Genomic DNA, 56606 nt, shown 5'->3' with positions numbered 1-56606 from the left:
TTCCTCACCGCCTTGCTGATGGCGCTGCCGCTGACCGGCGGCCAGGCCGAGATCGAAGTGGTGGGAGAGCTGATCTCCAAGCCTTACATTGAAATCACGCTGAATCTGATGGCGCGCTTCGGCGTGCGCGTCGAACGCGACGGCTGGCAGCGCTTCGTGATTCCCGGCGGCCAGCACTACATCTCGCCCGGCGAAGTCTATGTCGAAGGCGACGCCTCCAGCGCGTCCTACTTCCTGGCGGCCGGCGCGCTGGCCGGCGGCCCGGTGCGGGTGGAAGGCGTCGGCAACGCCAGCATTCAGGGCGATGTGCGCTTCGCCGAGGCGCTGGAATTGATGGGCGCGACGGTGAGCCGCGGCGACAACTGGATCGAGGCCCGCGCCGAGGGCAAGCTCAAGGCGATAGACCTCGACTGCAACCACATTCCGGACGCGGCGATGACGCTGGCGGTGGCGGCATTGGCCGCCGACGGCACCACCACGCTGCGCAACATCGCCAGCTGGCGGGTGAAGGAAACCGACCGGCTGTCGGCGATGGCGACCGAATTGCGCAAGGTCGGCGCCGTAGTCGAGGAAGGCCCGGACTATCTCCGCGTCACCCCGCCGGCCGAGCTGACGCCGAACGCCGAAATCGACACCTACGACGACCACCGGATGGCGATGTGCTTCTCGCTGGTTTCGCTGCTGGGCGCGCCGGTGGTGATCAACGACCCCGACTGCGTGGCCAAGACCTTCCCCGGCTACTTCCAGGCGCTGGCCGCGCTGCAGGCGAAATAATCACAATATATTGATGGCTTAATCGATAGGCTCCACAATATACGCCTTGCAAAGGAGTCTAAGGAGTCTATCGATGAGCGACCTGTTCCGGATGCGCCGCGATTTCATGCGGCGCTTCGACATCCCCTCCCCCACCCATCCCGAATATCAGCCCGAACAGCTGGCGATGTGGCAGACCATGCTGGACGAAGAGCTGGCCGAGCTCCAACAGGCGCTGGCGGATTATCGCGAGCTGCCGGCGCAATCGCCCGAACAGCAACTGCGCAGCCGCGCCGAACTCGCCGCCGAGGCGGTGGACGTGCTCAATGTTGTGTGCGGCCTGCTGCTGTCGCAGGGCCTGCCGCTGGAGGCGATGTGCGAGGCGATACACGACGCCAATCTGCGCAAATGCGTGGACGGCAAGGTGGTGCGCCGCGCCGACGGCAAGGTGCTGAAGCCGGAAGGCTGGCGGCCGGCGGACAAGCTGGAAGTGATCCGCCAGGCGCAGGACCGCAACAATACGTCGCAATCTTTGTCCTGAATTAAAACGTCCTTAAGCCATCCCGGCTAAGCTTGAACCTTGACCCACTCGCAACCGGGAACCGAAATGCTGCGCAATTCCTCGCAAAGCTACGGCCGCGTCGCCCGCGCGCTGCACTGGCTGTGCGCGCTGGCGGTCATCGCCGCGCTGGTCTTCATCGAACTCAAAGGCAACTTCCCCAAGGGCGATCCGGTCCGCGGCGGCCTGAGCTACGCCCACATCCAGGCCGGCCTGATCGTCCTGCTGCTGGTCGTGCCCAGACTGGCCTGGCGGCTGGGCAATCCGCCGCCCGGCATCACTCCCCGCCCCAGCCCGCTGATGAAGCTGCTGGCCCATGCCGGCCACTGGGCGCTGTACGCGCTGATGCTGGCGCTGCCCATCCTGGGCATCGCCTTCATCCAGGCCAGGGGCGGCGAAGTGGCCCTGTTCGGCCTGGCGCTGCCAGCCATGCTGGCGCCGGACCCGGCCTTTGGCCGCCAGCTGAAGGACGCGCATGAGCTGCTGGGCAACGTGCTGCTGTGGCTGAGCATCCTGCACGCCGCCGCCGCCGTCTGGCATCATCGCTTCGTCAAAGACGATACGCTGACCCGCCTGATCGGCCCGCTACGCTGATTCCGCGCGCCGGCTGGAGCCCCTGGCCACCAGCCGGCCGGACAGCACCACCTTGCGCGGCGGCCGCTCCGGCTGTCGCAAGCGTTCCAGCAGCATCGCCATCGCCTCGCGGCCGATGGCGTCCACCGGCTGCTCGATCACCGTCATCCCCGGTTCCGCCAATTCGGTCCAGCTGTCGTTGTCGAAACCCGCCAGCGCCAGCTGCCGCGGCACCGCGACGCCGAGCGCCCGCGCCGCCTTGACCGCGCCCAATAGCAACAAGCCGTTGCTGGCGATCAGCGCCTGCGGCGGATCGTCCTCCCGCAGCCAGGCCGCCACCGCCTGCTCGGCCGCCGCCGCGCTGGGTGCGGCGAAGCGCGCGTCCGCGGCCAGCCCGGCCCGCGCCAGCGCGGCGGCGAAACCGGCATGCCGCTCGGCCCCGGTGCTGCTGGTATTGCCGAACAATCCGCCGATGCGGCGATAACCCTGCTCCAGCAGATGCGCCACCAGTTGCCCCGCGGCCGCGGCATTGTCCAGCAGCACCGCGTCGCCGCCGCCGGGGCCGGCGCGGTCCACCATCACCACCGGGAAACCCAGCGCCGCGATGTCCAGCCGCGCCGCGGTCGCGCGGGTGGCGGCCAGGATCACCCCGCTCACCCTCTCCTCCTGCATCAGCCGCAGATACATCGCTTCCTTCTCCGGGTTTTCGTCGGTATTGCACAGGATCACCCGCATGCCGGCGCGATAGGCGGCGTCCTCCACCGCCCGCCCCACCGCGGTGAAGAAAGGGTTGCAGATATCGGACACGATCAGGCCGACGGTCAGGCTGGATTGCGAGCGCAGGCGCCGCGCCGACAGGTTGGGCCGATAGCCGCTGCCGGCGATGGCTTCTTCCACCTTGGCGCGCAACGCCGGACTCACCGGCCCGTTGCCCAAAACCCGCGACACAGTGGCCACCGACACGCCGGCCAACCGCGCGACATCCTTGATACTGGTCGTCATATGGAATCGTTTTCAATTGATTTTCGCCATGCTGCGCCTAGTTAGCGTGACGCGCAAGCGCTTGAAAATCCAGCAACAGCATGCTGCATTGCAATATCCATACTTTATTGGCACGAATGAATTGACAGAAAAAATGTAATCGTTTTCAATCGCTGACATACCGATCCCGCCTACGAGGTGCGCCGTGTCCGATGCCCTGCTCAATCCCCAACTGATACGCCTGGGCTGCCGGCCCGCCGACAAGGACGCCGCCATCCGCGAAGCCGGCGCGCTGCTGGAGGCAGCCGGCTGCATCGCCCCGGACTATATAGACAGCCTGCTGCGGCGCGAGGCGGTGGCCAACACCTACCTGGGCAACGGCATCGCCATTCCGCACGGCATGGCCGAAGACCGCGCCCAGGTGCTGCGCACCGGCGTCGCCATCCTGCAGATTCCGGACGGGCTGGAATGGAACCCCGGCCAGCGCATCCACCTGCTGTGCGCGATCGCCGCCCGCTCCGACGACCACCTGGTGATGCTGCGCCAGCTGACCCGGCTGCTGCAGGACGAAGCCCGGCTGCTGCCGCTGTTCACCACCACCGACAGCGCCGACCTGCTGGCAGCGCTGGCCCAGCCGGAAGCGCCGCTGCCGCCCGACGCCGAAGCGCACGACCTGGATCTGTGCGAGGAATGGCGGCTGGACTACCCCAACGGCCTGCACGCCCGCCCCGCCGCGCTGTGGGTGGAGGCGGCGCGCCGCAGCCCGGCGCAATTGCAGGTGCGCCACGGCAGCCAGGCCGCCGACGCCAAAAACCTGATCGCGCTGCTGCAGCTCGGCCTGCGCCAGGGCGCGCTGCTGACGGTTTCCGCGCGCGGGCCGCAAGCCGCCGACGGGCTCAAACAACTGCTGCGGGCGATGCGCGAAGCCAGCCTGGCCGAGCAGACCGCCGCCGCCATCGCCGCCCAGCGCGCCGCGGCGCAACGGCCGCGCGCCGGCTGGCAGCCGTCGGGCCAGCCGGTTTCGCTGCCCGGCATCGCCGCCAGCCCCGGCCTCGCCATCGGCACCGTGCGCGTGCTAGCCGGCGAACAGCTGCGCATCGTCGACCGCCCGGTCAGCCTGGCCGAAGGCGGCGACCGCCTGCACGAAGCGCTGGCCGCCACCCGCCGCCGGCTGGCGGCGCTGGCCGACGCCACCCAGGCCACGCTGGGCGCCGCCGAAGCCGGCATTTTCCGCGCCCAAGCCGAACTATTGAACGACACCGACCTGATCACCCTCAGCTGCCAACTGATGGTGGCCGGCCATGGCGTGGAGTGGTCTTGGCACCAGGCGGTGGAGCGGCTGGCGGAAAAGATCTCGGCACTGGGCAACCCACTGCTGGCCGCCCGCGCCGCCGACCTGCGCGACGTCGGCCGGCGGGTGCTGCTAGAGCTGGACCCATCGCTGCAAGGCCACGCGCCGGGAGAGTTCGGCCCCGACACCATCCTGCTGGCCGCCGACCTGGCGCCGTCGGACACCGCCAGTCTGGATCTCTCCCGCGTCAAGGGCCTGGCCACCGCCCACGGCGGCCCCACCGCCCACACCGCCATCCTGGCGCGCACGCTGGGCCTGCCGGCGCTGGTGGCCGCCGGTCCGGCGCTGCTCGACGTGGCCGACGGCAGCCCGGCGATCCTGGACGGCGACGCCGGCCGGCTCTACCTGAACCCGAGCGAGCACAATCTCGCCGCCGCCCGCGACTGGCAACAACGCCAGCGCGAGGCGCAGCAACAACAGCAGCAGGCCTGCCTGCAGCCCGGCCAGACCGCCGACGGCCGCCGCGTGGAAATCGCCGCCAACCTCAACCGGCCGGAACAGGTCGCCGGCGCGCTGAACAACGGCGCGGAAGGCGTCGGCCTGATGCGCACCGAATTCCTGTTTCTGGAGCGCGACGCCGCGCCGGACGAAGAAGAGCAATACCAGACCTACCTGGCCATGCAGCAGGCGCTGCAGGGCCGGCCGCTGATCGTGCGCGCGCTGGACATCGGCGGCGACAAACAGGTGCCCTACCTGAACCTGCCGGTCGAGGACAACCCCTTCCTCGGCGTGCGCGGCGCGCGGCTGCTGCTGCGCCGGCGCGAGCTGCTGGAGCCGCAGCTGCGCGCGCTGTACCGCGCCGCCAAGGCCGGCAAGCCCTTGTCCATCATGTTTCCGATGATCAGCTCGCTGAAGGAGATCACCCGGCTCAAGGGCTGGTGCGAGGGCGTGCGCAAGGAATTGGACGCGCCGCCGGTGCCGATAGGCATCATGGTGGAAGTGCCGGCCGCCGCGCTGCTGGCCGACCAGCTGGCGCCCTATGTCGACTTCTTCTCCATCGGCACCAACGACCTCACCCAATACGCGCTGGCGATGGACCGCCAGCACCCGGAGCTGGCCGCCGAAGCCGACAGCCTCCACCCCGCCGTGCTGCGGCTGATCCGCCAGACGGTGCGAGGCGCGGCCGCGCACCAGCGCTGGGTGGGCGTGTGCGGCGGCAGCGCCGGCGACCCGCTGGGCGCCGCGGTACTGGCCGGCCTGGGCGTGGACGAGTTGTCGATGAGCCCCAGCGACATCCCGGCGATCAAAGCCATGCTGCGCCGCCACGACTACGCGCGGCTGCAAGCGCTGGCGGAACAGGCGCTGTCCTGCGACAGCGCCGAGGAAGTGCGCCAGCTGCTGGAGGCACTGGCATGAGCCCCGCCCTGCACACCATCACGCTGAACCCGGCGCTGGACCAGACCGTCACCCTGGATGAACTGCTGCCCGGCGGCGTCAACCTGGCGCGCGCCGCCCAATTGAACGCCGGCGGCAAGGGCATCAACGTGGCCAGCTGCCTGGCCGACTGGGGCCTGCCGGCCACCGTCCACGGCCTGCTGGGCCGCGACAACAGCGGGGCGTTCGAGCAACTGTTCGCCGCCAAGCGCATCCACGACCGCATGCTGCGCCTGCCCGGCGACAGCCGGGTCAACATCAAGCTGGCCGACCTCCAATCCGGCCGCACCACCGACATCAACCTGCCCGGCCTGGCCGCCGCCGAAGCCGACCTGCAAGCGCTGGCCGCCAGGCTGGCAGAGCTGCGCGCCGGCGACAGCGCGGCGCTGGCCGGCAGCCTGCCGCCCGGCCTGCCGTCGGACGCCCTGGCCCGGCTGTGCCGCCAGTTGAAACGGCAAGGCGTATGGGTTTTGCTGGACAGCAGCGGGCCGGCATTGGCCGCGGCGCTGGCCAATCCGCCCGAGGCGCTGCCCGACTGCATCAAGCCGAACCGGGAAGAACTGGCGCAATGGGCCGGCCGCGAGCTGGCCGCGCTGCCGGATGTGGCGCGCTGCGCGCAAGGCCTGCAGCGGCGGGGCATCGCCCAGGTGGTGGTGTCGCTCGGCGAACAGGGCGCCATGCTGGTCGACGCCGACTGCGCGCGGCTGGCCAGCCTGCCGCCGCAGCGGCCGCTGAGCACGGTGGGCGCCGGCGACGCGCTGGTGGCGGGACTGATGGCCGCCCGCCAGCAAGGGCTGGCCGGCGGCGACGCGCTCAGGCTGGCAGTGGCTTTCGCCGCCGCCAAGCTGCAAAGCGTCGGCCCGCACCTACCCGCCGCCGAACAGATACGCCAACTGGCGGACGCGGTCCGCCTGCAAGACCTGGCCGCGGCCTGAAGCCGGCGCCCATCATCGATCACAGGGGAAACGCAATGAGCATCGTCGCCATCATCCGCTCCGGCGAGCGCAGCACCCAGGCGCGCCTGGCCGCCGAAGCGCTGCGCCTGGCCGCCCAGCGGCGGCAGCTGCCGATAGACATCGAGATAGACGGCCAGCCGGCGTTGAGCGCCGGCCAGATCGCCGCCGCCGGCCATGTGCTGCTGATAGGCGAAGAGGACGACGCCCGCCTGGGCCGGCGCGCCGCGCGCCGCGCCACGCTGGACGCGGTGCTGGCCGACCCGGCCGGCCAGCTTCAGGCGCAGGAAGCCGGCCGCGCCCTGCGCATCGTCGCCGTCACCAGCTGTCCCACCGGCATCGCCCACACCTTCATGGCGGCCGAGGGGCTGGTCCAGGGCGCCAAGGCGCTGGGCCACGCGATTCGGGTGGAAACCCAGGGCTCGGTCGGCGCGCAAGACGCGCTGAGCGATGCCGAGATCGCCGCCGCCGACCTGGTCATCATCGCCGCCGACACCCAGGTGGCGGTGGAGCGCTTCGCCGGCAAGCGGCTGTTCAAGAGCGGCACCAAGGCCGCCATCGGCGACGGCAAGGCGCTGATCCGCCACGCCATCGAAGAGGCGCAGCCATGGGCAGGCGCCAGCCCGGCCGCCGCCGAAGCCGCCAATCAGGAAAAAGCCAAGGACGGGCCCTACCGTCACCTGATGACCGGCGTGTCCTTCATGCTGCCCTTCGTCACCGCCGGCGGCATTTTGATCGCGCTCGCCTTCGCGCTGGGCGGCATCTACGCCTTCGACGACGCGCACAAGGGCACGCTGGCCTGGTCGCTGTTCCAGATCGGCGCGAAATCCGCCTTCGCGCTGATGGTGCCGATCCTGGCCGGCTACATCGCCTACTCCATCGCCGACCGTCCCGGCATCGCCCCCGGCATGGTGGGCGGCATGCTGGCCGCCAGCCTGGGCTCGGGCTTTCTCGGCGGCATCGCCGCCGGCTTCATCGCCGGCTACGGCACCCGCGAATTGAACCGCCGGATCAAGCTGGGCCAGCATCTGGACGGCCTGAAGCCGGTGTTGATCCTGCCGGTGCTGGGCTCGCTGCTGACCGGCCTCTTGATGATCTACGTGGTGGGCCAGCCGGTGGCCGCCGTGCTGGCGGCGCTGACCGAGGCGCTCAAGGGCATGCAAGGCAGCAGCGCGCTGGCCCTGGGCGCGCTGCTGGGCGCGATGATGGCTTTCGACATGGGCGGCCCGGTCAACAAGGCGGCCTACGCCTTCGCCACCGGCCTGATCGCCAGCCAGGTATACACGCCGATGGCGGCGGTGATGGCGGCCGGCATGACGCCGCCGCTGGGCCTGGCGCTGGCCACCCGCTTGTTCCGCAACCGCTTCAGCGCCGACGAGCGCGAAGCCGGCAAGGCCGCCGGCGTGCTGGGCCTGGCCTTCATCAGCGAGGGCGCGATACCGTTTGCCGCGCGCGACCCGCTGCGGGTGATCCCGGCGCTGATGGCCGGCTCTGCGCTGGCCGGCGCCATCTCGATGACCATGGGCGTGCAGCTGAAAGTGCCGCACGGCGGCGTGTTCGTGCTGCCCATTCCCAACGCGGTGGAACATCTGGGCGGCTATCTGATCGCCCTGGCAGCCGGCACCGCCGTCACCGCCTTGCTGTTGGGCCTGCTGAAGAAGCCGCTGCCGCAAACCGCCGGCTGACCCCGCCTCCCTCCCTTCCGCCGACAGGCCTGCGATGCCCACGCATCGCAGGCCTGTTTACATTAGAAATAATGAATAGTTAATTTGTTATAATGCGTTCACAAACGGCACACAGATGCCGCGAATTCATTGCAAACATCAATCAGGAAAAGCCATGTCCATTACCCGCCGCGACTTCCTCAACGGTTTCGCGCTGACGGTGGCTGCCGGGCTCACACCGCTGGAAATCCTCCGTGCCGCGCCCCGTCAGATCAGCGCCAGCTACTACCCGCCTTCGCTCACAGGCCTGCGCGGCAATCACGACGGCTCCTTCGAAAACGCCCACAAGCTGGGCCGCGCCCACCACGCCTATTCGCTCTCCGGCGCCAAGGTGGAGGAGCGTTACGACCTGGTGGTGGTCGGCGGCGGCATCAGCGGCCTTTCCGCCGCCCACTACTACCGCAAGAAGCACCCGCAGGCCAAGGTGCTGATCCTGGACAACCACGACGACTTCGGCGGCCACGCCAAGCGCAACGAGTTCAAGGTCGGCAACCGCCTGGTGCTGGGCTACGGCGGCACAGAATCGCTGCAGTCGCCCAAGCACGTGTTCAGCAAGGAAGCGCTGGCGCTGATGAAAGAGCTGACCGTCGACATCGATGGCCTGGCCAGCCACTTCCACCGCAATTTCTACCCCGACCTCAAGCTGTCGCGCGGCGTGTTCTTCAATAAGGAAGACTTCGGCGCCGATAAGGTGGTGGGCGGCGACCCCTATCTGCAGGTGGCGGACGACATCGACCCCAAGCGCCTGAACGCGCGGCCGATCCGCGACTTCATCAATGATTTTCCGATGCCGAAGAAGGACCGCGACGCGCTGATCGCCCTGCACACCAGCAAGCGCGACTACCTGGGCGACATGCCCAAGGCCAAGCGCGAGGCTTATCTCGCCAAGATCAGCTACAGCACCTACCTGTCCCGCCACGTCGGCCTAAGCGCCACCGCCATCCGCTTCTTCCAGTCGCGCAGCAACGACTTCCAGGCAGTAGGCATCGACGGCCTGCCGGCGCTGGACGCGCGCAATCTGGACCTGCCGGGCTTCCACGGCGTGGCGGGCCTGGGCAAGATCAGCGCCGAGGCGGAAGCCGAACTGCGCGACCCCTACATCTACCACTTCCCGGATGGCAACGCCTCCATCGCCCGCCTCCTGGTGCGCAAGATGATTCCGCAAGCGGCGCCGGGCAAGGACATGAACGACATCGTGCTGGCCCGCTTCGACTACAGCAAGCTCGACCTGCCGGAAAACCCGGTGCGGCTGCGGCTGAACAGCACCGTGGTGCGGGTGGAAAACGGCAAGGGCGCGGTGGATATCGGCTATCTGGACAAGGGCGGCCAGCTGCGCCGCGTGCAGGCGCGCCACACCGTGATGGCCTGTTACAACATGATGATCCCGCACATCATGCCCAGCCTGCCCGACGACCAGAAACAGGCGCTGGCGATGAACGTCAAGGCGCCGCTGGTCTACACCAAGGTAGTGCTGAAGAACTGGGACAGCTTCATGAAGCTGGGCGTGCACGAGCTGTACTGCCCTTCCATGCCGTACAGCCGCATCAAGCTAGACTACCCGGTGGACATCGGCGGCTACCAGCATCCGCGCAAGCCGTCCGAGCCGATGTGCCTGCACATGGTCTACGTGCCCACCATCGCCGGCTCCGGCCTGGACCCGCGCACCCAGTGGCGGATGGGCCGCGCCAAGCTGCTGGCCATGCCGTTCTCGGAAATGGAAACCATGGTGCGCGAGCAACTGCAGCGCATCCTCGGCCCCACCGGCTTCGACCACCAGCGCGACATCGCCGCCATCACCGTCAACCGCTGGTCGCACGGCTATTCCTACTTCCTCAACTCGATGTACGACGACGAAGACGAGTCCAAGCGCATCATCGCCGCCGCCCGCCGCCCGGCCGGCAATGTGACGATCGCCAACTCCGACTCCGACTGGAACCCGTACACCCACGCCGCCATCGACCAGGCATGGCGCGCCGTCAACGAGCTGAGCTAACAGGAACCCCGCGATGAAATTGATGAAAACCCTGGGCCTGGCGGCCCTCTTGGCCGCCGCCGCGCAAGCGGCGCAGGCCAATGTCGACACCGACAGCGTGCGGCGCGGCGCCTACCTCGCCCGCGTATCCGACTGCATCGCCTGCCACAGCGCGCCGGACGGCAAGCCCAACGCCGGCGGCCTGGCGATGGACACCCCGGTCGGCAAGATCTACTCCACCAACATCACGCCGGACAAGGAAACCGGCATCGGCGACTACAGCTACGAGGACTTCGCCCGCGCGCTGCGCCAGGGCGTGGCCAAGGAAGGCCACTCGCTGTACCCGGCGATGCCCTACACCTCGTTCGCGCGCATCAACGACGCCGACATGCGCGACCTCTACGCCTACTTCATGCATGGCGTGGCGCCGGTGGCGCAGGAAAACCGCGAAAGCGACATTCCCTGGCCCTTGTCGATGCGCTGGCCGCTGACGCTGTGGCGCTGGTTCTTCCACGACGACAGCGCCTACCAGGCGGATGCCGGCAAGAGCGCCGAATGGAACCGCGGCGCCTACCTGGTGCAAGGCATGGCCCACTGCGGCACCTGCCACACCCCGCGCGGCGCGGCCTTCCAGGAAGTGGCGCTGAACGACAAGAAGGCAGGCTACCTGACCGGCTCGCAGCTGGCGGGCTGGTACGCCGGCAATCTGACCGGCGACGCGCGCGAAGGCCTGGGCGGCTGGTCGGCGGACGAACTGGTGGAATACCTGCAAAAGGGCCGCAACCGCTACACCGCAGCCTTCGGCCCAATGGCCGAAGTGGTGCATTACAGCACCCAGCACGTCAGCGCGGGCGACCTGGCGGCAATGACGGTCTACCTGAAGAGCCTGCCGGGCGCGGGCGCCGCCGCCGTTCAGCCGGTGCGCACCGGCTCTGCGCTGTTCTTCGAGAACTGCGCCACCTGCCACCAGGCCAACGGCCAGGGCCACGACAACGTGGTGCCGGCGCTGGCCGGCAGCTCGGCGGTGATGGCGCGCGACGCCACCTCGCTGATCCGGGTGGTGCTGGAAGGCGGCGTCAACGTCCGCACCGGCCATCTGCCGTGGGAATACAGCATGCCGGGCTACGCGCGGCAGATGTCCGACCAGGAAATCGCCGACGTGCTCAGCTATATGCGCCAGAGCTGGGGCAACAACACCGCCAGCCCGGTCGAAGCCGATCAGGTGGCAAAAGTGCGCGCGCTGTCGGCCCAGGCCGCCCACTAACCCGCCAGTCTGCCGCCCATATGGCAACGCCGCCGCGCCCTCACGGGCGGGCGGCGTTTTTTCATGCCGGAGCCGGCCTCAAACCATGCCGCCGCAAACCGGCCAGACCCACTGCAGCAAGGGCTCGTCATCCTCGTCCACCAGCACGCCGCCGCGCAGGAACCCCAGCTTTCCCACCACCGCCAGCGACGGCTGGTTTTCCGGATTGACCTGCGCCAGCACCTCGGCCACCTCGCCGCTGTCGCGCGCCCGCTGCAGCAAAAGGCGCACCGCCGCAGCCGCCGCGCCCTGGCGGCGGCAGGCCGGCGCCACCGCGTAGCCTATCTCCACCCGGCCGGCGCGCGGCTCGCCCTTGAAGCCGCAAGCGCCCACCACCCGGCCCTCGCCATCCAGCATGTAAAAGGGCAGGCACCAGTACGGACGCTGGCCGGCCTGCAGGTGCTCCCGCGCGCGCGCCGCCACTTCCGGCGGCGGCAAAGCCTGCTCCGCCACCCGGCCGGCCAGGCGGCGCGGCGTCGCCGACTTCTCGATATCGGCCAACTCATCGGGCGGAATCGTTTCCAGAACGATATGCATGGGAATGGACGTCTTACAGGAAGCTGACATCGGCGATCCAGTTGCGCGCGCGCCTGGCCAGGCGCTCCGCCTCGCTTTCGCCGTCGAATGACGCCGGCGCGGGCTCCAGCACCGGCACCGGCGCATCGTCCAGCGCGTTGACGCTGACCACCGCGTACACTCTGCCCGCTATCCGGCTGCTGACCAGCGGCACCGCGCCGCAGACCGCGCAGACGTGGAAATCGGCAGTGGCGGTGCCGAAACGGTATTTCGACACCCGCTCCGGCCGGCTGACGCTCACCTTCAGGCTGCCGTCGGGACATGCGGTCCACACTCCGCCGTGCTTGCGGCAGAAGTCGCAGCCGCAGCGGCGGGCCGGAATGGCCGCCGGCTCCGGCAGCCAGTCGAGTTCGAACGAGATATTGCCGCAATGGCAGGCGCCTCGGATCAACATCGCAAACTTCACGCCTCATGTCAGGTGGGGAGATGGCGCGGCGATGCGCCATCGATTCGGCAACACCATGCGCGGCCGGCGGCGGCGTCAGGTTTTGCGCTGTTGCAGCACCCGGCGCATGTCGCGCGCCGCCTTCAGCGGCGTGGCTGAGAGATTGGTGGTGGCGAAGTAGCCGACCTGGCGCGACGCCTTGGACATCGCCGCGCCGGACGCCCAGCCCACTTCCAGCGCCTGCCGCATCGCCGCCACCGGCGCGGCGTCGTAATCGGGCAACTGCTGCCGCAGACAGCGGCTCACGTCCGCCAGCAGCTTTTCCGCCGCCAGCATCAGTTCGCGCTGGGTGTCGGCCTGCGCCTGCCACAGCGACGCCCCCACCAGCAGGCCGCCGTCGATTCTTTTCTCCATCTCGCCCTCGGACAGCGGAAAACCGGGCGACCAGGACGACAGCCAGGTGCGACAGGCGTCCTCCTGCACTTCCAGCCAGCGCCGCTGGCCGCGCTCCATCGCGCCGCAATAGGTTTCCATCGCTCCGACGATCCAGCTTGCCATGCGGACTCCTCGTCAAACGGGCGCGCCACGCGCCTCAGACAACACACTGCGGACGCGGCAGCCGCCACACCGCCAGCAGCTCCCGCAACAGGGTTTCCAGCACCGGGTCGCCCGCCCGGTCCGCCGGATAGACAAACTGCAACTCGGCGTTCTTGCGCAATTCCGGCACCAGCCAGACGCGGCCGGCCGCCTGCCAGGCCAGCGCCTCCTCCTCGCGCACCAGCGCCACGCCGACGCCCGAGGCCACCAGCTCCAGGATCACCGACAAATGATCGCTCTCCGCCACTTTTTTAGGCGAAATATTCAGCTCCCGCCACAATTCCGCGGTGATCTTGGACAGGCTGGAAAATTGCGAAATGCCGACCCAGGGCAGCTTGCCCAGCTCCCTGAGCTTGCCGCCGTCCAGCTGCCCGGCCCAGGCCGCCGGCAGCGCCACGCGGAACGACAGGGTTTGCAGCGGCACGGTGCTGACGTTCATATAGGGATTGCGTCCCAGGTAGAAACCGGCGTCCAGCTCCTTCTTGCGCACCAGATTGAGCACGTCGACCGATACGCCGTGGCTCAGTTGCACTTCCAGCAGCGGGTTGGCTTCCACCAGCGCCGCCACCCACGGCCCCAGCTTGAGGATGTCCGGCATCAGGGTGACGCCGATTCTGGCCTGGCCAGCCAGCTGGCCCTTGAGCTTGCGCGCGTGGTTGATGATATCGCGCGCCGCGCCCAACACGCCCTGCGCCTCCGGCAGCAGCTCCTGCCCGGCGCGGGTGAGGCTGACGCCGCCGGCGTTGCGCTCGAACAACTGCATGCCCACTTCTTCTTCCAGCGCCTTGATCTGCGCGGTCACCGCCGGTTGCGACAGGTGCAGCAGCTCGGCCGCCTGCGTCAGGTGGCCTTGCTGCGCCACGGTGACAAAGGTCCGCAACTGGTAGATTTCCATGCTCTCCCCTGCTGTTTCATCACGGCCGCCCCGCTTTGCCGTCCGCGGGGCCGAATATGCCAAATGTCGCCTAGGCTAGCACAGGCTCGCGCGCCCGCTCAAAAACAAACCGCCTGCCGCTTCGCGTGCGGCAGGCGGTTGGATCACGGCGCGCCGGCTGCGCGTCGCATCAGTCGTCGTCCTCCTGCGCCCAGCTGGGCGGGCGTTTCGCCATGAAGGCGGCCACGCCTTCCACTTGCTCGGCGCCGCCCACCAGGCCCAGCGTGGCGGCGCGTTCGCGCGCCAGATGCTGTTCCAGCGTCAGGTTGGGGCTGTCTTCGATCAGCTTGCGCGCCACCGCCACCGCGGCCGCGCCCTGCGTCGCCACCTTGTTGGCCAGGCTCACCGCCACGATCTTGGCGAAGCCCTGGTCCACCACTTCCTCGATCAGCCCTATGCTCAGCGCCTTTTCCGCGCTGACCACCTCGCCGCCCAGGATGATGCGCTTGGCCCAGGACACGCCCACCTTGTCGGCCAGCGTCTTGGTGCCGCCGGCGGCCGGAATCAGGCCGACCTTGGCTTCCGGCAAACCCAGCTTGGAGCCGCGCTCGGCGATGATGTAGTCGCACACCAGCGCGCATTCCAGGCCGCCGCCCAGCGCATAGCCGTTCACTGCCGCCACGGTGACGCCGCGGTAGCTGCGTATCGCCTGCAACGCGTCGGCGAAGGCTTGCAACAAGATATCCACCGCGGCCTTGTCGCCCGCGGCGAACTGCTTCAAATCTGCTCCGGCGGAAAAGAAAGCGTCGCCGGCGCCGGTAATCACCACCGAACGCACAGAATCATCGGCATTCAACGCCTGCAGCGTGGACGTCAGCTCGTTCAGGCTTTCCGTCGTCAGCAGATTGGCAGGCAGGTTGGAAAGCGTGATGATGGCTGATTTGCCCAGCCGTTCAAGTGTCAGATACCTGGCCATATTGTGTTCCTCACTGTATTCCCCATCTATCTTCGTTAGCCTCCCGGTCCGGATCGATCCAGCCTGATATGGCTGGCGTCGCTCCCATTTCCGTTCCGGGGCCGGCGCATTCCGCCGCGGCGCTCGCGCGCGGCGTTCCGCAGCCAGACGGACATTCTCTTTGCAAACTGTACTTTTAGCCAGTAGGCAAAACAATTATATCCAACCTTTTTTGTAGAATGCTTGTTTCGACAATGCCAAAAAGAATCAATCGGATCCGCCGCCACCCCCACGGCAAGCCCATCCGCCGCCATCTGCAACTTCGTCATGACCCTCTGTTACCATAGAGCTTTCGTCGGCAGCTTGCGGCATGATTGAAACGAATTTCTGGATTTTGTTCTTGGCCGGTTTGCTCGGCGGCGGGCACTGCGTGGGGATGTGCGGCGGCATCGTCGCCGCGCTCACCCTGAACCACCCCGCCGGCCGGCGGCGCTGGCGCATTCTCGCCGGCTACAACCTGGGCCGGATCAGCAGCTACGCGCTGATCGGCGCGCTGCTGGGCGGCCTGGCCGCCGCCGGCCTCAGCCTGGCGGCCTCGCACCCGTTCCAGCTTGCCCTGTACGCGCTGGCCAACCTGCTGCTGGTGGCGATGGGGCTGTACCTGGCCGGCTGGTCTGCGGCGATAGGCTCGCTGGAGAAACTGGGCCAGCCGATATGGCGGCGGCTGCAGCCGCTGGTGGGCCGCATGCTGCCGATACGCGGCGCGCTGGGCGCCGCCGCGGTGGGCGCGGTGTGGGGCTGGCTGCCCTGCGGCCTAGTGTACAGCGCGTCGATTTCGGCGCTGGCCAGCGGTTCGGCCTGGCGCGGCGCCGGCCTGATGCTGGCCTTCGGCCTGGGCACCCTGCCCAATCTATTGCTGATGGGGGTGTTCGCCGACGGCCTGCGCCGCTGGATGCAACAACGCCCAGTGCGGCTGATTGCCGGACTGGGCGTGGCGGGACTGGGCGCGTACCGGCTGGCCGCGCTGCTTATCGGAACGATTTCATGATGGTGTCGACGTTGTAGCGCACCAGCTGCAAGTAGCTGGCGGCCGGGCCCTTGGGGCCGGACAGCGCGTCGGCGTACAACTGCCCGCCTATCTTCACCTTGGCTTCATTCGACAATTGCTGCAGCAGGCGCTTGTCGCTCATGTTTTCCATGAACACCGCGGTGACCTTTTCCTTGCGCACCTGGCGCGTCAGCTGCGCCACGCCCTTGGCCGAAGCCTCGGACTCGGTGCTGACGCCCTGGATCGCCAGCACCTTCAGCTGGTAGTGCTCCCCCATATAGCCGAAGGCGTCGTGCGAGGTCAGCATCTTGCGCTTGGCCGCCGGCACCGTGGCGAACTGCTTCTTCGCCCAGTCGTCCAGCGCCTGCACCTTGGCGGCGTAATCGGCGGCGCGGCGCTGGTACTCGGCCTTGCCGGCCGGGTCGGCCTGGATCAGGCCGGCGCTGATGTTCTTGATATAGGTTTGCACCCGCGACGGGTCATGCCAGGCATGCGGATCGACATCGCCGTGATCGTGGTCGTGCTCGCCTTCGGCATGCTCTTCCTCAGGCGCCTGGCGGGTCTGGATACCCTTGGACGCCACCACGGTCACGCCGCGGAAATTGGCCGCCTTGTCCAGCCGCGACATCCAGCCCTCCAGGCCCAGGCCGTTGACGACCAGCACCTTGGCAGCGGACACCTTCTTGATATCGGCCGGCGACGGCTGGAACACGTGCGCGTCCTGATCCGGGCCCACCAGCGACACCACCTCCACCCGGTCGCCGCCGATTTCGCGGGTCATGTCGGCGATGATGCTGAAACTCGCCACCACCGGCACCTTGGCCAGCGCGAACGCCGGCATGCCCAGCAACAGCAGGGCGCCAAACAGCTTCTTCATGCTTTTCCTCTCCTCAGGATTCCAGATGGCGGGCGCGGATATAGCGCGGCAAGGCGCCGCCCACCGGGGCAAACAGCAAAGACAGCAGATAGACCACGCCGGCCAGCAGGATGATGGCGGGTCCGGACGGCAATTCGAAGTGGTAGGACAACAGCAGGCCGCCCAGGCCGCTGAGGAAGGCGATGCCGACCGACAGCGCCAGCATGGCCTCGATGCGCTCGGTCCACAGCCGCGAGGTGATCGCCGGCAGCATCATCAGCCCCACCGCCATCAGCGTGCCCAGCGACTGGAAGCCGGCCACCAGGTTGAGCACCACCAGCATCAGGAACAACAGATGCCACCAGGCGCCGCGCGCGCCCACCGCGCGCAGGTAGACCGGGTCCAGGCTTTCCAGCAGCAGCGGCCGGTAGATGACGGCCAGCGTCAGCAGCGTCACCGAGGCCACGCCCGACACCAGATACAGCGCGGCGTTGTCCACCGCCAGCACCGAGCCGAACAGGATGTGCATCAGGTCGACATTACTGCCGCCCCGGGACACCAGCAGCACGCCCAGGGACAGCGACAGCAGGTAGAAGGCGGCGAAGCTGGCGTCTTCCTTGATGCTGGTGAAGCGGGTGGCCAGCCCGGCCAGCAGCGCCACCAGCACGCCGGCGACGAAGCCGCCCAGGCTCATCGCCGGCAGACTGAGGCCGGCGAACATGAAGCCGACCGCCGCGCCGGGCAGCACCGCGTGGCTCATCGCGTCGCCCATCAGGCTCATCCGGCGCATCACCAGGAACAGCCCGATGGGGCCGGAACCCAGCGCCAAGGCCAGGCAACCGGCCAGGGCGCGCCGCATGAAGGCGAATTCGACAAACGGCGAAACCAGTAGATCGTACAGATGTTGCATCAGGCGCTTACTCCATCCAGGCCGCAAACCGGCGCCTGGGCCTGCCAGTGGGCGGCGGTTTCCACCGCGCGCCGCAGATTGTCGTCAGTCAGGACCGCGGCGCTGTCGCCCCAGGCGATCACCTCGCGCGCCATCAGCAGCGTGTGCGGGAAATGCGCCCGCACCTGCAGCGCGTCGTGCAACACCGCGATCACGGTGCGCTTTTCGCCGCGCCACTGCGCGACCAGCCGCAGCAAATCCTCGGTGGTTTTGGCGTCCACCGCGTTGAAGGGCTCGTCCAGCAGGATCAATCTGGCGTCCTGCACCAGGATGCGGGCGAACAGCACGCGCTGGAACTGGCCGCTGGACAGCGCGGCGATCGGCCGCAACGCGAAATCGGCCAGCCCCACCTGCTCCAGCGCCTGCAGCGAGCGCTCCATGCCGGCGCGCCCCACCCGGCCGAACGGGCCGCTCTTGTGCCACAGCCCGGTGCCGACCAGCTCCAGCACGCTCACCGGCATGCTGCGGTCTATCTCGGCCTGCTGCGGCAAGTAGGCGATGTCGCTGCGGCGGTGGCCATTCAGGTCCACGCTGCCGGAATCCGGCGCCAGCGCGCCCACCATGGCCTTCAGCAGCGTGCTCTTGCCGGCGCCGTTGGGCCCGAAGATGGCGGTGGCGTCGCCGTCGGCGAAGCGGCCGCCGATATGGTGCACCGCCGGATGGCGCTGGTAGGACACCGTCAGATTGTTGAGGATGATGCTCATACCAGCTCCTGCAAGGCCCACCACACCAGCAGCCACAAGCCGGCCAGCGGCAGCAGGGTCAGCGCGACGCGCTGGCCGGCCGACATCGCCAGCAGGCTGAGCGGCGGCCGCAACGTGGCCGGGGTCAGGTGTTGATGTTCGTACCCATGGTCATGGCCATGCGAGTGCGATCCGCTCATTCCAGGCACTCCTTCAGCCAGGCTTCCACCTTGTCGGTCTCGAACGCCGGCGCGATCAGCTCGAAGCGGCTGTCGCGGCGCCAGGACACCTGGGCGGCGCCCCACTGTCCGGCGGCCCAGTTCAGCCACACCCAGCTGTCCAGCACGCGGAACACGCCCTTGGCGCGCGTGAGGCCCGGCACCTTGGCCGGCAGGTCGTCGAAGAAGCGGGTCAGGCGCTCGCCGTCGAAATTCAGTTCCGGGTCGAAAGTCCAGCCGGCCGACTGCCACGCGCTGCCATTGTCCGGCAGCGCCGCCGGACGGTAGCGCGGCTTGGCCGCCAGTTCGGCGTCCAGCCAGGACACGTCCAATTGGCCGTCCCTCACCTCGCCCACCCGCGACTTGGGCGGGAACAGCGCCGCCGCCTGCGCGCGGAAGGCCTCCATGGTCGGGATGTCGGCGGCGTCTATCTTGTTGGCCACCAGCACGTCGGCGATGGAGATCTGGTCGCGGTACAGCGGCTGGCGGTGATAGTCCGGCTGAATGAACTGGCGCGGGTCCACCAGCGTCAGCACCGCCGCCACTTCCAGCGCCTCGCCCAGCGGCTTGGCGCGCAATTCGTCGATGACGCCGGCGGCGTGGGCCAGGCCGCTGGCCTCGATCAGCAGGCGGTCGGGCTTTTCGCGACGCAGCAAGGTCGCCACGGTGGCGGTCATCTGCGGGCCGGCCACACAGCACAGGCAGCCGCCGGCGATCTCGGCCACCGCCAGCTCGTCGTTGAGCAAGGCGGCGCCGTCTATGCCGACTTCGCCGAACTCATTGACGATCACCGCCCACTTCTCGTGCTGCGGACGGTTGGCGATCAGGTGGCGCAGCGCGGTGGTCTTGCCCACGCCCAGAAAGCCGGTAAACAGATTGACTTTGGTCTTGTTCATGATTTTTTCAGGTTCAGGCGGCACAGGACTGGCAACGGCCGGCCAGCACCAGGTTTTGCGGGCTGAGCGTGAAACCGGCGGCCAGCGCCATGTCGCGCAGGCCCGCCAGCCCGCCGGCGGCGTCCACCTCGTTGACGCGGCCGCATTGCTCGCACACCAGGATCAGGCTTTCGTGCTGGCAGTCGAAGTGCTCGCACACGATGAAGCCGTTCAAGGCATCCACCTTGTGCAGCAGGCCGTGCTCCACCAGAAAGTCCAGCGCGCGATAGACGGTGGGCGGCGCGGCCGAGCCGCGCTGTTGCTGCAGGTCGGCCAGCACCTGGTAGGCCTTGACCACGCCGCGGCGGCTCAGCACCAGCTCCAGCACCTGGCGGCGCAATTCGGTCAGTTTGCTGCCGCGGCTGGCGCAATGGCGCTCGGCGGCGGCGAGATAGGCGGAGGAATCCATGGTGGGGGCCCGGCTGAATAATGGGCAATGTTACTGTATAACATCACCATTGCTCAACCATTTACATAATGCGGGTTTTGACGGTTTGCCCGCTGTGATAGGCTGCTGGCGTCGTTTTCATGCCAAAACAGGGGGAATTTCGATGAAAAAGATGTTGCTGGCTTCGCTGGCGCTGCTGCTGGCCGGCCAGGCGCTCGCCGCGGATCCGATCAGCCAGCGCAAGGACGCGCTCAAGCAATACAAGCCGGTGATCGGCGAGATGGGCAAGATGCTGAAAGGCGACACGCCCTACAACAAGGACGAGTTCGCCAAGCTGGCCGTCAAGCTGGAGCAGCTGTCGCAGCAGCCCTGGCAATACTTCCCGGCCGGCAGCGGCGCCGGCCGCACCGACGCGCGCCCGGAAATCTGGAGCAAGCCCGCCGACTGGCAAAAGGCGATCGAGCGGCACAAGGCCGCCACCGCCAATCTGAAGCAGACGGCGCAAGGCGGCGACCTCGCCGCGGTCCGCAAGGCCTTCGCCGACACCCAGCAAACCTGTAAAGCCTGCCACAAGGACTTCCGCAAGGACTGATCCGGCCGGGGCCGCCCACCCGGCCCCCATTTCCCGCCGTCATCGATATAATCGGCGTTCGGCGCCACGCGCCGCCGTCCGACAAGCTTAGCCACCGATTCGAGATGCCATGAACAAGACACTGACCGCGCTGCTGCTGGCAGCCATCGCCATTCCCGCCGCCCATGCCGACACGCCGGCCGAAATCCGCTCGCAGGCCTTCAAAAAAATGCTGCTGCAGTCGTTCGAGCCCATGGGCATGGCGGTGCGCGGGCGCGCGCCTTACGACAAGGCGAAGTTCGAGCAGCAGGCTGAGGCGATGAGAACGCTGGCCGCCGAGCCGTTCAAGCACTTCCCGGCCAACAGCATCACCGGCAAGAGCCGCGCCAAGCCGGAAGTCTGGAGCCAGGCCGCCAAATTCCAGGCCGACCGCGACGCCTTCCTGAAATCGGTCGACGAGCTGGCCGGCGCCGCCAAAGGCGGCGACCTCGGTTCGATCAAGAAAGCCTACGGCCAAGTGGCGCAAAACTGCAAAACCTGTCACGACGCCTTCCGCGGTCCGGAAAAATAAGCGCCCCGCGCATGTAAAGAATAAAGCCGGCACTCGCCGGCTTTGTCGTTTTCCCCGCCCGGTTTCAGCGCAGCAGCGCGAAATACAGCCCGCCGGCCGACAGCAACAAGGCAGCCAGCGCCAGCGCGCCATGGGCGAAACGCAGCCTGGGCTTCTCCCCGGCCATATGCTTGTAGCCGGTCAGCATCGGCTTCACCAGATTCTGCTTCTTCACCACCCGGTAAACCACGATGGCGGCGATATGCAGCGCCACCAGGCCCAGCAGGCCGTTGAACAGCAGCTTGTGCAAGCCGGTGGCGGCCTCCGCCGCGCCGGTGTCCACATGCTTGGCCAGCGGGCCATCGTACAGATAACTGTCCACGTCGGCGGCGAACAGGCCGGTCAGCACCTGCGCGGCCAGCGCCAGCAGCATCGCCACCACCATCCAGCCGCCCAGCGGGTTGTGGCCGGGCGCCTCGCGCTCCGGCAATTCGCCCCGCAGATAGCGCAAGATGGCGCGCGGACCGCGCACGAAGCTGGAGAAACGCGCGGTCTGGCTGCCGATGACGCCCCAGATCAAGCGGAACATCAGCAGCGACGCCAACGCCACGCCGCAATAGATATGGTATTGCAGCCAATCGCCGCCCTGCTCGGCGCAAAACCACATCGCCGCGAACAACAAAACCAGCGTCCAGTGAAACAAGCGCGTCGGCGCATCCCACACCTTGACCTGCTGCGACATTCTTAACCCTTTCCCTATCCCGGATATCCATCCATTTTGCCGCATCCCCGCCCGGACACCAAGATGCCGCCCCGCCATTTCAGCAATAAAATGGGCAATCCGCCGCCATGTGGCCGCAAATTCGGTTAAGATGAATTCCCCACTCCAGCCTGGCGACGCCGTCGTCCCGCTGGAGCCGTTTTTTTCCGACGCCGCCCGCGGCGTCTTTCACCGTGTTGGAGACTCAGTCAAATGACGCAAACCGCCCTTCTTCAGGATCTGGAGGCCCGTGGCCTCATCGCGCAAACCACCGATATGGCCGCGCTGCAGGCACTGCTGAACAAGGAAACGGTTACGCTTTATTGCGGCTTCGACCCAACCGCCGACAGTCTGCACATCGGCAGCCTGGTGCCCATCCTGATGCTGAAGCGCTTCCAGCAGGCCGGCCACCGCCCGGTGGCGCTGGTCGGCGGCGCCACCGGCATGATAGGCGACCCCAGCTTCAAGGCCACCGAGCGCAAGCTGAACACCCCGGACATCATCGAGAGCTGGGTGGAGAAGATCCGCGCCCAGGTCGCGCCCTTCCTCAGCTTCGAAGGCGACAACGCCGCGCTGATGGCCAACAACTACGACTGGTTTGGCGGCATGGGCGCGCTGGAGTTCCTGCGCGACATCGGCAAGCACTTCTCGGTCAACGCGATGATCAAGAAAGAGGCGGTGCAACAGCGCATCGCCCGCGAAGACCAGGGCATTTCCTACACCGAGTTCTCCTACAGCCTGCTGCAAGGCTACGACTTCTCCGAGCTGAACCGCCGCCTGGACTGCAAGCTGCAGATCGGCGGCTCCGACCAGTGGGGCAACATCACCGCCGGCACCGATCTCACCCGCCGCTTGAACCAGGCCCAGGTGTTCGGCCTGACCATGCCGCTGGTGACCAAGTCCGACGGCACCAAGTTCGGCAAGACCGAATCCGGCACCATCTGGCTGGACGCGAAGAAGACCTCGCCCTACGCCTTCTACCAGTTCTGGCTGTCCACCGCCGACGCCGACGTGTACAAGTTCCTGCGCTACTTCAGCTTCCTGTCGGTGGACGAGATCGCCGCCATCGAACAAGCTGACAAGAACCGCGACGGCAAACCGGAAGGCCAGCGCATCCTGGCCGAACAGGTCACCGCGCTGGTGCACGGCCAGGCCGCGCTGGAAGCGGCGCAGCGCATCACCCACAGCCTGTTCAGCAACGACCTGTCCAGCCTGACCGCCGACGACTTCGCCCAGCTGGCGCAGGACGGCCTGCCCTGCGTCAAGCTGGACGCCGGCCACAGCGGCCTGGTGGACGCGCTGGCCGCCGCCGGACTCGCCAAGTCCAAAACCGAGGCCCGCACCTTCATCCAGAGCGGCGCGGTCAGCGTCAACGGCGCCAAGGCGGACAGCATCGAGCTTGAAATCGGCCAGGACCAGCGCCTGTTCGGCCGCTACACGCTGCTCAAGCGCGGCAAGAAACTGTACGCGCTGGCCGACTGGCAATAAGCCGCCGCGGCAAAACCAAAGCCCGTCCGGATGGACGGGCTTTTTTGTTTGCGGCAGGCTCAGGCGACGCTGAAGGCGTCCCCGGTGGCGAAGAAAGCGCCGCCGGCGATGTAATGCACGCTGCGCCTGGCCGGATCGTCGTCGAAATGCCAATGGCCGGCGCTGAACAGCGCATCATCGGCCTGGGCGGCGACGACTTCGCCGATGAACAGATCGTATTGCGACTGGTTGCGCGGCTCCGGCACCACCTTGCACTCCAGGTAGCCTATGCAGCCCGCCACCAACGGCGCGCCGACCTTGCGCGCCGGCAACGGCTCCAGCCCGCTGGCGGCGAATTTGTCCAGCTCATGGCCGCTCTCGCTTCCCACCCGCACCACCTGCGCCGCCTGGGCGCGGCATGGGATATTCAGCACGAATTCGCCGCTGGCCTCGATCAGCTCGCGGCTGTAGGTGGACTTGTCCACCACCACCAGCACCTTGGGCGGATCGAAATCCAGCGGCATCGCCCAGGCAGCCGCCATCACGTTCCGCTTGCCTCCCGCCGCGCTGCTCACCAGCACGGTGGGGCCATGGTTCAGCAAACGATAGGCCTTGGCCAGTTCCACGTCCGCCAGCATGTTGGTCTCCCTTGCGCAAAACAGCCATTCTAGCAGCTGCGGCTCAATGCAGCGCCGGCGCCTCCAAATGGCATAACCGGTGCTGCAGGCGCGCGTCCCGCGCCAGGATGTCCTCGAACAGCCGGCTGCGCGCGGCGATGTGATGGCCGGCGCGCCAGTCCTTCAGCAAGGCGAGCCCCAGCTCGAAATACTGCGGATCGATCTGGCACAGGCGGCGCAAATCGAAAGGCGCGCCCAGTTGCAAGTCCACGGCCAGCTGCAGCAAGACTTTGGTTTGTTCTTGGTCCACGCGCTGCGCCAGCAGCAGCCGTATCTTTTTCGCTGCGTTCACGCCGATTCCATGATTAAAATGGCATAAAAATTTAGCATGGAATACATATTCGCGTAACTAACTCTTCACGATGGTCATATAACAAAAAAAGGCCCGGGCTTTCGCCGGGCCAGTTTGCCATTATCCTCAAGCACAAAGACAGAGGAGATGTCATCGTGATGACAATCGCGTTATAGACAACTTCGTGCTGCGCTGCAAGATCGAATGTCAGAAAATATACATCGCCCCGCTGCCCAGGCTGTTGCTGCTGCCGGCGAAGCCTATGTAGACGTTGCGGCCGTAGAAGAACGGCAAACCCCAATCGAAATCGCCGCTCAGGCTGCCGGTCATTGGCGCGCCTATGCTGGGGAAAGCCGCGTAGTTGCTGCTAGTGAGCACTTGGGCGCTGATCAGGCTGAAATTGACCGTGCTGCTGCTGCCGCCGCTCGACAAGGTGGCGCTCAGATTGAGCTGAGAACCCGGGCAGAACCAAGTGCCGCCGCCCACCGTGCAGGTAGCGATGCTGCTGTCGGTGAAGTACAGAATGTTGGATCCGCTGTCGAGGAAGCTAGGGTAAGTCTGCCCCTTGTAGACGCCGGTGATGGTGAAACCGTCGCTGGAGACGGGATAAGCCTTGACCCCCGACGCGATAGCGTTGTTGGACTGGGTGCCGATGCCGAAAATCAGGGATCCCTGCGCCGTCGCCTGCCCAGTCACCGGAATGGCGGGCAGTTGCAGCAACACGCCGTTGTTGTCGGCGGCGAAGCTGGCCACCGGATTCGCCACCTGCTGCGCGACCGGCACGGTGCCGGGCTGGCAGGTCAGCGCGGTGGCGCAAAGGTAATAAAATCCGTTGTTGGCGTTGCCGGCGCAATCGCTGCCGCAATCCTGCCGGTTCAAGCCCACGCCGATGATGCCGTTTGCCCCCAGCCCGGCGAGGTTTCCTTCATTGCTCCCCACGCTGGAACAGCTGGCAGGCACCGTGGTGTAAACCGGATCGGAGACCAGCTGGATCGGCACCGAACTGGCCACCTCGCCCGCCATCTTCACATCGGCCACATTGACCGCCCCCCAAGTGTAGCCATCGGCGAACTGGGCGCACTCCACCACCTGCTTGCCATTCACCTGCTGGCTGCCCAGAGCGCTGCGCAGCCCGCTGCCCAGCACCGAGGACAACACCCGCAAACCGCTGGAACCGGTATCCACCAGCACATGGTCTATGGTCTGGCAGTTGCTGGCGCTGCCGGGCGCGCACACGGTCACCGACACATAGGGGATGTTCAGCTGTCCCTGGGCGCCGCTTGGCCCGGTATCGACAGTCATCGCGACGCTATTGGACGTGCTGCTGCCGTTGCTGCCATTCGAAATGGCCCCGCCGCCGCCGCCTCCTCCCCCGCAGCCGCCCAACACCAGCGCCAGCGCGAACCAACCCGCAAGCATCTTGTTCATATCGCCCCCTTATTTGAGCTGATCCGGCGTCACGCCGGCAGGCAACAGCGCGCTGTCGTAAGCGAAGCCTTTGAACGCGCCCATCCGCCCATGCGAGCTCACCACGAAGCTGCCGACCTGCCCCCGCATCACATTGAGACCGTTGCGGTTGGCCAGCTGGGCCTGCCGATAGGCGGGGAAATAGCTGCCGAGCAGTTGCTGCAGATCCGGCAGGCTGCCGCCGCTCCAGGCGACTGCGAATACCGTGCCGTCGGCGGCGGCGTATTGCTTGATCAGCCGCCCGGCGGCGTCCTGGCTCTGCTGCACGCTGAAGGCGCCGCCAGCCGGCGCGAGCGCGGTCATCTGCTTGCCGCCGCTCGCGGCCTGCGCGGCATCTAGCTTCTGCCCCAGCTCCGCGCGGGCCAGGAGCGGCGCGGCGAGCAATAGCAACAAAATTTTCGAAGATGCCTTCATCATCTTGTTTTCCTCCGGAGTCTGGCGACGGCAACCGCCACTCGGCATCGCCATGGCATGTTTTCGGGCACATAACACTTTCAGCATACAAGATCGCCGGCGCGACATCCCACGCCAACATGTTAATAAAAAAGCGGGAGGCCAAGGCCTCCCGCATCCCCTCGTTCAGCCGCCCGGACAATCCCGGCTCGGCCTCACATCTCAAACCTTTCGCATCAATAGGTTAACTCGTCATGCCGGGTTTCCACCCACTGTCCAGCGCCCAGCGACAACATTAACAAAGCCACGCGCTCATGCACGATCACCGTGTGGGTGTTGCCGGAAAACTGCATGTAGCGGCGCAGATCGTCGCGCACCTTGCGCGAGCCGGTGACGTCGATGATGATGTCGACCCGCTCGCCCTGCTCCGCGATCTCGATGAAATTGTCGGTGACCGCCACGCCGCGCTCCTTGGCCAGCAATACGCCGGGCAGCTGCAAATCCAGATCCGCCACTCCCACCATCTCCACAAATGGCGCATCCAGCAGCTGCTTCAGCAAAGGCGTGCCCGTCTCTCCCACTCCAACCATGCCGATTCTGAATTTTTGCATATATACCCCGCCTGTCCATTTATGCCTGTCGTATAACCGTCGTCACTCTAGATCAAGGCTTGCGAACCGGATTTGAGGCAGGTCAAACCATCGCCGCCCAAAATGAAACGGCCCGGCATGGGCCGGGCCTGGTTTCGGGAATGGCTGCGGGGATTCAGTGCAGGTTCTGCTGCGACAGGAAGCGCAGATAGCCCAGCCCTTCCAGCCAGAAGCCGCCGTCCGCCAGCGGCGTGGCGTCAGTCAGGTCGGCCACGGTCAACACCAGCTCCTGGCCATCCAGATTCGCTTCCAGCACCACGTCGTCGTCGTCGGAAAATTCTTCGGAAACCGCATGGAAGTCCGGCTTGACGAACTGGTTGTTGACCTGAATGTAGTCGGACTCATTCAGCATACGCAGGATGTTCATGATGGCCTCCTTTTGCTGCGGTGGGAACAAGGTCAAACGGACAGTTACGCTTCACAGGCTCCGTTCCGGATGGCCGCACTGTCAGACCGCCATCCCATCGACAACCCGCATCTACAGCCAACCGCGTTCGGCAAACGATTCCGCGTGTCCACCGGTCACCACGAAGTGATCCAGCAACTTGATATCGACCAATGCCAGCGCGCGCTTGAGGGTATCGGTCAACACCCTGTCCGCAGTCGACGGCTCGCTCACCCCGGACGGATGATTGTGCGCGACGATCACCGCCGCCGCGTTGTGCCGCAAAGCCCGGCGCAACACCTCGCGCGGATACACCCTGGTTTCGGTCAGCGTCCCCTTGAATACTTCTTCGACCTCGATCAGATGGTTTTGTGCCGTCAAGAATATCACGACAAATATTTCCACCTCGCGCCGCCCTATGCTCAGCCTCAGGTAGTCCCTGACCTGCTCCGGGCTGGACAGCGCGTCGCCCATCCGCATCGACTCCGACAAGGCCCGCCGCGCCAGCTCGGTGCAGGCCATCAGCTGCGCGTACTTGGCTTCGCCCAGGCCCGGCATGGACTTGAACTCCGGCAGCGAGGCGGTCAACAGCCGCGACAAGGAGCCGAAATCCTGCAACAGGCGCCGCGCCAGCTCCACCGCGCTGACGCCCTTGATGCCGGTGCGCAGGAAAATCGCCAGCAACTCGGAATCGTTCAGGGAACCGGCGCCTTGCTGCAGCAGCTTCTCGCGCGGACGCTCGGATTCGGGCCAACTGGCAATCGACATTGCGCATCCTCCCTCTGGCTATAGCATTGTTTGTGCCTGCAGGCCAACAAGATAGAAACAGGCAATGACATTAACATGCCACAATCTGCCAACGCCAGAACCATCCCGCCGCCAAATCCGCTAAAATGGCCAGTTTACGGCTGCTTTGCGAAGACATAACGATGACTGCCAAACGCATTCTTCTCGGCATCAGCGGCGGCATCGCCGCCTATAAATCGGCCGAACTGACCCGGCTGCTGGTCAAGGCAGGCCACCAGGTGGAAGTGGTGATGACCGAATCGGCCACCCGCTTCGTGACGCCAGCCACCTTCCAGGCGCTGTCCGGCAACACGGTCTACACCGATCTATGGGATCCGCGCCCCAGCAACGCGATGGCGCATATCGAGCTGTCCCGCCGCGCCGACGTCTTCCTGATCGCGCCGGCCACCGCCAACTTGCTGTTCAAGCTGGCGCACGGCGCCTGCGACGACCTGATCTCCACGCTGGCCGCCGCCCGCGCCTGCCCGCTGATCGTCGCGCCGGCGATGAACCTACAGATGTGGCAGAATCCGCCCAACCAGCGCAACGTCGCGCAGCTGCGCGCCGACGGCGTCGCCGTGTTCGGCCCCGGCAACGGCGCGCAAGCCTGCGGCGAAACCGGCGACGGCCGCATGCTGGAACCGCACGAAATCTTCGAGCTGCTGCAAGGCGTCTTCGCCGAGAAAACGCTGGCCGGCAGAAAAGTGCTGCTGACCGCCGGCCCGACTTACGAAGCCATCGACACCGTGCGCGGCATCACCAACATCAGCTCCGGCAAGATGGGCTACGCGCTGGCGCGCGCCTGCCGCGACGCCGGCGCCGAAGTGACGCTGGTATCCGGTCCTACCAGCCTGGCCGCGCCGCTGAACGTGCGCCGCGTCGACGTGGCAAGCGCCGCCGAAATGCAGCAGGCGGTGTTGACGGAAGTCGGCCGCAGCGACATCTTCATCAGCGTCGCCGCCGTCGCCGACTACCGGGTGAGAAACCGCAGCGAGCACAAGATCAAGAAAGGCGCTTCGGTCCCCGTCATAGAACTGGAAGAAAACCCAGACATCCTGGCCACCGTCGCATCCTTGCCGGCCGCGCCGTTCTGCGTCGGCTTCGCCGCCGAAAGCCAGAACCTGCTGGAGTTCGCCGAGGCCAAGCGCCGGCGCAAGAAACTGCCGCTGCTGGTGGCCAATCTGGCCCAGCAGGCGATGGGCGCCGACGACAACCAGGTGGTGCTGCTGGACGACGCCGGCGAGCACCCGCTGCCCAATATGCCCAAGGACGAGGTGGCCGCCGCCATCGTCCGCCATCTGGCCGCCCTGCTGGGCCGGCGCTGAAGAATCAACCATCGGGCGGCCTCCGCGCCGCCCCGCATCACAAGGAAACACCATGCAAGCCCAAATCGACGTCAAGATCCTGGACGCGCGCCTGCGCGACAACCTGCCCGCCTACGCCACCCCAGGCTCGGCCGGCCTGGATCTGCGCGCCGCCACCGAAGAGACGATGACCATCCAGCCGGGCGAAACCAAGCTGATCCCGACCGGCATCGCCATCCACCTGGACAACCCCGGCCTCGCCGCCATGCTGCTGCCGCGCTCCGGCCTTGGCCACAAGCACGGCATCGTGCTGGGCAATCTGGTGGGCCTGATCGATTCCGACTACCAGGGCCAGATATTCGTGTCGGTATGGAACCGCGGCCAAGAGCCGTTCCGCCTGGAGCCGATGGAGCGCATCGCCCAGATGGTGATCGTGCCGGTGGTGCAGGTGGGCTTCAATCTCGTCGACGACTTCGCGGCATCCGACCGCGGCGCTGGCGGCTTCGGCAGCACCGGCCGCGGCTGAGTCCGTCCGATCGCGCCCGCCCGCCGGCGGGCGCTTGCCTATAATCGGGAAAGCGAGGGCGCATGGCCGGATGGGCCGTCCGCCGCCCCTGGAGCCTCCCGATGACGCAGACACCGCTTCCGGATCAGACCGAAAGCAAACTGATACTCGACAGCCTGGTCGAGCTGACGTCGCAGCGCGAACAGGATATGCTGGAGTCCAGCCTGCTCTCCACCCTGGTGGAGGTCATGCGCGTCGACCGAGTGGAGCTGTTCTCCTGCCGCTGGGTCAACAACGCTCCCTATATCCGCCGCCGGCTGGAGGCCCGCTCCGGCGCCGGCAAGCCGGACATCCGCGAAACCAGCGCCGACAGCTGGCAGCCGCCGCCGGTTTTTCTTTACGAGCTGCTCGACCAGCGGGACCGCGGCGACGGCATCCACCGCGTTCCCGGCGGCATGTGCCTGCCGCTGCGCTGCATGGGCAGCATCACCTCGCTGGTGATCATCCACGCCGCCGGCGACGCCAAGATCAACCGCGCCATGCTCAAGGCGATGGCGCGGATACACGAGAACTTCCTGCGCGTGCTGTTCGAGGCCGACCGCGACATGCTGACCGCGCTGCACAACCGCCGCAAGTTCGACCAGCGCATCTACGGCCTGATCGCCGCGCTGCAACACCCGCAAGCCCCGCCTGACCCTTGCGTGCTGGCCCTGCTGGACGTCGATCTGTTCAAGCGGGTCAACGACCTTTACGGCCACATGGTCGGCGATGAGGTGCTATTGCTGCTCGCGCAGCTGATGCAGCAAAGCTTCGGCGAGGACGACGGCCTGTTCCGCTATGGCGGCGAGGAATTCGCGCTGCTGCTGCAGGCGCCGGATCTCGAGCAGGCGGAAGCGGCGCTGGAGCGCTTTCGCCAGCGGGTGGCCCTGCATGTGTTTCCCCAGGTCAAAAATCTCACCATCAGCATAGGCTACACCCGCGTCAACCCTGCCCAGTTGCCGGGCCAGTTGGTGGAGCAAGCCGACCGCGCGCTGTACTACGCCAAGAGCCACGGCCGCGATCAGGTCCGCAGCTACGAGAAGCTGGTGGCGGACGGCTCGCTGGCCGCGCCGCAGGCCGGCGGCGAAATCGACGTGTTCTGAAGGCCGGACGCCGCGGCGCCCGGCCCCGTCAACCGTCAGGGCAGCTGGACGATGCGGTTCAGCGGCGGCGCATCCACCCGCGCCCGCGCCTGGAAGTAATCCACCAGCACATCGACATCCACGCCGCCGCCCACCCGGTTCGCCCCCTGGGTCAGCACGGTGAAGCCATCGCCGCCGCCGGCGATGAAATTATTCACCTGCACCCGGTAGACCTGCCGCGGATCCACCGCCAGCCCGTTGATGCGGATGCTGGCGATGTCGACCTTGCTGCCGGCCGGCGCGGACTGGCTCCAGGCGTAGCTGAAGCCGGCCGACACCTGCAGCATCTTGGGCTGGGCCGGGTTGCTCCACTGCTGCTCCAGCAATTGGTCGATCTGCTGGCCGGTCAGGTCCATCGTCATCATGGTGTTGCCGAAGGGCTGAACCGTGTAGAGCTGCTTGTAGCTGACGCTGCCGTCGCCCCCCGACAGAATGTCCGCCCGCACGCCGCCCGGGTTCATAAAGGCCGCCAGCGCGCCCTGCGCCTGGCCGGCCGCCAATTGCGCGTCGGCCACCACATCGCCCAGCGTGGTTTCCCCGGCGGCGTTGGAGGCGCGGGTCAGCGGGCCGGACGCCTGTCCCACCACCTTGTTGGCGATAGGCGCCACCAAGGCCTGATAGGTCTGGATCAGGCTGGCGACGTCCGCGCGCGGCGCGATGTCCTGGCTCACCACCCGGTTGGCCGCCTGGATCGAGCCGGGGACAAAGCCCTTGGTCGCCGGGTCCAGCTTGAAGTCTATCTCGGTGAACAGTTGGCCATAGTTCTTGGCGCTGGTAACCCGCCGGCCGTCTATCACGCAGTTGTAGGCCTGGTGTGTATGGCCGGTCACGACCAAGCCCACCGCCTTGTCCAGCTTCTTGACGATGTCGACGATGGGGCCGGAGATGCCGTTGCAGTCGTTGAAGCTGCCGCTTTGATAGCCGCCTTCATGCACCACCACCACCACAGCGGACACGCCCTGCGCCTTCAGCTTGGGCACCAGCGCGTTGACGGTGTCGGCCTCGTCCTGGAAGCTCAGGCCCTGAATGCCGGTGGGCGACACGATTTCCGGCGTGCCCTTCAGCGTCATGCCGATAAAGGCCACCGGGATATTGCCGTAGCGCTTGATCTCATAGGCCGGAAACAGCGTGCCGCCATCGGATTTGCGCACATTGGCGGCCAAAAACTTGAACTTGGCGCCGGCGAACTTGCCGCCGTTCCGGCAGGTGGTGCTGGAGCCGGGCTTGCAACCGCCGTTTTGCATCCGCAGCAGTTCCTCCTGGCCGTCGTCGAATTCGTGGTTGCCCACCGCGTTGATGTCCAGTCCCAGCAGGTTCATCGCCTCTATCGTCGGCTCGTCGTGGAACAGGCCGGACACCAGCGGGCTCGCCCCTATCAGGTCGCCGGCCGATACCACCACGGTATTGGGCGACTTGTCGCGCAGCGACTTCACCCAGGCCGCCAGGTAGTCGGCGCCGCCGGCGCTCACCTTGATGGTTTTGCCGGGATTGGCCGGGTCCGGCACCGACAAGGCGCCGGGCGTTTCCAGATTGCCGTGGAAATCGTTGAAGGCGATCAGCTTGACCGCCACCGCGGGCTGGCGCTGCTGATTATTGTTTTCGCCTCGTCCTCCCACGGAAGAAGAGTCCGACATGCAGGCGGCCAGCGCCAGGCTGACGCTCAGGCACAGGCTCAGCGGAATCAGTTTCATTGACTTGCTCCATTGTTATGTTGGCGTCCCGCACGGGCCGCTGCCACGGACCGCATGCGGGGCCTGCCAACATACACAAGTCGAATGAAATTTAATAAACGGTTTTCATAAAATTCAGAAATTAAATTCTGAAAAATATCCTTTTCACAACAAAATTCCGAAATGAAAAACGCCGCGAGCAAGCTCGCGGCGTTTGGCGCTTCCGGCCTCGCGGCCGGAAATCCGTTTGGCCGATCAGGCCAGCAGGTGGTTGTTCAGCTCGCGCATGCCGGCGGACAGCATCGCCAGGTCCAGCGCGCTGAACGATTGCAGCTCGGCGAACATCTGGCCGCACACTTCCACCGCCGCGTGCTGCTTCTCCAGCCACTGCACCGCGAAGGTTTCCGTCGCCGCGCCATCCAGCAGAGCCTGGCGCGCCAGGTTGCGGTGCACGCGGTACAAGTCGTCGCGCAGCGCCGAGCGCGCCAGCGACTGCCAGCGGTTGTCGCGCGGCAGGCTGGTGATGGCGTCGCGCAGCCAGTCCAGCTGCAGCGTGCTGCCCAGCTGGAAGTAGTTGGCGGCCACCTGTTCCAGGGTCAGCTTGCTGCCCTCGCTGATTTCGATGATGTCCATCAGCGGCACGGCGAACTCCAGGCGCGCCAGCACCTGGGTCAGCGCCTGCGGCAGATTGGCATGGGCGATGCGCTGTTCCAGCGCCGCCACCGCCGGGTAGCGTTCCGACGGCACCAGCTTGGGCAGCTGGGCCAGCAGGCCCTGCACCTTGGCAGCGTACTGTTCGATCACGGCGTTGACCGAGCCGAACGGACGCTTGTTGCGCAGCACCCAGCGGGTGACGCGCTCCACCAGCGTGCGCACCAGCACCATCAGCTGCATCTGCTGATCGGCCGGCACCTTGTTGTCCAGCGCCTCGATCTGGCCCCACAGGCTTTCCGCGTCGAACACGCGGCTGGCGATCCACCATGCGCGGGAGATGTCTGCCGCGGAGAACGGCGACTCTTCCTGCATGCGGAACACGAAGGTGGTACCCATGCGGTTGATGATCTGGTTGGCCAGCTGGTTGGAGATGATCTCGCGGCGCAGCTGATGCTGTTCCATCTGCTTGCCGAAGCGCTGTTGCAGCGGTTTCGGGAAGTAGTTGACCAGCACCGGCAGGAAGTCGCGGTCATCCGGCAGATCGGTGGCCAGGATGGCCTGGTCCAGCGAGATCTTGCTGTAAGCCAGCAGCACCGCGATCTCCGGCACGGTCAGGCCCTGGCGGGCCAGGCGGCGCTCGTTGATCTGGGTTTCAGACGGCAGATACTCGATCTCGCGGTTCAGCTCGCCGGTCTTTTCCATGTGCGCGATCATGCGCGCATGGGTGGTCAGCATCGCCGCCGACTCCTGGCGCTTGATGGCCAGGATCTGGGTCTGCAGCACGTTGTTGCGCAGCACCAGGTGGCCCACCTCCTCGGTCATCTCGGCCAGCAGCTCGTTGCGCTGCTTCAGCGTCATGTCGCCTGCCTGCATCACCGCGCCCAGCAAGATCTTGATGTTGACCTCGTGGTCGGAGCAGTCGACGCCGGCGGAGTTGTCGATGGCGTCGGTGGCGATGCGGCCGCCGGCCAGCGCGAATTCGACGCGGCCCAGCTGGGTGCACGTCAGGTTGCCGCCTTCGGCGACCACGCGGGCCTGCAGCTGGTTGCCGTTGACGCGCACCGGATCGCAAGCGCGGTCGCGGGCGTCAGCGTGGCTCTGCGTCGATGCCTTGACGTAGGTGCCGATGCCGCCGTTGTACAGCAGGTCGATCTTGGCCTTGAGGATCTCATGGATCAGCTCGTTCGGCGCCATCTGGTCCTTGTCGGTTTCCAGCCACGCCTTCACTTCCGGCGACAGCGGGATGGACTTGGCCGAGCGCTCGAAAATGCCGCCGCCTTTGGAGATCAGCTCGCGGTTGTAGTCGGACCAGCTGGAGCGCGGCAGATTGAACAGGCGCGCGCGCTCGGCGAAGCTCTTCTTCGCGTTCGGCGTCGGGTCCAGGAAGATGTGCAGGTGGTTGAACGCCGCCTTCAGGCAGATGTGCTCGGACAGCAGCATGCCGTTGCCGAACACGTCGCCGGCCATGTCGCCGATGCCGATCACGGTGAAATCCTGCTCCTGGGTGTTGACGCCCAGGTGGCGGAAGTGGCGCTTCACCGATTCCCACGCGCCGCGGGCGGTGATGCCCATGCCCTTGTGGTCGTAGCCGGCGGAGCCGCCGGAGGCGAAAGCGTCGCCCAGCCAGAAGCCGTAGGCTTCCGAGATGCCGTTGGCGATGTCGGAGAAGGTCGCGGTGCCCTTGTCGGCGGCCACCACCAGATACGGATCGTCCGGATCCAGGCGGCGCACGTCCTTAGGCGGAATGATCTGGCCGGTCACCAGGTTGTCGGTGACGTCCAGCAGCGCCGAGATGAAGATCTTGTAGCAGGCGATGCCCTCGGCCAGGAAGGCCTCGCGGTCGGACGGCGCCGGCAGTTGCTTGCCGACGAAGCCGCCCTTGGAGCCCATCGGCACGATCACCGAGTTCTTCACCATCTGCGCCTTGACGAGACCCAGCACTTCGGTGCGGAAGTCTTCCATCCGGTCGGACCAGCGCAGGCCGCCGCGCGCCACCTTGGAGCCGCGCAGGTGCACGCCTTCGACGCGCGGGCTGTACACCCAGATTTCAAACAGCGGACGCGGCTGCGGCAGGAACGGAATCTGGTTCGATTCCAGCTTGAACGAAATGTAGGATTTGAACTCGCCGTCGGCGCCCTTCTGCCAGAAATTGGTGCGGCGGGTGGCCAGAATCACAGCCAGGAAGCCGTTCAGGATGCGGTCTTCGTCCAGGTTGGCCACGCCGTCCAGCATGCCGCGCACGGCGGCCAGCAACAGTTCGGCCTTGTCGTCGTCGAAGCCGGCCGGATCCAGGCGGGCATAGAACAGCTCAACCAGGCTGCGGGTGATGGCCGGATAGTTGGCCACGCACTGCTCGATATAGGCCTGGCTGAAGGTCAGGCCGCCCTGGCGCAGGTATTTGGCCAGCGCGCGCACCAGCGAAATCTCGCGCCAATCCAGCGCCGCCACCAGCGCCAGACGGTTGAAGCCGTCGTTTTCGCAACGCCTGGCGAAGACTTGGGCCAGCAACTCCTGGAAGTCATGCTGCACCTGGTCCTGGGCCATCTGCTCGCCGAAGCCGCCGACATCCAGGCCGAAGTCGCTGATCCATACCTGGGAGCCGTCGCCGCGCTTCACGCAGTACGGGTGCTCGTCGCGCACCTTGACGCCCATGTTTTCCAGGATGGGCAGGCTGGCGGACAGGCCCATCGGCTCGCTCTCGCGGAACAGCTTCAGGTTGAACGCCGCGCCGCCGCGGTGGAAGGGGCGGTACAGCTTCATCGCCAACGGCTGGCTGGCGTCGATGGCCTCCAGATGCTGCACGTCCAGCACCGCGTTGCGCACCGCGAATTCTTCGCGGTAAGCCAGCGGGAAGCCGTCTTTATAGCGGTTGAACAGGCCGTTGCCGCGCTCTTCGCCATGAGCTTCCACCAGTTGCTGGTGCAGCTCTTCGCTCCAACCGCGCACCAGGCGCGCGATTTCGGCCTCGATGTCGGCGGTGTGGAATTCCGGCAGCTTGGCGGCCGCGGTGCGGATGATGTAGTGGACGCGGGCCAGGGTGCCGTCGCCGATCTGCACGCTGAATTCGGCGCTGCTGCCGTTGAAGGCGTTCATCAGCACTTTTTCGATCTTCAGCCGCACTTCGGTGCTGAAGCTGTCGCGCGGCACGTAGACCAGGCTGCTGACATAACGGTGGTAGCGGTCGGCGCGCACGAACAGGCGCACGCGCGGGCGCTCCTGCAGGCTGACGATGCCTTCGGCGATCGGTCCCAGCACTTCGGCCGGAATCTCGAACAGCTCGTCGCGCGGGTAGCTTTCCAGCACGAAGCCCAAGGTCTTGGCCTTGTAGCTGTCGTCGACGAAGTCGCAGCCCTTGATCACCGCGCCAACTTTCTGGCGCAGGATGGGCACGTCCTTCGGCGACATCTGGTAGGCGCTGGCGGTATACAGGCCGAGGAAACGGCGCTCGCCTATCACTTCGCCCTTGTCGTTGAAGCGCTTGATGCCGACGAAGTCGACATAGGCCGGGCGGTGGATGATGGAGCGGGTCTGCGATTTGTTCAGGATGATCAGTTGCGGCAGGTGCGCGAGCTCGCGCAGCTCCTGCGGCAGCTGTTCGAAGCTGGCGGAATACTCTTTGTCGCCCTGGTCCTGCAGGATGCCCAGGCCGGATTTCTTGACGATCTTCAGGCTGTCCTTGCCGTCGCGCTTGACCAGGTCGTAGTCGCAATAGCCCATGAACAGGAAGTTGCGGCCGGCCATCCACTCCAGGAAGGCCACGGCCTCCTTGGCTTCGACAGCGCGCTCGCCCTTCAGCTTGGCGAGGTCCTTGCCAATGCCGGCCAGCACTTCGCGCATTTTCGGCTCATCGCTGACCACCAGGCGGATGTCAGCCATCACTCGCTTGAGGTCGGCTTCCAGCTGTTGCAGCAGCGCCGCGTCGCTGATGCGGTCGATCTGCACATGGATCAGCGATTCCAGCGGCAAGCTGCGGTCTTCGGTGCGCTTGATTTCTTGCAGCGCGCCGCTCTTGTCGCGGCCCACCGCCAGCACCGGGTGCACCAACAGGTGCAGGTTGAGGTTGTAGCGCGACAGCAGCATGGAGATCGAATCGATCAGGAACGGCATGTCGTCGTTCACCACTTCGATCACCGTGTGGGTGCTTTGCCAGCCGTCGCGTTCGAAATCGGGGTTGTAGATGCGGCACTTGACCTGTCCGGCAGAGCGTTTGCCGGCGAACTCGTAATGCGCCATCGCTGCGCCGAACAGATCGAGCGAGGAGAACTGCCGCAGGTCGGCGTGTTCGGTCTCTTCGAAGTAGATCGGGAAGAAGGCGGCGAGTTGTTGGGTCTCCTTGGTAGAAAGCTTGCTCTCGGCTACGGCCTGAATATCTGCGATCAGGCTTGCCAGTTCGGTCTTGTTGGTAAGCGACATTTAGCTTCTCTTGTTGTGAGCAGGGAGGTTGTCGGGGCATTGTAGATAGCACTACCCGCCCGGGATTTCCTTAATGCGACATGGTCTTACATAAAAATGGTAAGCCCTATTCCGAAGGCAATACGCCATAGGCATCCACCCCGGCGGAATCCTCGCGATACCTTACAGCAAAGCGACGGGCTGTTACACAAAGACTATTGCAGAGCGCATTGTAGACAACTCAACAATTAGTGCATAAGTATTTGATTTTTATGATATTTCCATTTTTGCACCAAAGTAAGGTAGAATGTGCGCACTTGCTTATGGGGATTGACCAATTCCGCCACTTGTTGTTCCAGTCGGCGGCGCCCCATGGCCGCCAATAAACAAAAGACGGCCCGGATCGGAACAATAACGCTGCCTCCGGTGCGGGGTTTACAAGCGGGTTGCCCGCGCGCTGCGCGCCACGCGCCCAAATAGAGAAGCAGAAGCAACATCATGAAAAAAGCCCTGATCGCAAGCGCCAGCCTTGCCTTGTTCGCCTCCCTGTCCGCCCAGGCGGAAACTCTGCGCTTCGGCATCGACCTCAACTACCCGCCGTTCTCCAAGCAAGGCGCCGACGGCAAGCCGCAGGGCTTCGACATCGACATGGCCTACGCGCTGTGCGCGGCGATGAAGGCCACCTGCCAGATCGTGCCGCAGGACTGGGACGGCCTGATCCCGGCACTGAACGCCAACAAGTTCGACGCCATCATCTCGTCGATGCAGATCACCCCCGAGCGCGAGAAGGCGGTGGACTTCACCCACAAGTACTACAACATCGCCAGCCGCATGGTGGCCAAGAACGGCGCCAAGGTGGACCCGGCCAGCCTGAAGGGCAAGAAGATCGGCGTGCTGCGCGCCTCCACCCAGGAAAAGTTCGCCAAGGACTTCTGGGGCAAGAGCGGCGCCAGCGTAGTCGCCTACGCCAAGTCGCCTGAATCCTTCCTCGACCTGAAGTCCGGCCGCGTGGACGCCGTCTTCGTCGACAGCGCCGTCGGCGAGCAGGAATTCCTCAAGACGCCGCAAGGCAAGGGCTACGGCTTCGCCGGTCCCAACTACTCCGACGTCAAGTACTTCGGCCCCGGCTGCGGAATCGCCGTCAAGAAGGGCAACAAGGCTCTGGTTGAGCGCCTGAACAAAGCCATCGAGCAAATCCGCAAGGACGGCAGCTACAAGAAGGCCCAGGACAAGTACTTCAGCTTCGACATCTACGGCGGCTGACCCCGGCATCCTCCCTCGGACGGGCGCGCCCCGCGCGCCTGTTCCGGCAATCCCCTTTTCCGAGATTGCTTCATGCTTCAAGGCTATCTTCCCAGCATCCTCGAAGGCGGCGTGCTGACCCTGAAACTGGCGGGCACCGCGCTGATCGTGTCGGTCGCGCTCGGCCTGGTCGGCGCGCTGTTCAAGTCCAGCCAATCGCGCGTACTGACGCTGCTTGCCGAGCTCTACTCCACCGTGGTGCGCGGCATTCCCGACCTGGTGTGGATGTTTCTGCTGTTTTTCGGCGCGCAGATGCTGCTCAACGACGTCTGCGGCTACTTCGGCTGGCAAAGCCCGAACATCGATCCCTTCGCCGCCGGCGTGCTGACCCTGGGCTTCATCTTCGGCGCCTACATGACCGAAACCTTCCGCGGCGCGATGATGGCGGTGCACAAAGGCCAAATGGAAGCCGGCCTCGCCTACGGCATGTCGCCGCTGCGGGTGTTTTTCCGCATCCAGCTGCCGCAGATGGTGCGCTACGCGCTGCCCAGCTTTTCCAACAACTGGCTGGTGCTGGTGAAATCCACCGCGCTGGTTTCCGTCATCGGCCTCAATGACGTGATGTACCGCGCCGACGCCGCCAAATCGGCCACCCAGCAGCCGTTCGATGTCTACGTCGTCGTCGGCATGCTGTTCCTCATCGTCACCGGCGCGTCCAATCTGCTGCTCCACTGGATGGAGAAGCGCTATTCGCTGGGCGCCAAGGAGAGCGGACTGTGATCGATCCCAAACTGATTATCGAGCGGCTGCCGGAATTTTTCGGCGCCCATGACGGCGGGCCGATGCTGGCCAGCACCGACGGCCTGATCCTCACCTTGCAGCTGCTGGGCGTCTCGCTGCTGCTGGGCCTGGCGCTGGCCATCCCGCTGGCACTGGCGCGGGTTTCGCAAAACCGTCCTCTGTCCGGCGCGGTATGGCTGTTCGGCTATGTGTTCCGCGGCACCCCGCTCTTGGTGCAGCTGTTCATCATTTACTATGGCCTCGCGCAGTTCGACTGGATCCGCGACAGCTGGGCCTGGCAGTATCTGCAAAACGCTTACGCCTGCGCCATCCTGGCTTTCACGCTGAATACCGCCGCCTACACCACCGAGATCATCGCCGGCCAGCTGCGCAACACCCACTGGGGCGAGATCGAAGCCGCCCGCGCCATGGGCATGAGCCAGTGGCTGATGCTGCGCCGCATCGTGCTGCCTTCGGCGCTGCGCCGCGCGCTGCCCGCCTACAGCAACGAAGTGATCATGATGCTGCAGAGCACCGCCATCGCGGGCCTGGTGACCCTGGCCGACCTCACCGGCGTGGCGCGCCGCATCTATAGCGAAAGCTATATGCCGTTCGAGCCCTTCCTCACCGCCGCCATCATCTACCTGGGCCTGACTTTCATCCTGGTCTGGCTGATGAAGCGGGCCGAGCGCCGCTACCTGGCCTTTCTCGCGCCCCGCAAGTCATAAGCCTGCAAACGATAGCAAGCGGCAGCAATTCTTCTGCCTGCCGGCTGAAATAAATCGTACAATGCACGGCAAGATACGCCGCCATGCCAGGCCTCCCGGCATGGCGGTCTTTTTGCCAACCGAGTACAGACAATCACACCATGGGTCATCCGCCCCAAACCGGCAAAGCCCTGCGCTTTGGCTTCCTGCTTCTGCCCCACGCCTCGATGGCCGACTTCGCCGCCGCGTCCGAGGTGCTCGCCCACGCCAACTTGCTGGCGGAAAAGCGCCTGTACGAAACTCTGCTGCTGTCGCTAGACGGCGGCCAGGTGCAGCTGTCCAACGGCGTCAAGCTGGGCGTGGACCTGCCGCTGTCCTACGCGCCCAAGCTGGACTATCTGCTGATCCTGGCCGATGAAATCGGCAACGAATTCGCGCTGGAAGAGTTGAGCAAGGGCATCGCCGCCTGCAACACCGACAAGCTCACGCTGGGCGGCATAGGCTGCGGCAGCTACTGGCTGGCCCGCGCCGGCCTGCTGGCCGGACAGCGCGCCACCATACACTGGCGCGAAATCTCGCGGCTGACCGAGGAGTTTCCGGATGTGATCGTCACGTCCAATCTGTATGAAAGCGAAGGCCGCTATCTGAGCTGCGCCGGCGGCGCCGCCACCTTCGATTTCATGCTGGACTTGGTGGGCAAACAGCAGGGCCATGAATTCATCGCCCAGCTGTCCGAGCTGTTCAGCATGGAGCGCATCCGCCCGGGCAACGAGCGCCAGCGCATCCCGCTGGCCACCCGCATCGGCGGCAGCCAGCCCAAGCTGACCGAGGCGGTCAGCCTGATGGAGGCCAATATCGAAGAGCCGCTGTCCACCGACGACATCGCCTACTACGTCGGCGTCTCCCGACGCCAGCTGGAAAGGCTGTTCAAGCAGTACCTGGGCACTGTGCCGTCCAAGTACTATCTGGAGCTGCGCCTGGGCCGCGCGCGCCAGCTGCTGCAGCAAACCAGCAAGTCCATCGTGCAGATCGGCCTGGCGTGCGGCTTCTCCAGCGGTCCCCACTTCTCCAGCACCTACCGCAACCACTTCAACATCACCCCGCGCGAAGAGCGCGCCCAGCGCACCCAGACCAGCGCGCTGCAGCGCCAGCCCGCCCAGACCGAGCGCGGCTAGGTCAGCTGGCGCTCCGCCTGCAGCGCCAGCGGCAGCTCGATGCGGAAGCAAGCGCCGCTGGCCGGTATGTTTTCCGCCGAAATCAGCCCGCCGTATTGCTCCACAATGGTCTGGCAGATCGACAGCCCCAAGCCCATGCCATGCGGCTTGGTGGAAAAGAACGGGTGGAACAGCACCTCCAGCAGGTCCGGTGTGATGCCGCGGCCGGTATCGCGCACCTCCAGTATGCCTTTGCGCCCCTCGCGGCGGGTATGCACGATCACATGGCGCTTCATCGCCGGCTCGTCGCGCAGGGCATCCATCGCATTGGACAGCAGGTTCAGCACCACCTGTTCCAGCTGGATGCTGTCTGCCATCACCGGAATGGAATAGCCTGACAGCAGCTGCACCACCTCCACGCCGCGCTCGCGCAGATCGTACTCCACCAGAAACATGCAGTTGCCTACCACCTGGTTGACATCTATCAGCCGCGTCTCTATCGCCCGCTTGCTGACCAGCGCCCGCAGCCGCTTGATGATCTCCCCGGCCCTTCCCGCCTGCGCCACCGCCAGCTTGAGCGCCGAATTCACCTGCGGCGGCGCGTCCTCCACCCCATCCAGCAGCTGCATCGCCGCCTGGCAGTAATTGGAAATGGCGGTCAGCGGCTGGTTCAGCTCATGCGCGATGCCCGACGCCATCTCGCCCATGGTATGCAGCCTGGCCACATGCGACAGCTTTTCCAGGTGCTCCTTCACCCGGGTTTCGCTGGCCTCCAGCGCCTCCGCCGTGCGCTGGCGCAACGGCCCCATATCTCGCAGCGCGCATACCACGCCGATCAACACGCCCTCGCGCGACAGCAGCGGCGCCACCCCGCCCTCGACGAAATGCACCTTGCCGCGCGCAGTGGTCAGCTGCATCCGCTCCGCCAGTTCCACCGGGCGGCCTGTGCGGAAGCACTCGCTGATCGGATCTTCGGCGAACTCCGACGCCAACTCGCCCAACAACCGGAACACCTCGTGGCACGGCTGGCCCAGCACTTCCTCGGCCGGCATGTCGACCAGCCGCAGCGCCATCGGGTTCGCCATCTCGATGCTTCTGTCTTGCCGCAGAATCACCACGCCGTCATGGATCGCGCTCAGCGTCACCGACGCGCGCTCGCTCTGCAGGAACAGCTCCTCGTCGGCCTGATTGCGCTCCCGCCGCAAGGCCATCCGCTGCGAATAGATCAAGCCGACCGCCGCCAGCAGCAAGGTGATGAACAGCTCGCGCAGCAATAACGGCAGCAAGGCGAGGTCGTTCAAACGCACATCCTGGGCCACGCCAAGCACGAAAGGCTGCGCCTCGCTGCTCAGAGGAAGCCGCGCCTCCAGCCGCGTCACCACCGGCCACCAATCATGCTCGGCAAAGCGGTGCAGACGTTGATACAAAGGTTCTACGCCATCGCCCTTGGGCAATAGCGACAGATCCAGGCTGCCCGGCAGCCCCTGATCCACCGGCAACTGCAACAATCTGTCGTAGAACACCACCAGCGCCACCATGCCGGCCAGCTCGCGCGCGCCGGATGCCCTCCTCGGCTCGGCCGATGGACGGAACAAAGGCTGCATCAGCATGTAGGCTCGGCCGCCGCCATCGTATAAATCAAAGGGACGAGAAGACACCTTTTGCCCGCTGGACAGCGCCCTGCGCAACTCCGGGGCGAAATGCGGGTCGCCCAGCACATCGTAACCAAACACCGGGCTAACCGCCGGCAGATCCGGTTCTATCATCGACACCACCAGCGACTGCTTGCGCACCGGCGCCGGCTGCCAGCTGCGCTTGCCCATCACGTCGAAATCGCGGATATAAAAGGTCTCGCCGAAGCGGGTTTCCATTTCACGCAAAAACGGACCGCGATTCTCAGCCGTGACATTGCGGAAGAATTCAATCGCATAAAGCTGTTGATAGCGCGGCAACATTTCTCGCGAAAACGCGCTCAAAGCCTTGGCATCGAGCGGCTCGCGCGACAACAGCAGGGCATCTATCGCCGACAGCACCGACTCGTTCTGATCCAACCTGCGCGCCACGCCCGCGTATGCCTGATGCGCAGCCAGCTCGAATCCATCCTGCAGCCTGCGGTACTCGCCCATCGCCCACTGGCTCAGCACCAGCAGCGCGCAAACCAGCCAGATAGCACCAAACAGAAGCCACTCGCCACCTTTGAATTTGCTCAAGACTTCCGCCCCAGGGATATATCTGACATTTCAAATAATATGCATTGCATAAAACATCTGCCGCGCATTTTTGCAAAAATCGCTCAAGCAGGCAATGACCGCGAGCCAGGCGCCTAGCCGCACCAGCTGAAGCGTTGAAACAAGGCCCGCGATCGGGCAAGCGGCACGTCGACTGCCCAGTCAAAGCCCGCCAGGCGCCTGGCGGGCAGCGGGATGCGCCCCCTCGCGGGGACTGGCGGATGGGCAGCGGCGACGGACGGTCGCCGCGCGGGTTCGGGGAGGGGGCGGCAAGGCCGAAACGACACAGCCCGGCGGGCGGCCGAAACGCAGAAACCCCAGCTCATCGAGCTGGGGTTCTGTATGGGGCGTCTGGCGGTGTCCTACTTTCACATGGCGAATGCCACACTATCATCGGCGCTAAGGCGTTTCACGGTCCTGTTCGGGATGGGAAGGCGTGGGACCACCTCGCTATGGCCACCAGACATAAACTGTACAAACTTAAAGAAGCCCGAACCCGTCTCTCAGACAGATTCGCATATATTCGGTATTTGACGTACGTCGCACATCCACTCTCTTGTGTCTCAGTTTCCCAAGCCACTCAAATGATAGGATCAAGCCTCACGAGCAATTAGTATCGGTTAGCTTCACGCCTCACAGCGCTTCCACACCCGACCTATCAACGTCCTGGTCTCGAACGACTCTTCAGGGAGGTCAAGCCTCCAGGGAAGTCTCATCTTCAGGCAAGTTTCCCGCTTAGATGCTTTCAGCGGTTATCTCTTCCGAACTTAGCTACCCGGCGATGCCACTGGCGTGACAACCGGTACACCAGAGGTTCGTCCACTCCGGTCCTCTCGTACTAGGAGCAGCCCCCGTCAAACTTCCAACGCCCACTGCAGATAGGGACCAAACTGTCTCACGACGTTTTGAACCCAGCTCACGTACCACTTTAAATGGCGAACAGCCATACCCTTGGGACCGGCTACAGCCCCAGGATGTGATGAGCCGACATCGAGGTGCCAAACACCGCCGTCGATGTGAACTCTTGGGCGGTATCAGCCTGTTATCCCCGGAGTACCTTTTATCCGTTGAGCGATGGCCCTTCCATTCAGAACCACCGGATCACTATGTCCTGCTTTCGCACCTGCTCGACTTGTCGGTCTCGCAGTTAAGCTACCTTTTGCCATTGCACTATCAGCACGATTTCCGACCGTACCTAGGTAACCTTCGAACTCCTCCGTTACACTTTGGGAGGAGACCGCCCCAGTCAAACTGCCTACCATGCACTGTCCCCAATCCGGATCACGGACCAAGGTTAGAACCTCAAAGGGGTCAGGGTGGTATTTCAAGGTCGGCTCCACCAGAACTAGCGTCCTGGCTTCAAAGCCTCCCACCTATCCTACACAAACCACTTCAAAGTCCAATGCAAAGCTACAGTAAAGGTTCACGGGGTCTTTCCGTCTAGCAGCGGGTAGATTGCATCTTCACAAACACTTCAACTTCGCTGAGTCTCAGGAGGAGACAGTGTGGCCATCGTTACGCCATTCGTGCGGGTCGGAACTTACCCGACAAGGAATTTCGCTACCTTAGGACCGTTATAGTTACGGCCGCCGTTTACTGGGGCTTCGATCAAGAGCTTGCACCCCATCACTTAACCTTCCAGCACCGGGCAGGCGTCACACCGTATACGTCCACTTTCGTGTTGGCACAGTGCTGTGTTTTTGTTAAACAGTCGCAGCCACCGATTCTCTGCGACCTGTCAAAGCTTCGGACGCGAAGTCCTACACCTCAACAGGCATACCTTCTCCCGAAGTTACGGTATCAATTTGCCGAGTTCCTTCTCCTGAGTTCTCTCAAGCGCCTTAGAATTCTCATCCTGCCCACCTGTGTCGGTTTGCGGTACGGTTCTTGTGCAGCTGAAGCTTAGTGGCTTTTCCTGGAAGCGTGGTATCAGTCACTTCAGGTCCGTAGACCCTCGTTATCACGTCTCGGCGTTAAAGAAGAGCGGATTTGCCTACTCTTCACGCCTACCGGCTTGAACAGACTATTCCAACAGTCTGCTGACCTAACCTTCTCCGTCCCCACATCGCACTGCACAAAAGTACGGGAATTTTAACCCGTTTCCCATCGACTACGCTTTTCAGCCTCGCCTTAGGGGCCGACTCACCCTACGCCGATGAACGTTGCGTAGGAAACCTTGGGCTTTCGGCGAGCGGGCTTTTCACCCGCTTTATCGCTACTCATGTCAGCATTCGCACTTCTGATATCTCCAGCATCCCTTACGAGACACCTTCACAGACCTACAGAACGCTCCCCTACCACGGACGCTTACGCGCCCATCCGCAGCTTCGGTTATCAGTTTGAGCCCCGTTACATCTTCCGCGCAGGACGACTCGACCAGTGAGCTATTACGCTTTCTTTAAATGATGGCTGCTTCTAAGCCAACATCCTGGCTGTCTATGCCTTCCCACTTCGTTTACCACTTAACTGATCATTTGGGACCTTAGCTGGCGGTCTGGGTTGTTTCCCTCTTGACGATGGACGTTAGCACCCACCGTCTGTCTCCCATGCTTGCACTTTCCGGTATTCAGAGTTTGCCATGGTTTGGTAAATCGCAATGACCCCCTAGCCATAACAGTGCTTTACCCCCGGAAGTGATACATGAGGCACTACCTAAATAGTTTTCGGGGAGAACCAGCTATCTCCGAGTTTGTTTAGCCTTTCACCCCTATCCACAGCTCATCCCCTAGTTTTGCAACACTAGTGGGTTCGGACCTCCAGTGCGTGTTACCGCACCTTCATCCTGGCCATGGATAGATCACTCGGTTTCGGGTCTACGCCCAGCAACTAAAGCGCCCTATTCGGACTCGGTTTCCCTACGCCTCCCCTATTCGGTTAAGCTTGCTACTGAACGTAAGTCGCTGACCCATTATACAAAAGGTACGCAGTCACGGAACAAGTCCGCTCCCACTGTTTGTATGCATCCGGTTTCAGGTTCTATTTCACTCCCCTCCCGGGGTTCTTTTCGCCTTTCCCTCACGGTACTGGTTCACTATCGGTCGATCACGAGTATTTAGCCTTGGAGGATGGTCCCCCCATATTCAGACAGGATTTCGCGTGTCCCGCCCTACTTCTCGTATGCTTAGTACCAAGAATGCGTTTTCGTGTACGGGGCTATCACCCACTACGGCGGTCCTTTCCATGAACCTTCCACTAACGCAATCTCTATCACATACAGGCTGTTCCGCGTTCGCTCGCCACTACTTACGGAATCTCGGTTGATTTCTTTTCCTTCAGCTACTTAGATGTTTCAGTTCGCTGAGTTCGCTTCCTCTGACCTATGTATTCAGTCAGGGATGACCCCTAAGGGCCGGGTTTCCCCATTCGGATATCGCGGGATCAAAGCTCTATTGCCAGCTCCCCCGCGCTTTTCGCAGGCTTACACGTCCTTCATCGCCTGTGATCGCCAAGGCATCCACCAGATGCACTTAGTCGCTTGACCCTATCATTTCAGCAGCCTAAGCCACTAAAACAACAAGTGTGTTTGTGCGACGACTGCACCGCCCCTTTTGATATGGCGACGCAGCCTTTGATACAATCAAATACCCAAGATGACGATTCATTCAACGAAAGACTTAACTCTCGCTGTTTGTTTCGCCGTCTTAATATATTCGGCTTCTTCAGTTTGTTAAAGATCGGGCGTATTGCTGAGCAGCTTTCGCTGCACGCGAACAACGCAAACAGAATCAAACTCGATCAAGTTCGTTTTTGTTTGCACTGTAAGTGGTGGAGGATGACGGGATCGAACCGACGACCCCCTGCTTGCAAAGCAGGTGCTCTCCCAACTGAGCTAATCCCCCAACTGGTGGGTCTGGTAGGACTCGAACCTACGACCCCTGCGTTATCAACACAGTGCTCTAACCAGCTGAGCTACAAACCCAGTCAACTTCTCAGCACTGAATCTCTTCGATCCAGCTGCCCTTAACGCGAATAACCGATAGGCTGTAAGTGCTTGGCGATCGCCTTCTCTAGAAAGGAGGTGATCCAGCCGCAGGTTCCCCTACGGCTACCTTGTTACGACTTCACCCCAGTCATGAATCCCACCGTGGTAAGCGGCCTCCTTGCGGTTAGCCTACCCACTTCTGGTGAAACTCACTCCCATGGTGTGACGGGCGGTGTGTACAAGACCCGGGAACGTATTCACCGCAGCATGCTGATCTGCGATTACTAGCGATTCCGACTTCACGCACTCGAGTTGCAGAGTGCGATCCGGACTACGATCGGTTTTATGAGATTGGCACCACCTCGCGGCTTAGCGACCCTCTGTACCGACCATTGTATGACGTGTGAAGCCCTGCTCATAAGGGCCATGAGGACTTGACGTCATCCCCACCTTCCTCCGGTTTGTCACCGGCAGTCTCATTAGAGTGCCCAACTAAATGATGGCAACTAATGACAAGGGTTGCGCTCGTTGCGGGACTTAACCCAACATCTCACGACACGAGCTGACGACAGCCATGCAGCACCTGTGTTACGGCTCCCTTTCGGGCACCAAGATATCTCTACCAAGTTCCGTACATGTCAAGAGCAGGTAAGGTTTTTCGCGTTGCATCGAATTAATCCACATCATCCACCGCTTGTGCGGGTCCCCGTCAATTCCTTTGAGTTTTAACCTTGCGGCCGTACTCCCCAGGCGGTCAATTTCACGCGTTAGCTACGCTACCAAGGATTCAAACCCCCAACAGCTAATTGACATCGTTTAGGGCGTGGACTACCAGGGTATCTAATCCTGTTTGCTCCCCACGCTTTCGTGCATGAGCGTCAGTGTCATCCCAGGGGGCTGCCTTCGCCATCGGTATTCCTCCGCATCTCTACGCATTTCACTGCTACACGCGGAATTCTACCCCCCTCTGACGCACTCTAGTCTTGCAGTCTCCAATGCCGTTCCCAGGTTGAGCCCGGGGCTTTCACATCAGACTTGCAAAACCGCCTGCGCACGCTTTACGCCCAGTAATTCCGATTAACGCTTGCACCCTACGTATTACCGCGGCTGCTGGCACGTAGTTAGCCGGTGCTTATTCTTCCGGTACTGTCATCCCCGCCAGGTATTAACCAGCGGGATTTCCTCCCGAACAAAAGTCCTTTACAACCCGAAGGCCTTCTTCAGACACGCGGCATGGCTGGATCAGGCTTGCGCCCATTGTCCAAAATTCCCCACTGCTGCCTCCCGTAGGAGTCTGGGCCGTGTCTCAGTCCCAGTGTGGCGGATCATCCTCTCAGACCCGCTACTGATCGTCGCCTTGGTGAGCTCTTACCTCACCAACTAGCTAATCAGACATCGGCTGCTCGTATAACGTGAGGCCTTACGGTCCCCCACTTTCCCCCTCAGGGCGTATGCGGTATTAATCCGGCTTTCGCCGAGCTATCCCCCATTACACGGTACATTCCGATGCGTTACTCACCCGTTCGCCACTCGTCAGCGGTGCAAGCACCCTGTTACCGTTCGACTTGCATGTGTAAAGCATGCCGCCAGCGTTCAATCTGAGCCAGGATCAAACTCTTCAGTTCAATCTCATAGCAAATTTTCTGGCACGCAAGTTCAAAGAAATAAACAAGTATCTCTTGTCTCTTGCAGTGCAAGTTTTTGGCTTTCGCCAAACACTTACACCTATCGGTTATTCTGTCTGTTAAAGAGCGGTGCCGATCGCTGCGTCGTCATCACCGGAACCGTTTCGTTTCCGCTGTTTCGTTCGCTGCGTCAGCTGAGGAGGCGAACTATACCCCCGGGACCCGCACCCGTCAACACCTTGCTTGCGAAAAATCAGAAAAATTCATCGCAAACCGCCCCGCGCGCCGCCAAGCCCATGATCTGGCTGAAGATATGAACACAGGGTATTTGCAAAAGCCATCGACAAAACGGATGGCGCGCCGCCCGCCCCGCCCCCAAACCCCGAAAACAAACAGGCCGGCGCACCCGCCGGCCTGCTTCAACCCCTCTCATCAGGCCTTATAGATGATCAAGCAGCTGCAGCGGGTGATCGATATCGGCATCCGCCCCCCACTGCTCCGGCTTGTCGTCCGCCGAGAAATAGCCCCAGTTGACCAGCACCGTCTTCATGCCGACATTGCGGCCCGCCTGGATGTCGCGCTCGGCATCGCCGACATACATGCAATGCTCGGGCGCGATGCCGATCTGTTCGGTGGCGTGCAGCATCGGACGCGGGTCGGGCTTTGCCACGCCCACGGTATCGCCGCTGACGATGACAGCTGGCGGAATGGCGAACGGCAGCCACGGCACCAGGCGGTCGGTGAAGCGCATCGACTTGTTGGTGATGATGCCCCAGGCCAGGCCGCGCTTGTCCAATTCGGCGATCAGCTCGTTGACGCCGTCGAACAGCGTCGTCTCCTCGGCGAGGCTGGCGTCGTACAGATCCATGAAGCGCACCCGCAGCGACTCCATCCGCTCGGCGTCGAGTCCGGCGCCGAAGCCCAGCCGCACCAGGCCGCGCGCGCCATGGCTGGCCATCGGCCGGATCGCCTCGTATGGCTGCGGCGGCAGGCCCTCTTCCTTCAGCAGGCGATTCAGCGCCGCCCCCAGGTCGCGGGCGGTATCCGCCAGCGTGCCGTCCAAATCGAACAATACTGCCTTGATCATGATTCCTGCTTCACCAGATTGGAAATAAGGCCGGCATTGCACCATCAACGGATGGTCTTGCCAAGAAACAGCCGATAGGCCGGATTATCGGTTTCATCTATATAAGGGTATCCCAGCGTTTCCAGAAACTGCTGGAAGGCCTGCGCGTCGCCCGGGGGCACCTGGATGCCGACCAGCACCCGGCCATAGTCGGCGCCGTGGTTGCGGTAGTGGAACAGGCTGATGTTCCAGTCGGTGCGCATCGCCTCCAGAAAACGCATCAACGCGCCGGGGCGGTCGGGAAATTCAAAGCGCAGCACCCGCTCGTCTTTCAGCTGCGGCGCATGGCCGCCCACCAGATGGCGGATGTGCAGCTTGGCCAATTCGTTATCGGTCAGGTCGATGCCATCCAACTCCGCCGCGCGCAAGTCCGTCAACAAACGCTCCACATCCTCCTTGCCGGCGATCTGCACGCCGACGAACACGTGGGCGACGCTGGGGTCGGCGAAGCGGTAGTTGAACTCGGTGATGTTGCGGCCGCCGATCACCGAACAGAAGCGCTTGAAGCTGCCCGGCTTTTCCGGGATGGTGACGGCGATGATGGCCTCGCGCCGTTCGCCCAGTTCGGAACGCTCCGACACGTGGCGCAGGCGGTCGAAATTCATGTTGGCGCCGCAGGAGATCGCCACCAGCGACTGCCCGGCGCAGCCTTCGCGCTCGATGTATGCCTTGGCGCCTGCCACCGCCAGCGCGCCGGCAGGCTCGACGATGGAGCGGGTGTCCTCGAAAATATCCTTGATCGCCGCGCAGATGGCGTCGGAATCGACCAGGATGATCTCATCCAGCAATTCGCGGCAGATGCGGAAGGTTTCCTCCCCCACCAGCTTGACCGCCACGCCGTCGGCGAACAGGCCGACGTCTTTCAGCTCCACCCGCTCGCCCTTCTCTATCGACTGGCGCATCGCGTCGGAGTCCACCGGCTGCACGCCTATCACCTTCACCTCCGGCTTCAGCCGCTTGATGAAGCTGGCCACGCCGGCAGCCAGGCCGCCGCCGCCGATGGCGACGAATACCGCGTCCAGATCGTCCGGATGCTGGCGCAGGATCTCCATGCCCACCGTGCCCTGGCCGGCGATCACGTCCGGATCGTCGAACGGCGGGATATAGGTGCGGCCGCTCTCTTCCGCCAGCTTCACCGCGTGCAGATAGGCCTCATTGAAGGAATCGCCGGACAACACCACCTGGCCGCCGCGCTGCTTCACCGCGTCGATCTTGATCTGCGGCGTGGTGACCGGCATCACGATCACCGCCTCGCAGCCCAGCTTGCTGGCTGACAGCGCCACCCCCTGCGCATGGTTGCCGGCGCTAGCGGTGATGACGCCGCGCGCGCGCTGCTCGGCGCTCAGCTTGGCCATCTTGTTGTAGGCGCCGCGCAGCTTGAACGAGAACACCGGCTGCAGGTCTTCGCGCTTGAGCAGTATCTTGTTGCCGTAGCGCCGCGACAGATTCGGCGCCAGCTCCAGCGGCGTCTCCACCGCGACGTCGTAAACCCTCGATGTCAGGATGCGTTCCAGATAGTCTTGCGTATTGCTCATAGTGATGCCTTCGTCCCTGTAGTTTCTTGTATTTGAACTGTCAGAGTATCAGGAACTCCAAACGAACGGGAGGCCCGCCGCGCACTGTCTGCTGCATTGCAATATCAACGCCGGTTCGGGTTTTTCCGGCAACGGTGGTGGCCACAGCGTGTATAATCAGCGGCTACTGTTTGTGACCCCTAAGCAAGTCCTCTCCAAAATGAAAAAACTCACCACTGCCCTGGTGGCCGCCGCCCTGGCGCTGCCGTCCCTTGGCTTTGCCAATACCGCCTTCACCCCGCCGGCGCCGGACATCGCCGGCAAGGCCTACTACCTGCTGGACTACAACAGCGCCCAGGTGCTAGCCGAACGCGACCCCGACTCCCGCGTCGAGCCGGCCTCGCTGACCAAGCTGATGACCGCCTATCTGACCTTCAAGGCGCTGAAGGAAAAGCATCTGACGCTGGAGCAGACGCTGACCGTATCGCAAAAAGGCTGGAAAACCGAAGGCTCGCGGATGTTCCTGGATCCAAAAGTCCCGGCCAAGGTGGAGGACCTGATCCGCGGCATGATCGTGCAGTCCGGCAACGACGCTTGCGTGACGCTGGCCGAAGCCATCGCCGGCAGCGAAGACGTGTTCGCGCAGATGATGACCCAGCAGGCGCAGAAGCTCGGCATGAAGAACACCCAGTTCAGGAACGCCACCGGCCTGCCGCACGCCGACCACTACACCACCGTGCACGACCTGGGCATCCTCGCCGCCGCGTTGATCCGCGACTACCCCGAGTTCTATCCGATCTACTCGATGAAGTCGTTCACCTACAACAACATCAAGCAGCCTAACCGCAACCTGCTGTTGTACCGCGACCCCAACGTCGACGGCATGAAGACCGGCTACACCGACAGCGCCGGCTACAATATGGTAACGTCCAGCCACCGCGACGGCCGCCGCGTGATCTCCGTCGTCGTCGGCACCGCCAGCCCGGAAGCCCGCGCGGTGGAAAGCTCCAAGCTGTTGAACTACGGCTTGCAATTCTTCGACACGCCCAAACTTTATGCAGCAAACACCCGCGTCTCCGACGTCGCCGTCTACAAGGGCAGCGACAAGATGGTGGCGGTCGGCTTCGGCAGCGATGTTTACGCCACCGTGGCCAAGGGCCAGGCCGCCAAGCTGAAGGCCGACCTGACCACCATGCAGCCCTTGATCGCGCCGATCAAGGCCGGCCAGGTGGTCGGCAAGCTGACGGTTTCGCTCGACGGCAAGCCGCTCTTGGAGCGTCCGGTGGTAGCATTGAAAGCGGTGGAGGAAGGCAACTTCTTCAGCCGCCTGTGGGACAGCCTGAAGCTGATGCTGGGCTGGAAGTAACCGCGGCAGCGGTTTTGGCGGCGCCCCGGCCTGGCTGCGGCGCCGCCGGTTTCGCAATTGGCAAGAGTAGATCTGACATGTCTGATGAAAAACAGGAACTGATGGAGTTCCCCTGTCGCTTCCCGCTCAAGATCATGGGCGAGCGGCACGACGAATTCGTCGCCACCATCACCGAAGTGGTGCGCATCAACGCCCCCGACCTCGCCGAGGTCGACATTGTGCTGCGCGAAAGCTCCGGCGGCCGCTTCTACGCGCTGACCGTCACCGTCACCGCCACCTCGCGCCAACAGCTGGACAACATCTACCTGTCGCTGACCGGCCACCCCATGGTGAAAATGGTCCTCTGACCCGGGAGCTCAGGTGCAACGCATCATCAAACATTTGGGCCTGGCCGACTACGAGCCGACCTGGCGCGCCATGCAGGCGCTCACCGACCAGCGCGACGACGACACCCGGGACGAACTGTGGGTGGTCGAACACCCGCCGGTGTTCACCCAGGGACTGGCCGGCAAGCCGGAACACCTGCTGCAGCAAAACGACATCCCGGTGGTGAAGACCGACCGCGGCGGCCAGATCACCTACCACGGTCCCGGCCAACTGGTGATCTACCTGCTGATTGATTTCAAGCGCATGCGCATCGGCGTGCGCGAACTAGTGCGCCACATCGAGCAGGCCATCATCGACATGTTGGCCGAACAGGGCATCGCCGCCAACGGCGATGTCGACGCGCCCGGCGTCTATGTCGACGGCGCCAAGATCGCCTCGCTGGGCCTGCGCATCAAGAACGGCGCCACCTACCACGGCCTGAGCCTGAACGTGGACATGGACCTGAGCCCGTTTGGCTGGATCAACCCTTGCGGCTACGCCAACCTCAAGGTGACACAATTGAAGAATCTGGGCGTGAACCTCACGGTCGCCGAAGCCGCCGACAAGCTGCTGCCGCACCTGGAACGCCACCTGAGCACAAGCAAGGAGACCGCATGAAGCCGGACAACCAGGCCGGGGTGAAGCACAAGGGCGCGGCCAAGACCGCCCGCATCCCGATCAAGATCGTGCCGCTGGACGAAAAGCTGAGAAAGCCGGAGTGGATCCGCGCCAAGCTGCCCAACAGCCAGCGCTTCCACGAAATCAAGCAGATCCTGCGCGATCAGAAGCTGCACACCGTGTGCGAAGAAGCCTCCTGCCCCAATATCGGCGAATGCTTCAGCAAGGGCACCGCCACCTTCATGATCATGGGCGACATCTGCACCCGCCGCTGCCCGTTCTGCGACGTCGGCCACGGCCGCCCCAACCCGCTGGATGAAAACGAGCCCAAGCATCTGGCCGAGAGCGTGGCGGCGATGCGGCTGAAGTACGTGGTGGTCACCTCGGTGGACCGCGATGACCTGCGCGACGGCGGCGCCCAGCACTTCGCCGACTGCATCAACGCGGTGCGCGCCGCCTCCCCCGGTACCCAGATCGAAACTCTGGTGCCCGACTTCCGCGGCCGCCTGGACATCGCCATCGACATCCTCAGCGGCACCGCGCCGGACGTGATGAACCATAACCTGGAAACCGTGCCGCGCCTGTACAAGCAAGCCCGCCCCGGCGCCGACTACGCCCACTCACTGCAGTTGCTGAAAGACTACAAGGCGAAGAACCCGGACGTGCGCACCAAGTCCGGCCTGATGGTGGGCTTGGGCGAGACCGACGAGGAAATCCTGGAAGTGATGCGCGACCTGCGCGCCCACGACGTGGACATGCTGACCATAGGCCAGTATCTGCAGCCGTCGGACGGCCACCTGCCGGTGCTGCGCTACGTGCACCCGGATGTGTTCAAGATGTTCGAGGAAAAAGCCTACGAAATGGGCTTCGTCCACGCCGCGGTAGGCGCGATGGTGCGCTCCAGCTACCACGCCGACGTGCAGGCGCATGAGGCTGGCGTGTAAACACTCGCCATCCAGCAAAAACGGCATCCGAGCTTCAACCCGGATGCCGTTTTTTCATGCGGCCGCCGCTCAAACGGCCGGCTTCTCGATCACCAGCACGCCGGGAGCCCAGGCATAGCTGGCGCCGCCGGCATATTCGCCCTGATAGAATTTGGGTTGCGCAAGCCTAGCAACCAGGCTATCCCTCGCCACCGAACTCTGCGCCGCGCTGAGCAATCTGTCAGACTTGAACTTCAGCCAAGCCACAGGCGAATCATGAATCTTTCGCCTGGGCTCGCCCACGCCCAACCAGAACGCTAGGCAGCAGAACTCCAGCTCGCCATTGCTCTTCATGCTCAGCGCCAGACTATCGCGCAAGCGGCCCACGTCTTGTTCCAGCGGCCCCCCAGGCTCCGCCAGGTCATTCTTTACCTCGATGATCGACTTCAGCACGCCATGCCCGCCGGCCTCGGGCGCCACCCACCACACGATATCCGCACGGCCATCCCCTCTCAGGCTGGATCGCGGGCGCCCTCTCAGGCTTACGTTCGCGCAACCCAGCGGCTCCCGCACATTGGCCTCAGACGCGACATGACAATCGTCATCCACCTCGGCCAATTCCCTCGCGACAGCGCAAGTCAGCAGATACTCTGGCGCGCCTTCCCCATCCGCCACCAAAACCCTTGACTTCGTCATTGCGCAACCCGCACAAACCATGTCCCGCGGCGAAACCGCCACTACTTGTCCAGCATAGACAAATCCATGCATGTCAAGCGCAAAGCGAACGCATGCGGCTGGAATGCCGCGCTATCCATATATTGCAAATCAATATAAAAAAGACGAATCCGCCACGCTTGCCGCGAAAACAGCAATTTGGTTTGATTTAATAGGCAGTTTCGCTTATAGTCGGATTGTTATTAATTTTGCAAAGGCAAACCGTGGACAACGACGGTTCCAGTCGATCTTCGATCGCAGTATCGCCTTGCAGGATTTAAGCAGACCGAATTCCTTCCTTCTGCCTCATCCTGCAAAGCCAGGATGTGGCATCCGTTCCGGCCTGAAAACAGGCTGACGCGCCAAACGCAATCCACTCAGTCACACAGCATCGCCTTATGCCGCGGCTTCCAGTCCGCGCTGCGCTTCTGCGTCCCGAATGGCTTGCCAGCATCCCCCAGCATCAGACCGACTCAGCAAACCGACCGAATTGTTTACGCTAGCTGCGTGCGCCAAAGGAGATTCCATGCCGGAAGAACCAGAACCGCGAACGTATGCGCCGCGTAGCTGCGCGTCAGGCTAATTCCGCTATTGGGCGGAAATAACCGGC

Annotated in this window: 51 protein-coding genes, 2 tRNA genes and 3 rRNA genes (1 of these 56 running past the window's edge); 24 read left to right on the top strand and 32 right to left on the bottom strand. The window is 64.2% G+C overall.

From position 1 onward, the window contains the following. The 3 genes from aroA to U6115_RS09170 form a co-directional block, all read left to right on the top strand. Positions 1-774, top strand: the 3' portion of a protein-coding gene (gene aroA, locus U6115_RS09180; RefSeq protein ID WP_043576185.1) for a 3-phosphoshikimate 1-carboxyvinyltransferase. Its footprint begins 516 nt before the window's first position; 774 of the gene's 1290 nt are visible here — the last part of the coding sequence; its start codon lies off the left edge, out of view; it ends in the stop codon at positions 772-774. Positions 775-847: 73 nt separating this feature from the next. After that, a complete protein-coding gene (locus tag U6115_RS09175; RefSeq protein ID WP_043576187.1) occupies positions 848-1294 on the top strand; it encodes a pyrophosphohydrolase domain-containing protein in 447 nt (148 codons plus the stop codon). A gap of 66 nt (positions 1295-1360) precedes the next feature. Beyond that, complete coding sequence (locus tag U6115_RS09170) at positions 1361-1906, top strand: cytochrome b (RefSeq protein WP_043576189.1); 546 nt, start codon at positions 1361-1363, stop codon at positions 1904-1906. Here the strand turns inward: U6115_RS09170 and U6115_RS09165 are convergent. Beyond that, complete coding sequence (locus tag U6115_RS09165; RefSeq protein WP_043576190.1) at positions 1898-2887, bottom strand: LacI family DNA-binding transcriptional regulator; 990 nt, start codon at positions 2885-2887, stop codon at positions 1898-1900. The genes U6115_RS09170 and U6115_RS09165 overlap by 9 nt on opposite strands. Positions 2888-3071: 184 nt before the next feature. On the opposite strand from U6115_RS09165, the gene ptsP reads away from it, so the two are divergent. The 5 genes from ptsP to U6115_RS09140 all read left to right on the top strand — a co-directional run bounded on the left by ptsP (position 3072) and on the right by U6115_RS09140 (position 11504). Then, positions 3072-5573, top strand: coding sequence for a phosphoenolpyruvate--protein phosphotransferase (ptsP, locus tag U6115_RS09160; RefSeq protein WP_043576193.1), 2502 nt, complete (start codon positions 3072-3074; stop codon positions 5571-5573). Then, positions 5570-6526, top strand: coding sequence for a 1-phosphofructokinase (gene pfkB / locus U6115_RS09155; protein ID WP_043576195.1), 957 nt, complete (start codon positions 5570-5572; stop codon positions 6524-6526). Before ptsP ends, pfkB begins: the two co-directional genes overlap by 4 nt. Positions 6527-6561: 35 nt before the next feature. Continuing rightward, positions 6562-8229 carry a PTS fructose transporter subunit IIC gene (locus U6115_RS09150; protein WP_043576197.1) on the top strand — a complete coding sequence of 556 codons (1668 nt, stop codon included), beginning with the start codon at positions 6562-6564 and terminating at the stop codon, positions 8227-8229. Positions 8230-8383: 154 nt separating this feature from the next. Further along, positions 8384-10261 (top strand): NAD(P)/FAD-dependent oxidoreductase, encoded by a 1878-nt coding sequence (locus U6115_RS09145; RefSeq protein WP_043576199.1) that lies wholly within the window; start codon positions 8384-8386, stop codon positions 10259-10261. Positions 10262-10274: 13 nt separating this feature from the next. Next, positions 10275-11504, top strand: a complete 1230-nt coding sequence (locus tag U6115_RS09140; RefSeq protein WP_043576201.1) for a cytochrome c — start codon at positions 10275-10277, stop codon at positions 11502-11504. A 78-nt stretch (positions 11505-11582) separates the two neighbouring features. Here the strand turns inward: U6115_RS09140 and U6115_RS09135 are convergent, their stop codons facing one another. The 5 genes from U6115_RS09135 to U6115_RS09115 form a co-directional block, all read right to left on the bottom strand. After that, positions 11583-12080, bottom strand: coding sequence for a GNAT family N-acetyltransferase (locus U6115_RS09135; protein ID WP_052258103.1), 498 nt, complete (start codon positions 12078-12080; stop codon positions 11583-11585). A gap of 13 nt (positions 12081-12093) precedes the next feature. Further along, positions 12094-12513, bottom strand: coding sequence for a GFA family protein (locus U6115_RS09130; RefSeq protein ID WP_043576202.1), 420 nt, complete (start codon positions 12511-12513; stop codon positions 12094-12096). Positions 12514-12600: 87 nt separating this feature from the next. Then, complete coding sequence (locus U6115_RS09125; RefSeq protein ID WP_043576204.1) at positions 12601-13062, bottom strand: hypothetical protein; 462 nt, start codon at positions 13060-13062, stop codon at positions 12601-12603. Between the two features lie 34 nt (positions 13063-13096). Continuing rightward, a complete protein-coding gene (locus tag U6115_RS09120; protein ID WP_043576206.1) occupies positions 13097-13996 on the bottom strand; it encodes a LysR family transcriptional regulator in 900 nt (299 codons plus the stop codon). Between the two features lie 169 nt (positions 13997-14165). After that, positions 14166-14951: an enoyl-CoA hydratase gene (locus tag U6115_RS09115; protein WP_047244202.1), complete on the bottom strand. Its 786-nt coding sequence runs from the start codon at positions 14949-14951 to the stop codon at positions 14166-14168. A 349-nt stretch (positions 14952-15300) separates the two neighbouring features. Between U6115_RS09115 and U6115_RS09110 the strand changes: the two genes are divergently transcribed. Continuing rightward, on the top strand, positions 15301-15978 hold the full coding sequence (locus tag U6115_RS09110; RefSeq protein ID WP_043579866.1) for a sulfite exporter TauE/SafE family protein: 678 nt from the start codon (positions 15301-15303) through the stop codon (positions 15976-15978). Here the strand turns inward: U6115_RS09110 and U6115_RS09105 are convergent. Genes U6115_RS09105 through U6115_RS09080 form a run of 6 tightly spaced genes read right to left on the bottom strand, consistent with a single transcriptional unit; the run spans position 15959 to position 20028 of the window. Then, positions 15959-16855, bottom strand: coding sequence for a metal ABC transporter substrate-binding protein (locus U6115_RS09105; RefSeq protein WP_043579868.1), 897 nt, complete (start codon positions 16853-16855; stop codon positions 15959-15961). The two genes, U6115_RS09110 and U6115_RS09105, sit on opposite strands and share 20 nt — an antisense overlap. Positions 16856-16868: 13 nt before the next feature. Next, positions 16869-17744, bottom strand: coding sequence for a metal ABC transporter permease (locus U6115_RS09100; protein ID WP_043579870.1), 876 nt, complete (start codon positions 17742-17744; stop codon positions 16869-16871). Then, a complete protein-coding gene (locus tag U6115_RS09095) occupies positions 17744-18487 on the bottom strand; it encodes a metal ABC transporter ATP-binding protein (RefSeq protein WP_043579872.1) in 744 nt (247 codons plus the stop codon). The genes U6115_RS09100 and U6115_RS09095 overlap by 1 nt, the downstream gene beginning before the upstream one ends. Next, the gene (locus tag U6115_RS09090; RefSeq protein WP_043579874.1) at positions 18484-18666 is read right to left on the bottom strand and encodes a hypothetical protein; all 183 of its coding nucleotides are present in this window, start codon (positions 18664-18666) and stop codon (positions 18484-18486) included. The genes U6115_RS09095 and U6115_RS09090 overlap by 4 nt, the downstream gene beginning before the upstream one ends. Next, positions 18663-19580 carry a CobW family GTP-binding protein gene (locus tag U6115_RS09085; protein WP_043579876.1) on the bottom strand — a complete coding sequence of 306 codons (918 nt, stop codon included), beginning with the start codon at positions 19578-19580 and terminating at the stop codon, positions 18663-18665. The genes U6115_RS09090 and U6115_RS09085 overlap by 4 nt, the downstream gene beginning before the upstream one ends. Positions 19581-19593: 13 nt before the next feature. Beyond that, on the bottom strand, positions 19594-20028 hold the full coding sequence (locus tag U6115_RS09080; protein WP_043579878.1) for a Fur family transcriptional regulator: 435 nt from the start codon (positions 20026-20028) through the stop codon (positions 19594-19596). 142 nt (positions 20029-20170) lie between these two features. Here U6115_RS09080 and U6115_RS09075 point away from each other — a divergent pair, with 142 nt between their 5' ends. Continuing rightward, a complete protein-coding gene (locus U6115_RS09075; protein WP_043579880.1) occupies positions 20171-20599 on the top strand; it encodes a c-type cytochrome in 429 nt (142 codons plus the stop codon). Positions 20600-20708: 109 nt separating this feature from the next. Further along, entirely contained in the window at positions 20709-21149 is a 441-nt protein-coding gene (locus U6115_RS09070; protein WP_043579882.1) for a c-type cytochrome, read from the top strand. 64 nt (positions 21150-21213) lie between these two features. Here U6115_RS09070 and U6115_RS09065 read toward each other — a convergent pair whose 3' ends face one another. Then, complete coding sequence (locus tag U6115_RS09065) at positions 21214-21870, bottom strand: cytochrome b/b6 domain-containing protein (protein WP_043579884.1); 657 nt, start codon at positions 21868-21870, stop codon at positions 21214-21216. Between the two features lie 231 nt (positions 21871-22101). On the opposite strand from U6115_RS09065, the gene tyrS reads away from it, so the two are divergent. Further along, positions 22102-23376 (top strand): tyrosine--tRNA ligase, encoded by a 1275-nt coding sequence (gene tyrS, locus U6115_RS09060; RefSeq protein WP_043579886.1) that lies wholly within the window; start codon positions 22102-22104, stop codon positions 23374-23376. Between the two features lie 59 nt (positions 23377-23435). On the opposite strand, the gene U6115_RS09055 is transcribed toward tyrS, so the two are convergent. From U6115_RS09055 to radC, 7 genes are all read right to left on the bottom strand, one after another. Continuing rightward, the gene (locus U6115_RS09055; RefSeq protein ID WP_043579888.1) at positions 23436-23993 is read right to left on the bottom strand and encodes a flavin reductase family protein; all 558 of its coding nucleotides are present in this window, start codon (positions 23991-23993) and stop codon (positions 23436-23438) included. A 43-nt stretch (positions 23994-24036) separates the two neighbouring features. Further along, complete coding sequence (locus tag U6115_RS09050; protein WP_052258348.1) at positions 24037-24324, bottom strand: hypothetical protein; 288 nt, start codon at positions 24322-24324, stop codon at positions 24037-24039. A 207-nt stretch (positions 24325-24531) separates the two neighbouring features. After that, positions 24532-25752: a DUF3443 domain-containing protein gene (locus U6115_RS09045; RefSeq protein WP_052258351.1), complete on the bottom strand. Its 1221-nt coding sequence runs from the start codon at positions 25750-25752 to the stop codon at positions 24532-24534. 9 nt (positions 25753-25761) lie between these two features. Next, the gene (locus U6115_RS09040) at positions 25762-26208 is read right to left on the bottom strand and encodes a DUF2844 domain-containing protein (protein WP_047237512.1); all 447 of its coding nucleotides are present in this window, start codon (positions 26206-26208) and stop codon (positions 25762-25764) included. Between the two features lie 212 nt (positions 26209-26420). Continuing rightward, positions 26421-26795: an oxidoreductase gene (locus U6115_RS09035; protein WP_043579890.1), complete on the bottom strand. Its 375-nt coding sequence runs from the start codon at positions 26793-26795 to the stop codon at positions 26421-26423. A gap of 154 nt (positions 26796-26949) precedes the next feature. Then, entirely contained in the window at positions 26950-27201 is a 252-nt protein-coding gene (locus U6115_RS09030) for a hypothetical protein (RefSeq protein WP_043579893.1), read from the bottom strand. A 111-nt stretch (positions 27202-27312) separates the two neighbouring features. Continuing rightward, the gene (radC, locus tag U6115_RS09025; RefSeq protein ID WP_043579895.1) at positions 27313-27987 is read right to left on the bottom strand and encodes a RadC family protein; all 675 of its coding nucleotides are present in this window, start codon (positions 27985-27987) and stop codon (positions 27313-27315) included. A 161-nt stretch (positions 27988-28148) separates the two neighbouring features. Between radC and coaBC the strand changes: the two genes are divergently transcribed. From coaBC to U6115_RS09010, 3 genes are all read left to right on the top strand, one after another. Continuing rightward, positions 28149-29330, top strand: coding sequence for a bifunctional phosphopantothenoylcysteine decarboxylase/phosphopantothenate--cysteine ligase CoaBC (coaBC, locus tag U6115_RS09020; protein ID WP_043579897.1), 1182 nt, complete (start codon positions 28149-28151; stop codon positions 29328-29330). Between the two features lie 52 nt (positions 29331-29382). Further along, positions 29383-29835 (top strand): dUTP diphosphatase, encoded by a 453-nt coding sequence (gene dut / locus U6115_RS09015; protein ID WP_043579898.1) that lies wholly within the window; start codon positions 29383-29385, stop codon positions 29833-29835. 101 nt (positions 29836-29936) lie between these two features. Beyond that, positions 29937-30956, top strand: a complete 1020-nt coding sequence (locus U6115_RS09010) for a GGDEF domain-containing protein (RefSeq protein ID WP_043579900.1) — start codon at positions 29937-29939, stop codon at positions 30954-30956. 35 nt (positions 30957-30991) lie between these two features. On the opposite strand, the gene U6115_RS09005 is transcribed toward U6115_RS09010, so the two are convergent. From U6115_RS09005 to U6115_RS08995, 3 genes are all read right to left on the bottom strand, one after another. Next, positions 30992-32686, bottom strand: coding sequence for a bifunctional metallophosphatase/5'-nucleotidase (locus tag U6115_RS09005; RefSeq protein WP_043579902.1), 1695 nt, complete (start codon positions 32684-32686; stop codon positions 30992-30994). A 234-nt stretch (positions 32687-32920) separates the two neighbouring features. Further along, the gene (locus U6115_RS09000) at positions 32921-37732 is read right to left on the bottom strand and encodes an NAD-glutamate dehydrogenase (protein ID WP_043579904.1); all 4812 of its coding nucleotides are present in this window, start codon (positions 37730-37732) and stop codon (positions 32921-32923) included. Between the two features lie 227 nt (positions 37733-37959). Continuing rightward, entirely contained in the window at positions 37960-38211 is a 252-nt protein-coding gene (locus U6115_RS08995) for a hypothetical protein (protein WP_146008340.1), read from the bottom strand. Between U6115_RS08995 and U6115_RS08990 the strand changes: the two genes are divergently transcribed. From U6115_RS08990 to U6115_RS08975, 4 genes are all read left to right on the top strand, one after another. Further along, positions 38210-38974 carry an ABC transporter substrate-binding protein gene (locus U6115_RS08990; protein ID WP_043579906.1) on the top strand — a complete coding sequence of 255 codons (765 nt, stop codon included), beginning with the start codon at positions 38210-38212 and terminating at the stop codon, positions 38972-38974. The two genes, U6115_RS08995 and U6115_RS08990, sit on opposite strands and share 2 nt — an antisense overlap. A gap of 72 nt (positions 38975-39046) precedes the next feature. Beyond that, the gene (locus tag U6115_RS08985) at positions 39047-39733 is read left to right on the top strand and encodes an ABC transporter permease (RefSeq protein ID WP_043579909.1); all 687 of its coding nucleotides are present in this window, start codon (positions 39047-39049) and stop codon (positions 39731-39733) included. Beyond that, positions 39730-40461, top strand: coding sequence for an ABC transporter permease (locus U6115_RS08980; RefSeq protein WP_076098297.1), 732 nt, complete (start codon positions 39730-39732; stop codon positions 40459-40461). Before U6115_RS08985 ends, U6115_RS08980 begins: the two co-directional genes overlap by 4 nt. 140 nt (positions 40462-40601) lie before the next feature. After that, complete coding sequence (locus tag U6115_RS08975) at positions 40602-41615, top strand: GlxA family transcriptional regulator (RefSeq protein ID WP_043579911.1); 1014 nt, start codon at positions 40602-40604, stop codon at positions 41613-41615. On the opposite strand, the gene U6115_RS08970 is transcribed toward U6115_RS08975, so the two are convergent. The 8 genes from U6115_RS08970 to ilvA form a co-directional block, all read right to left on the bottom strand. Then, positions 41612-43804, bottom strand: coding sequence for an ATP-binding protein (locus U6115_RS08970; protein WP_230623437.1), 2193 nt, complete (start codon positions 43802-43804; stop codon positions 41612-41614). The genes U6115_RS08975 and U6115_RS08970 overlap by 4 nt on opposite strands. Before the next feature lie 367 nt (positions 43805-44171). Continuing rightward, a 5S ribosomal RNA gene (rrf, locus tag U6115_RS08965) occupies positions 44172-44286 on the bottom strand. A 125-nt stretch (positions 44287-44411) separates the two neighbouring features. Continuing rightward, positions 44412-47303: ribosomal RNA gene (locus U6115_RS08960) — 23S ribosomal RNA — on the bottom strand. 282 nt (positions 47304-47585) lie between these two features. Further along, a tRNA-Ala gene (locus U6115_RS08955) sits at positions 47586-47661 on the bottom strand. Positions 47662-47664: 3 nt separating this feature from the next. Beyond that, a tRNA-Ile gene (locus U6115_RS08950) sits at positions 47665-47741 on the bottom strand. 92 nt (positions 47742-47833) lie between these two features. Further along, positions 47834-49369: ribosomal RNA gene (locus tag U6115_RS08945) — 16S ribosomal RNA — on the bottom strand. The 16S, 23S and 5S rRNA genes sit together here with 2 tRNA genes alongside, the layout of an rRNA operon. 439 nt (positions 49370-49808) lie before the next feature. Further along, positions 49809-50456 carry an HAD family hydrolase gene (locus tag U6115_RS08940; protein WP_043579247.1) on the bottom strand — a complete coding sequence of 216 codons (648 nt, stop codon included), beginning with the start codon at positions 50454-50456 and terminating at the stop codon, positions 49809-49811. Positions 50457-50500: 44 nt separating this feature from the next. Continuing rightward, positions 50501-52030 carry a threonine ammonia-lyase, biosynthetic gene (gene ilvA, locus U6115_RS08935; protein WP_043579246.1) on the bottom strand — a complete coding sequence of 510 codons (1530 nt, stop codon included), beginning with the start codon at positions 52028-52030 and terminating at the stop codon, positions 50501-50503. 199 nt (positions 52031-52229) lie between these two features. On the opposite strand from ilvA, the gene U6115_RS08930 reads away from it, so the two are divergent. From U6115_RS08930 to lipA, 4 genes are all read left to right on the top strand, one after another. Next, complete coding sequence (locus U6115_RS08930) at positions 52230-53375, top strand: D-alanyl-D-alanine carboxypeptidase family protein (RefSeq protein WP_043579245.1); 1146 nt, start codon at positions 52230-52232, stop codon at positions 53373-53375. Between the two features lie 77 nt (positions 53376-53452). Then, positions 53453-53722: a YbeD family protein gene (locus U6115_RS08925; RefSeq protein WP_043579269.1), complete on the top strand. Its 270-nt coding sequence runs from the start codon at positions 53453-53455 to the stop codon at positions 53720-53722. 13 nt (positions 53723-53735) lie between these two features. Continuing rightward, entirely contained in the window at positions 53736-54359 is a 624-nt protein-coding gene (gene lipB / locus U6115_RS08920) for a lipoyl(octanoyl) transferase LipB (RefSeq protein ID WP_043579244.1), read from the top strand. Continuing rightward, positions 54356-55303 (top strand): lipoyl synthase, encoded by a 948-nt coding sequence (gene lipA, locus U6115_RS08915; protein WP_043579243.1) that lies wholly within the window; start codon positions 54356-54358, stop codon positions 55301-55303. The genes lipB and lipA overlap by 4 nt, the downstream gene beginning before the upstream one ends. Positions 55304-55372: 69 nt before the next feature. On the opposite strand, the gene U6115_RS08910 is transcribed toward lipA, so the two are convergent. Continuing rightward, a complete protein-coding gene (locus U6115_RS08910; RefSeq protein WP_043579242.1) occupies positions 55373-55978 on the bottom strand; it encodes a hypothetical protein in 606 nt (201 codons plus the stop codon). A gap of 70 nt (positions 55979-56048) precedes the next feature. On the opposite strand from U6115_RS08910, the gene U6115_RS08905 reads away from it, so the two are divergent. Beyond that, the gene (locus tag U6115_RS08905; RefSeq protein ID WP_146008341.1) at positions 56049-56354 is read left to right on the top strand and encodes a hypothetical protein; all 306 of its coding nucleotides are present in this window, start codon (positions 56049-56051) and stop codon (positions 56352-56354) included. Positions 56355-56606: the final 252 nt, after the last annotated feature.

The organism is Chromobacterium subtsugae, from assembly GCF_035919665.1.
Classification (GTDB): Bacteria; Pseudomonadota; Gammaproteobacteria; order Burkholderiales; family Chromobacteriaceae; genus Chromobacterium; species Chromobacterium subtsugae.
Note: the sequence above shows the minus strand (reverse complement) of the source record. Positions and strands in the feature narration are given on the sequence as shown.

Coding starts and splice junctions, on each gene's coding strand:
- U6115_RS09110 (WP_043579866.1), top strand. CDS start 15,301: ATGATTGAAACGAATTTCTGGATTTTGTTCTTGGCCGGTTTGCTCGGC.
- U6115_RS09055 (WP_043579888.1), bottom strand. CDS start 23,993: ATGCTGGCGGACGTGGAACTGGCCAAGGCCTATCGTTTGCTGAACCAT.
- U6115_RS09005 (WP_043579902.1), bottom strand. CDS start 32,686: ATGAAACTGATTCCGCTGAGCCTGTGCCTGAGCGTCAGCCTGGCGCTG.
- U6115_RS09150 (WP_043576197.1), top strand. CDS start 6,562: ATGAGCATCGTCGCCATCATCCGCTCCGGCGAGCGCAGCACCCAGGCG.
- tyrS (WP_043579886.1), top strand. CDS start 22,102: ATGACGCAAACCGCCCTTCTTCAGGATCTGGAGGCCCGTGGCCTCATC.
- U6115_RS09115 (WP_047244202.1), bottom strand. CDS start 14,951: ATGGCCAGGTATCTGACACTTGAACGGCTGGGCAAATCAGCCATCATC.
- U6115_RS08910 (WP_043579242.1), bottom strand. CDS start 55,978: ATGACGAAGTCAAGGGTTTTGGTGGCGGATGGGGAAGGCGCGCCAGAG.
- U6115_RS09135 (WP_052258103.1), bottom strand. CDS start 12,080: ATGCATATCGTTCTGGAAACGATTCCGCCCGATGAGTTGGCCGATATC.
- pfkB (WP_043576195.1), top strand. CDS start 5,570: ATGAGCCCCGCCCTGCACACCATCACGCTGAACCCGGCGCTGGACCAG.
- U6115_RS08925 (WP_043579269.1), top strand. CDS start 53,453: ATGTCTGATGAAAAACAGGAACTGATGGAGTTCCCCTGTCGCTTCCCG.
- U6115_RS08975 (WP_043579911.1), top strand. CDS start 40,602: ATGGGTCATCCGCCCCAAACCGGCAAAGCCCTGCGCTTTGGCTTCCTG.
- U6115_RS09080 (WP_043579878.1), bottom strand. CDS start 20,028: ATGGATTCCTCCGCCTATCTCGCCGCCGCCGAGCGCCATTGCGCCAGC.
- U6115_RS09000 (WP_043579904.1), bottom strand. CDS start 37,732: ATGTCGCTTACCAACAAGACCGAACTGGCAAGCCTGATCGCAGATATT.
- radC (WP_043579895.1), bottom strand. CDS start 27,987: ATGTCGATTGCCAGTTGGCCCGAATCCGAGCGTCCGCGCGAGAAGCTG.
- dut (WP_043579898.1), top strand. CDS start 29,383: ATGCAAGCCCAAATCGACGTCAAGATCCTGGACGCGCGCCTGCGCGAC.
- ilvA (WP_043579246.1), bottom strand. CDS start 52,030: ATGAGCAATACGCAAGACTATCTGGAACGCATCCTGACATCGAGGGTT.
- U6115_RS08930 (WP_043579245.1), top strand. CDS start 52,230: ATGAAAAAACTCACCACTGCCCTGGTGGCCGCCGCCCTGGCGCTGCCG.
- U6115_RS09175 (WP_043576187.1), top strand. CDS start 848: ATGAGCGACCTGTTCCGGATGCGCCGCGATTTCATGCGGCGCTTCGAC.
- U6115_RS09170 (WP_043576189.1), top strand. CDS start 1,361: ATGCTGCGCAATTCCTCGCAAAGCTACGGCCGCGTCGCCCGCGCGCTG.
- U6115_RS09140 (WP_043576201.1), top strand. CDS start 10,275: ATGAAATTGATGAAAACCCTGGGCCTGGCGGCCCTCTTGGCCGCCGCC.
- U6115_RS09070 (WP_043579882.1), top strand. CDS start 20,709: ATGAACAAGACACTGACCGCGCTGCTGCTGGCAGCCATCGCCATTCCC.
- U6115_RS09065 (WP_043579884.1), bottom strand. CDS start 21,870: ATGTCGCAGCAGGTCAAGGTGTGGGATGCGCCGACGCGCTTGTTTCAC.
- U6115_RS09125 (WP_043576204.1), bottom strand. CDS start 13,062: ATGGCAAGCTGGATCGTCGGAGCGATGGAAACCTATTGCGGCGCGATG.
- U6115_RS09035 (WP_043579890.1), bottom strand. CDS start 26,795: ATGCAAAAATTCAGAATCGGCATGGTTGGAGTGGGAGAGACGGGCACG.
- U6115_RS09095 (WP_043579872.1), bottom strand. CDS start 18,487: ATGAGCATCATCCTCAACAATCTGACGGTGTCCTACCAGCGCCATCCG.
- coaBC (WP_043579897.1), top strand. CDS start 28,149: ATGACTGCCAAACGCATTCTTCTCGGCATCAGCGGCGGCATCGCCGCC.
- U6115_RS09120 (WP_043576206.1), bottom strand. CDS start 13,996: ATGGAAATCTACCAGTTGCGGACCTTTGTCACCGTGGCGCAGCAAGGC.
- U6115_RS09075 (WP_043579880.1), top strand. CDS start 20,171: ATGAAAAAGATGTTGCTGGCTTCGCTGGCGCTGCTGCTGGCCGGCCAG.
- U6115_RS08940 (WP_043579247.1), bottom strand. CDS start 50,456: ATGATCAAGGCAGTATTGTTCGATTTGGACGGCACGCTGGCGGATACC.
- U6115_RS09045 (WP_052258351.1), bottom strand. CDS start 25,752: ATGAACAAGATGCTTGCGGGTTGGTTCGCGCTGGCGCTGGTGTTGGGC.
- U6115_RS09010 (WP_043579900.1), top strand. CDS start 29,937: ATGACGCAGACACCGCTTCCGGATCAGACCGAAAGCAAACTGATACTC.
- U6115_RS09145 (WP_043576199.1), top strand. CDS start 8,384: ATGTCCATTACCCGCCGCGACTTCCTCAACGGTTTCGCGCTGACGGTG.
- U6115_RS09100 (WP_043579870.1), bottom strand. CDS start 17,744: ATGCAACATCTGTACGATCTACTGGTTTCGCCGTTTGTCGAATTCGCC.
- U6115_RS09040 (WP_047237512.1), bottom strand. CDS start 26,208: ATGATGAAGGCATCTTCGAAAATTTTGTTGCTATTGCTCGCCGCGCCG.
- U6115_RS09085 (WP_043579876.1), bottom strand. CDS start 19,580: ATGAACAAGACCAAAGTCAATCTGTTTACCGGCTTTCTGGGCGTGGGC.
- U6115_RS08985 (WP_043579909.1), top strand. CDS start 39,047: ATGCTTCAAGGCTATCTTCCCAGCATCCTCGAAGGCGGCGTGCTGACC.
- lipA (WP_043579243.1), top strand. CDS start 54,356: ATGAAGCCGGACAACCAGGCCGGGGTGAAGCACAAGGGCGCGGCCAAG.
- U6115_RS08995 (WP_146008340.1), bottom strand. CDS start 38,211: ATGATGTTGCTTCTGCTTCTCTATTTGGGCGCGTGGCGCGCAGCGCGC.
- U6115_RS08990 (WP_043579906.1), top strand. CDS start 38,210: ATGAAAAAAGCCCTGATCGCAAGCGCCAGCCTTGCCTTGTTCGCCTCC.
- U6115_RS09090 (WP_043579874.1), bottom strand. CDS start 18,666: ATGAGCGGATCGCACTCGCATGGCCATGACCATGGGTACGAACATCAA.
- U6115_RS08905 (WP_146008341.1), top strand. CDS start 56,049: ATGTCAAGCGCAAAGCGAACGCATGCGGCTGGAATGCCGCGCTATCCA.
- U6115_RS09105 (WP_043579868.1), bottom strand. CDS start 16,855: ATGAAGAAGCTGTTTGGCGCCCTGCTGTTGCTGGGCATGCCGGCGTTC.
- U6115_RS09130 (WP_043576202.1), bottom strand. CDS start 12,513: ATGTTGATCCGAGGCGCCTGCCATTGCGGCAATATCTCGTTCGAACTC.
- U6115_RS09165 (WP_043576190.1), bottom strand. CDS start 2,887: ATGACGACCAGTATCAAGGATGTCGCGCGGTTGGCCGGCGTGTCGGTG.
- U6115_RS09030 (WP_043579893.1), bottom strand. CDS start 27,201: ATGAACATCCTGCGTATGCTGAATGAGTCCGACTACATTCAGGTCAAC.